We start from the raw sequence: 57,463 nt of genomic DNA, 5'->3' as shown, positions 1-57,463 counted from the left end.
CGCCTACCGCTGGCGGATCCGCCGGAAGCCGTCCTACACGCAGGGACTGTGCTGGACGCCTTTGGCCTACGCCGTCGAACTCGCCGACGACGACCGCCCGGGCAGGACGTTGGTTGTCACCACGGGCCAGCCGCACCCCAGTAACTGGCTGGGCGTTGAAGCGGAGCCCGTCAGGCCGGATCATGTTGCCGCCAGTATTAAAGAGGCACTGGCGCAGGGCTGGGAGCCTGCCGGGTCCGGCTTCCCCTTCCTGCTTGACCAGTCGGCGACTTTCGTCCCGTCGCCTTGATCGTCAGACGGCCTGGGGCTAGAGCCCTGAAATAGCTTGCCGGTGCGAGAGGGTGATTCGACGCCGGACCGTGTCGATGTCAAGGATCTTGACCAGTAGTGCGTCACCCACCTGGATGCCGAGCTGAGGGTTTTCCAGGTGCTCGTCGGCCAGTTCGGAGTTGTGTACCAGCCCCTCGAAACCGTTCTCCACCTCTTCAATGCGTACGAAGACGCCGAACGGTATGAGTTTGGTGACGCGGCCGACGAGGGTCTGGCCGATCTGCACGGCCAGCAGCGGCATCGGATCGTCGTGCAGGGCCTTGAGGGACAGTGATACGCGTTCGCGGATGGGATCGACGTCGAGAATTTCGGCGTTGATCTCCTGGCCGACGGAGACGATGTCGGATGGGTGGTCGAAGGGGCGCCATGACAGCTCGGGGATATTGATCATCGCTTCGAAGCCGCCGATGTCCACGAAGGTGACGCCGAAGTCGGCGATGCGGGTCACCGTGCCGGTGACGATCTCGCCTCGGTGAAGGGTCTTGAGGAAGGCCCAGTTCCGGTCGCTCGGCGTCGGCTCTGTCTGCCAGCGGGCCCGTACCACTCCGTCGTCGTCAGGCATGACAGCGGTGAACAGAGGCGCACATTCATCGGCATACACGGACAGGAGCGCTGCAGCCTCGGCATCGGACAGCCGGGCGGCCAACTCCGCGAACTCATCCTCGTCAGCGACAGCGCTGTGGATCCGGCCGCCCTTGTCCTGCCAGACACACTCGACAAGGCCCTCGGCGGGGAGGGCACCGATGACTGCGTCGACGTCGGAGGACAGGTCCGGCCACACGGCCAGCCGGGCGCGGGGAGCGATCCCAGCGCGAACCGTGTCGATGGAGTCTCGCGTGAGGCGGTGCCATCGCGAGGCGCCTTCGACGTACGCCTCTTCCAGGAGCCCGGCGCGGCATGCGGCGACTGCCCAGCGCAGACCGGCCCAGAACTCGTCGTCGCCGGGCCGCTGGACATCTGCGCCATCCATGTCCATCTCGTACGGAGAGGAGTCCAGGCGTTCCGGGAACAGCCCCAGCGCGCGGGTTCGGGCCAGCGCCTCCCCGCAAGGCTGGCTACTGCCGATGTAGAGGTACTGGTCCCATCCCACATGGACCGCGAACGCGCCTTCTGTCTCCAGCCGGCACCAGGCGCCGTTGTCACGCAACATGGCGCGCACCAGCTCCAGAGCGATGTCGAGCGGTACCTCTGCCCCATCGTGAAAACCGGTCGGTCCGGCAGGGAAGAGCCCGGCCAACCCGAAGCCGTCCACCGGAGGCTCCGAACCAAAGTGCGCGAAGGACGGGACCTGCGGTTCACGTACGGCCAGGTGATCGACGCCGGTGTCTTCGGCGAAGGCCGCGACCGCCTGAAGATAAGACGCCTCGACCTCGCCGTGATCGCTGACGGTGTCCTCGCTGCCGGTGTAATGCCCGTGTTCGTCACGGTCGGCGGGGTCGTACTTGGTGACGCGGTAGACGTAGGGGAGCTGCACCGTCCCATCATCCAGCACGCTACCTGCCACCCCCGCGAAGAATTCCCATGGAGGTGAGACAGGCTTCCCGAGCCGCCGAAGAAGGGAAGCCGCTCACCAGGAGATGAGACGGCCCTTCGGTGTGTGCGTGAGCGTCACGCAGCCGATCCAGTCACCACTTTCCGGGTACTCCCAGTTGTCCGCGTCGGCCAGGGCGTTCAGCAGTTCCTCGCGGGCGAGGGGCGGACCGGGCTGGAAGCCAGCTCCCCCGCTCGGAGGCGTCCAGGGGATGACTCGACACACGTCGATCCACCCCCTGTCGATCAGGGGAAGGAGGATGGGGACCAGCTCTCCAGGCGGCGCCGATGCGAGGGGTTCGTCCAGATCGCCTCGGACGCCCGGGAGGATGTCGATCTCAAAGGCGTTGAGCATGAATGCGCGCTCGGCGGCGGAGAGGTTTTCTGGGGCGTTCACGCCGAGATCGTCGCACGGCTGATGCCGGTGCCACGGGCCCGTCCGTTGACGGAGACAATCGGCACCGTCAGGGTCGGTGCATGGATTCCACCCCCGCGTGGCTCGGTCACGCAGCAGCCTGGTCGAGGCTGCTGGAGACGTACCGTCCTCGGTCCACTGACGACCAGCAGGGTCCGCCGTCCCTGGGATGCCTGATCGAGGCGGCCAGCCGCAACGCCACGCTCGGCGCGATGTACCCCTGGGTGTCAATGGAGCAGCTGAGCGTGTCCACGGAGAACAGATGGGAGGAGTGGGGACATGCCCCGATTCCGGCGATGTTCGCCCGCCCCGACGGGTACGAGGTCGTGGGTCACGACAGACGGGGAGACGTCGTCCGGCTGGTGGCGCCCGATCCGGCAGAGGCCGCCGTGTTCGCAGCGGGCCTGGTGCGCACCGATGGCGCTGTGAGGCCGGAGAAGCCGCACGCATGGTCGTCCGAGGTGGCGCGAGTCCTGCGGGAGGCGGGCTGGCATCCCGGACGGGCTGTCGATACGACGGGCTGGAAACAGCAATTGGAGCAGGACGGCTTCCGCTCTCATGCCGCTGCCAAGGATTTCCTGCGCGAGTTCGGCGGACTGGTCGTCGGGGACGGTGGTGCCGGCATCACGCGTGCCCGGGAACCCTTCGAACTGGACCCACTCCTGGCACTGGGCGAGGCCGACCGCTTCGGTGAGTGGGGCGAGGAGATCGGCCACCACCTCTTCCCGGTCGGCGAACTCGACCGCGGTCACGCGTTCCTCGGTCTGGACGAGGCCGGTGAACTTTACGTCGTCGCCAACTGGCTGGCCCGCTTCGGCCGTATGCCCGAAGCCATGGAGAACCTCGTACTCGGCGTCATGCCCGTGCGCATGCCGGAACCCGAGTAGGCCGGGGGACAGGAGAACGTCCTGAGCCGCCTGCACAACGCTCGTGGTCGTCCGCTCAGGACACCGCGGTATCCCCGAACATGGTGAGGAGCGCCCGGGCGCGGTCCCGGAAGGCTTCATCCTGGCGGATGATGCGGTCCTCGACTCCTGAGCGGATCACCCGGGCGTCGCCGTCGGCGAGAGCTGCGAGCCGGCGCAGGTGGTCGTCGTTCAGGGCGGCGCTTCCGAGGGCTTCCAGGGCGTCGCAGGCCCCCACCGGATCAGCGTCCCGCTCGGCGGACGCCAGGGCTGCCGAGGCGAGCGCGGCGTGGTCCAGAGCCGCAGGGTCCGCCACGGCTACGAGGGCCAGAACCACGGCCGGTGCCTGCACCAGATCGTCGAGGGCCGCCTCCAACCTGGCGGTGAGCGGACGACCGGCAGGGCCGAGGAGCGCGGTCGCCCGGGCGGCCCGCGCCACCGACCAGCGGGTCCACTGGCTCTGCGCGGCGCGGTCGAAGACCGACGCAAGGACAGCGACGACAGGTTCCGGGTCCCCCGTGACACGCCACAGGGCTTCGGCGAGGGCCGTGTCCGTGTCCAGCGCGGGCGTGGTGTCCTTGTCCGGGTCACTGAGCGCCCCACGCAGGAGTGGCGCCAGAGCCGCTCCTCGGGAACCGAGTACGGCAGCGGTCCTGGCGGCATCGCGCAGGTCCCAGCCACCACGGCCGAGTTCCTGTTCGAGGCACCGCAGCAGCGACGCGGGATCGTCCGTGAGGTCGTACAGGGCCTTCGCCGCCGGGAGGACGTCCCGTTGGGCTGCCGCACGAAGCGCGGCGACGGCCATGTCGCGATCCGACGGAGCGCAGTCGGCCGCGACGGAGACAAGGGCACGTGAAGCTTGGCCGGGAAGGTGCGGAACCGCTGCACACAGCTCGGGCAGCGCAGCCGCCGCCTCGGCGCCCCACCCGGCCAACAGGCCGGTCAGCTGCCATGGTTCGTTGCCGCTGAGTGCCACGGGCCGGGAGAGGCGGGAGCGAACGGCATCGAGGAGTTCCCTGTCGAACGGGAAGGCCGCGCTTTCCGCGTCCCACAGTCCGGTCGCCGCGTCGAGGGCACGCGGGCGGCGCCCGAGGCCGGCGGCGAGGAGCGGGGCAGCCTGCTCGGGTGCGACGAGCACGAGCGCGGCCAGCGCACGGTCGGCGTGATCGTCCTCCCGGTCCAGGTTCCGTCCCGCGAGAGGGGCGAGCACGTCCGCAGCGAGTTCGGCAGCGTTGGCCAGCCGCCCCAAGAGAGACGCCATGTCCACCACTGCCTTGTCGTCGACAACCGCCGCACGCAGGCTCTCCACCAACTGCTGCGGGGCACTGCGCGAGAGCATGCAGGCGCGGTCGGCCGCCCAGGCGCCTTCGGCCCGGACCTCGGCCCGGCTGTCGCGCAGGGCCGCGTCGACCAGGGCGAACGCCGCCTCCCGCTCCGGCCCACGATCCCGGCCCAGGAGGGCCTCGACGACGGCGGCCAGCGGCTCGCCGCGTTCGAGGTCGAAGTCGGAACGCAAGGAGCCGGCAGGCAGGAGCGACAGCATCGTCGCGTGCAGGGAATCAGTCCACGAAGCATCCGCATCGAGGCAGGCGAAGAGGGCGGCCAGCCGCACGACAGCAGGCTGGGACGGGTCCAGGACGGAAACCGCCTCAGCCGCTCCACGCTGCGGGTCGAGCCGAGCGATCCCGGCCAGGACCTCGGCCCGGACGGCGGGTTCGGTCTCCTCCGCCCAGCGGGTCCCCAGCGCGGGCAGGACGGTTCTGCCGGCGCGGGTGTGCGAAACCGACCAGGCGGCGGTCCGGCGTACGTCCGGCTCGGCATCGGCCAGCAACGGCAGAAGCAGCTCCAGCTGCGCGGCCACGGCCGCCCGAACACCACCCGGTGCCACGCCGTACTCGTCCTCGCTCTCGGCCATGCCACCGAGCAACCCGAGGACGTCAGCCGTACGGTGGCCGGCCGCCGCGATCCTGGCGAGGAACGGCACCGCTTCCGCGCTGGCCGCGTAGACCGTCCCCTGGTGCAGCACGCTCCCGTACAGCTCCGACAATGCTTCGGCCGCCGCAGCGGCGTCCGTACCTGTCAGGGCCCGAAGCAGGTCAGGAACGTCCTCCGCGCTGCCGTACGCGTGGGAGGAGGAGGCCCAGGGCAAAGCGTCCAGGCCATCGAGCGGGTGTGCGAGATCCATGCGAGGCATGGTGCCAGCCGCCTCTGACAGAGCCTCCCCGCAGCCAGCTGCAAGGTCAACGGGCACCCTTCCAGCTGGTTGAAGTGCATCGGCCGCGTCACACGACGGCACATCGCACAGAACAGTCTTCAAGGCGCGGCTCCGTCGGCACCACGCGATAAGCATCGCGTCGAGAAGTCACCTTGCCCGAGCACCTTTCGCCGAAGAGGCTGCGGCACGGGTAAGACCGATGCCCGAAGGCAGCCGCGGACCGGGCAGTGCCTGGGGGCCTTCGATGCGTTGCTGGAGTTCGGCGATCTGCCCGGTGATGCAGCGGGCATAGGTGGAGAGCAGGACGGGGACGCTGTTGCCGGCCCAGTCGGCGACCTGGGCGGGCGGGATGCCGTTGTTGAGCCAGGTCGTGAGACAGGTGTGCCGGAGGTCGTACACGCGCTTCCCGACAGGCGACTTGAACTCGTGTTCGGGCAGGACGGCCTTGCGGGCCTTGGCCCAGATCCGTCGGTAGACGGAGCCGGCCAGGAGACCACCCTTCTCTCCGGGGAAGAGCAGGTCGCCGGGCTTGAGCTGCTCGCGTGCAGTCAGGTCCCGGAGGCTCGCGACCAAGTCGGGGTGGACGGGGACGGTGCGGGTGTCTCCGGATGCGCGGCCCTTGAGGTTACGGGTCTCGTGGACCTCGCCGTCGTCGGTCCACTGGCTGCCGACCTCGGGCTCGGCCGTGTGGACACGGAGCTCGCCCCAGCCGGTCACGGGCAGGACGGCGTCCTCGACCCGCAGGGCGACCGCTTCCTCGGGGCGGAGGCCGGCGTAGTACAGGGTCGCGAAGAACACGGTGAGCCGGTGGCCGGTGCGAGGGCGGGCGGCGATCCAAGCGAGCAGGGCGGCCACCTGATGGGGGTTGAGGAGGGATCGCTTGTCGACGGCGCCGGAGGTCTTCGGGGCGGTGTTGTCCTCCTTCCCCTTGGGCATGGGGTTGGCTCGGAGGACGTTCTGGCGGACTGCGTGGCGCAGGGCCACGTTGAGGATGCGGCGGTAGCGCTTGGCGGAGCTGGCGGCGGCCGGCGTGCCGTCGAGGACGGTGTCGAGGGCATGGAGGACGGCGTCGACGTGTTTGGTGTCCTCCCAGGCGCTCATCGGGAGCGAGTTGCGCCGGATCCAGGCCAGGATCGCCCGGTACTCGGACGGGGCTTCCTCGCGACGGTTCTTGTTGAAGGCGTACTCGCGCAGCGCCTTGCGGACGTCGACCCCCTCGTACCGGACGGGTTCGGCCCGGAGGAGTGCGAGCGTGGCCTTGGTCAGGGCCTTGGCGGTGCTGATGCGGTTGTTCGCCGAGATACGGGACCACTTCATGTCGACGTACTGGAGGGCGAAGTCGTACCAGGTGATCTCGGTGGACGGGGCAGCGTGAGAGGCCGGGCGGCCTGTGTCCCGGTCGAAGGGCTCGCCGTTGTTGGTGGCGACGAGCAGGGTGGCGCGGAAGGATTCGGCGAGCGCGCTCTTCTTGAACGTCTCGCCGTGCCGCCGGCCGTCGACCGACCAGCGAACGGTGTAGGTGGTGCCGCGCTTCCCCTCGTAGACCTCCGTCTTGTAGAAGCGGACCCTGTAGGACCGGTTGGTCACGCGGCGGCCTCGCAGTCGGAGAGCCAGTTCTCCAGGTCGCTGCGGCGAACGCGCAGGCTGCCGTTCGGGAGTTTCACGCACTGGGGCGCGCGTCCCTTCTGGCGCCATTCGTAGAAGGTCGACCGAGAAATCCGGAGCTCTTCGCAGAGCTCGTCGACGGTGAGTTTTTCTTCGGAACGGCGGGTGGCGGATATCGGGGGTCGACGCAAGGTTTCTCTTTTCGGGAATGGACATAGCTCTGGCAGGGACCGGCACGACGGGCGTTCCGGGACCCACAATCATCCGCAGAATTCCCGGTTAGGCTAACCGGCGATCGTCGGCTATGTTGCGCCCGCGCCGACCGGCTCCGGGTGCGTGCGAAGGCCGGCGAGGAGGGCCTGCGGGGCGACCCCGAGGGCCGTGGCGATGGCGACGAGGTCGTCGATGTCGCAGCGCCTGACCGTGCGTTCGATGCGGGAGAGCGCGGTGAACGTCATGGGCCGGCCGAGGGCGGTGACTCGGGCGGCGAGCTGGCGCTGGGAGTAGCCGCAGGTGGTGCGGGTGCGTTCGATGGCGTGGGCGGCGGCTTGTCCGGCGGGTCCGATTCCGAGGGGGCGTGGCGGCATGGGTGGTGTTGTAGCTTGCGCGCCGGCCCTTTCGGAAGGGCATTCCTGTCTGCCGTGAGCGATGCGGATCACACGGCGATTTCCGGCGATGGTTTCGTCAACCGGGATTTCTGGCCTACGGTCACCGGGCCACGGGCGAGACGACTTGTGAAGGGTTCCAGAACCAAGTCTGGACTTTCACGCACCGGGTGTGGCTGTGTTGTCCACGCACCCCGGCGCCGCCGGATTCCCTGCCCCCTTCCCGATTTCGAATGGTGGTCGATCGACATCGCCCGTATCCGCACCATCAAGCCCGAGGCGTTCGCGTCGGAGTCCCTCGCGTCCGTGTCGCTGTCCGCCGAGCGGACCTTCTTCGGGCTGCTCACCCAGGCCGACGACCAGGGCCGCCTCCGCGATCAGGCCGCCGTCATCGCCGGCCTGCTGTGGTCGCTGCGCCGCGAGCACGGGCCGGTGGAGGTCGAAGACGACCTCACACAGCTCGACGGAGCCAGGCTGATCTGCCGCTACGAGGGTGACGACGGCAAGCGGTACCTGCACATCGTGACCTTCGCCAAGCACCAGAAGATCAACCGCCCCAGCGGCGTCCGCAATCCCCCGTGCCCGCACCACGACCTCGGCGTTCCGCGTGAGCCCTCACCGCAGGTGCCCGGAGCGGTCACGGAGCCCTCCCTGACTCGGCCGGGAGGACTCACGGAGATATCCGTGAACGACGAATCCGCAGGTCAGGATGGACCCCATGAGCCGTCATCGCAGACGCGGGGAGGGCTCACGGAGCCCGCAGTGAGCCCTCACGGTCCGGATCTAGGACCTAGGAACAGGGATCTAGGAACTACCCCGTTGGGGGGCGCGAGCGCCCCCGCACCGCAGACGGTCTCGGCCAAGGACCTCATCGGCGAGTACGCCGCCGCGTGCACGCACCGACCGCCCCGGGACGTCCTCGGCCAGCTCGGCGGGCAGGTGCGCAAGCTCCTCGACGAGGGCATCGACCCCGTCCACGTACGGGCGGGCCTCGCCCGCCACCGGGCCAAGGGCCTGCACCCGAGCACCCTGCCCAGCCTCGTCCACGAGGCCATGAACGCCCCCACGCCCGCGCCCGCCTCCACCCACCGGCCGTGGACCAACCCCGCTGACGTCAACGCCGCCTACGGGGGTGACCTGTGACCGCCACCCTCACCCGGGACCCGCACCAGGTCGGCCGGATCACCGACCGCCTCAGCTCCATCCTCACCCAGCGGGGTATCGGCCCCGACGCCACCACGCACGAGCCGTCGCCGGAGCCCGTCACCGCACTGGAGCTGGCCGACGCCCGCATCCCCGCCCGCTACCGGCACGCCCTGACCGACCACCCCCACGTCACCGCCTGGGTGGACGAGATCGCCCGCGCCGGCCGCCCCGGACCGGCAGGCGTACCGGGCATCTCGGAGGGCGCCTCCCTGCTGATCGCCGGCCCCACCGGCACCGGCAAGACCCACCAGGCGTACGGCGCCATCCGCGCCCTCCTCGCCGCCGGGGTCCGCCTGCGCTGGGAGGCCGTCACCGCCGCCGACCTGTACGCTCGCCTGCGTCCACGCTTCGGCTTCGACAGCGAGCGCGAGCTGCAAGCCCTGGCCAAGTGCCCGCTGCTGCTCCTGGACGACCTCGGAGCGGCCAAGACCAGCGAGTGGACCGAGGAGCTCACCTACCGGCTGATCAACCACCGGTACGAGCACCTGCGCCCCACCCTGATCACCACCAACCTCCCCACCGCCGACCTACGCACCGCTCTCGGAGACCGCGTCGCCTCCCGCCTCGCCGAGATGACCGAGCGCGTCATCCTCGACGGCCCCGACCGCAGACGCCGCCCCGCGGCCTGACCTCCCTCCCGGGGCTCCGGAACACCGCGTTAGTCCCCGGCCTGCGGGGATCCCGACAGGTCCAGCGGGGACCGTACGCGGGACCGAACCCGCCGGAAGCGGGGACCGTCCCCCGCCCTGGGGACCGTCCCCCTGACGACCCGTCGGTCCCCGCCGAATACCGGGGACCGGTCCCCGACGCTCGTGGGGACCGATCCCCAGCCAGAGGTCGCGGCAAAAGCGGGACCGGGGACCGCAAGGATCTGCGCCAGGGGACCGATGAGGCCGGAAGGAACGGGGCGCAACCCGCCGCCACAGGCACGAAACCGCTGCTCAGGGCACCGCGAGGACGGTCCCCGCGTCCGTCCCCTGCGGCGTGCAGAGGCGGTCCCTGGGGAGTTCGCACGCCGGGACCGTCCTGCTCGGTCCCCGATCGGTCCCCAACAGAGCGAGGTACCGCCGAGGCAGGAGCATCGGTCCTGGGGCCGAGTAAGGGGGGACCGTCCCCGCTACGAGGCGGTCCCCGATGCGGGACCGACCACCGGGCACCGAAGCCTCGTGGGGACCGGTCCCCAGGGGACCGGGGACCGCGGTGGGGACCAGGGACCAAGGGCTCAGGAACGGGGACCGAGCACGGCGTCCTGCGCAGCCGACGACGGACCCCGCGGATCTCCGACTCAGCTGCGCTTCGCCACCGCGTGCATGCCCTCACCGATCATCCACACAACGACGAGAGAAACGGAGACCAGACATGCACAACCCGCACCACGAACTTCCCTCCACGCGGCAGGAGGTGACGACCCCTGCCCCGGGCGGAGCAAGGTATGGCGTTGGACCGTCCAAGGGCCGGTCCAACGCGGAAGCCTCCGCCCCGGGGGTGGCGGAGGCAGGTCCCCGGCGCGAGGGCGCACCGGGGGCAGGGGGTGTGCGTGCGGCGGACGAGGCCGCGCTGCGCCGAGTCGCCCGCCGCCGTGCCCGCCAGGAAGTGCAGCGTCGGGAGCGTGTGGACGTGCGCTACAGCGTCGAAGAGAAGCAGGCGATCCTCGCCGAGGCCCGCCGCCTCAGCCTGGCCGGGGCGCATCTCGTTGGGGCCATCGTCATGGCCCACCTGAACGGCGACCTCGCCCTGCCCGAGCAGCGCACCGCCATCGACGACCTGATCGACGAGTACGCGGCCCTGCGCAAGCAGGTCGCCAGGATCGGCCGGAACGTGAACCAGATCGCCAAGCGCCTCAACTCCGGTGACGAGGCGCACCCGGTGGACGCCGCCGTGCTCGCCGAGGCCGGCCGTCTCCTGACCCTGGTCCAGGAGACGGTCTCGGCGGTCGATGCCGCCGCCCATGTGGCCGCCACGAACCGTTGGGCGGCCTGATTGATCGCGAACATCGTCAAGCCCGGCCACAAAACACGGGGCGTCCTCAACTACCTCTACGGGCCCGGCCGCGCCAACGAACACACCGACCCCCACCTCGTCGCCGCGTGGGACGACTTCGTGCCCGACCCTGGCTGCAACCCTGCCGCCACACTCGCCCAGCTCGCCGACGTCCTCGACCTACGGGTCAAGCAGGCCGGCCCGAAGGCGCCGAAGAACCACGTCTGGCACTGCTCAATCCGCGCCGCCCCCGAAGACCGCCACCTGACCGACGACGAGTGGGCCACCATCGCCCGCCGAGCCCTCAACGCAACCGGCATCGCACCGGCCGGCGACCCCGACGCCTGCCGCTGGGTCGCCGTCCGCCACGCCAACGACCACATCCACATCGTCGCCACCAAGGTCCGAGGAGACCTCCGTCCACCACGGAACTGGAACGACTTCCTGCGCGCCGACAAGGAACTCGTCGCCATCGAGAAGGAGTACGGGCTCCGCCAGGTCCCGCGCGGCGACCGCACCGCCGCGAAACGCCCCACGCGGGCCGAGCAGGAGAAGGCCCGCCGTACGGGGAACGTCCGGATCCCCCGCGAGCACCTTCGCACTATCGTCCGCACCGCCGTCTCGGCGGCCACGTCCACCGAGGAGTTCTTCCGGCTCGTCGAGGGGGCCGGAGCCCTCGTCGACGTCCAGTACTTCCCGTCCGGGGACGTCCGCGGCTACAAGGTCGCCCTCGGCGACGACATCAACGGCCGAGGCGAGCCGGTCTGGTTCTCCGGCTCCACCCTCGCCGCCGACCTCTCCTACCCCAAGATCGCCGAACGCCTCGCGGCCACGGAGGCGTCGCCTGCCAACCAGACCGAAACGCCGGCCTGGCGACGGCTCTCCATCGCCATCGACCGGACCCCCGACCACCTCACCCACGGCGAGGATGAGGCCGGACAGGCCCACATCGCCGTCCTCGCCGAAGCACTCGATGCACTTCCCCTGGTCGCGCCCGTCGGCCTCCAGTCCCAGCTGCTCCAGGCAGCCACAGCGTTCGAGCGCGCCGGCCGCTCCCGCGTCCGCGCTCATCACCAGCAGGCCCAGGCCACGCGACGGGCGGTGAAGGCCGTCCTGCGCGTGCCCCCACCCAGGGACGGAGCCCTCCTCGCGACCGTCCTCGACGCCCTCCTGCTGGCGGTCATCGCCACCCAGCACTGGCACCGCACCCGCAACCACACCCAGCAGGCCGAAGCCGCCCGACAAGCAGCCGAGCACCTGCGTGTCGCCTACCGGGCCGCAGCCGCCGAGCCACTGGCCGTGATCCATCACCGGGGCCGGCGCCTCGCCCGGCCGCTCCTGGAGCGGCAGGCCGCCGTGGTGCGCCAAGCGCTGCCCGACCTGGCCGAGCAGATCCTCGCCGAACCCGCCTGGCCCACCCTCGCCGCCACCCTCAACGAGGCCACCACCGTCGGCCACGACCCCGTCGCGCTCCTCGCCCAAGCCGCCCGCCACCGAGAACTCGACACCGCCGCCAACCTCACCGAAGTCCTCACCTGGCGCCTGAAGCGCCTTCCAGATCTGGCAGTCGAGAAGCCTCCGCACGACAGGACAGCAGGCAGAGTTCAGCCTGGTCCTGCCTCACCCGCGCCAAGGCCGACGCGGCCAGACTCCCTTCCCAGGAGCCGTTGACACGGTCCCTGCCCCGAGCGGCGCATCCGCACGTTCACTGAGTGAACGGCCGGGGCGTTCACCTGGTGAACAGGTCGCGGTTCGTTCTCAGGGATACCGTTCCGCGTCGGAACAGCGACCTCGCTCCGGCGCGGAACGCGCCCCTTATTCCGCCTCGGAGCACCGGCACACCGCTGTTCAGTTGCTGAGCGGCGGTGGCGTTCAGTCAAGGCCCCGCAGTTGAGGGGGAAGGCGCACGTCAAGTGGGTTGTACGATCCGCGTCCTGGTGCCACACGTCGGCGCTGTGAACTGGGCATCCTTGCGAGTCCACGTTCCATGTCATCTTGATCGTTCCAGGTTTCGTGTCATTCCCCTGGGGCGGTGCCTTGAGCGGGGTGCTTCTACTTCCGTGCGGGCCGCCAGTTCCTCGCGGAGCTCCTTCAGCGCTTCTTGCAGTCGATCGCGTTCGTTCTCGATCTCGTGCAGCCGGACGACGTCGTTACGGGCCACGGCTACGGGCGCACCGTGGACGGCCAACACCGTAGCCAAGGCGCAACGCCGCCTCAGCGCCCCGGCTACACTCCGACTTCATGACGACGATCTACAAGACCCAGGAGTGGAAAGGCCACGGGAAGCAGAACTACTACTGGAACGAGTACAGGCTCGAAGGCGACACCGTCGTCAAGTACAAGTGCCACCGGCAGAAGTTCTTCGACGGCGATGAGAACACCTGGCAGGAGGACGAATCGTTCCAGGAGTCCTGGGGACTTGACGAGCCGAGCATGCCCGACTGGCTGAGGCGGTATCTCTGATCGCGCCCCTACCCCTGTAGCCCTGGAACGCACCGAAAGTCACTCGGGCGAGCAACCCACCTGACCCGCAGGTTCGCAATCCACGTCGAGTTCGAGAATCATCCGCGTCGGCGTCTCCACCGCCGGCGCTTCCCACACCGCCGCTGCCCGAGTCGTTGACGTACGCCATCACCGCCTAACTTCGGGGGCTTGGGCGTTCAGTAACTGAACGGCCGTCCCGTTCAGTTACTGAACAAGGCGGTCACTCCACGTTCCACGGCACGCTCCCCAGTACTGGCCGTACGGAGGCGGGGCCCGTTTCTTCAGGGAACACCGAACGCGTTCCCTGAAGGAACGGCCACCGTGTTCCCCGAGGGAACAGCGCTCGCGTTCCGATTCGGAACACCCGCGCCGTTCCGTTTCGGAACAACGAACCTGTTCCGATTCGGAACACGCCCACCACGATGCTGAGAGGGTAGGCCGGATCGCGATCAGTCGATCTTGCCCTCCAGCAGCTCCAACGCCTCCTCCCACCGGAAGCGGTCCGCTCCCCCGCCCGCCTTCGGCCGGTGCGGCTCGTACGCCCCGACCAGCACTCCCATCTCCCGCAGCTGGTCCAGGCTCCGGCCGTACGCCGGATGCGCGGCCATGGCCGCGTTCACGTACGGCAGGACGACCGTCGGAATACCCATCCCGTACGCCTCGCAGAGGATGCCCAGCGCGAGGGTGTCAGCGATGCCAGCAGCCCACTTGTTGATCGTGTTGAAGGTGGCCGGCGCGACGGCGATGGCGTCGGCAGACGGGAGGGGGCGCGGGTCGCCGGAGCTGCGCCATGCCGAGCGGATCGGGTAGCCGGTCTGGGCCTCGATCGCCTCGGTGTCGAGGAAGCCGAGGCCCTGTGGCGTGGCTATGACGCCGACGCCCCAGCCCTGCTCCTGCGCGGCGGTAATCAGCTTGTGGGCGTCGCCCGCGATGCCGGCGGCGCAGACGACGACGTACAGGAACGGCTGTGCGGTCACGCGGGGACTCCCAGTCGGCGGCTGAAGTGGTGGAGTTCGGGCAGCGTACGTCTCCGATCGCGGGCGGCCATGTCGGCGACCAGGTCGCGGACGGCGGGACGGCGTACGTCCTGGGCGGCGCAGGTCTCGGCGATGCGGAGAGCCTGGTAGCCCTCGGCGAGGCGGCTCTGCTGGTTGTAGGCGCGGGCGGCCTCGACCCACAGCGCCGCCCGGCGTTCGGGGACGGGAATGTGGCGGCGCATGAGGGGCGCGGCGGTGTTCAGGGCGATGCCGGCGTCACCGAAGGCCACGGAGGCGCTCACTGCGTGGAGGGCGACGTTCGTGGGGCTGAAGTTGGCCCAGGCATCGGGGCGATCGAGTGCGACGTAGCGGGCGATGTCCCGGGCCTCGTCGAGGAATTCGCGGGTAGCGGCACGGTCGCCGGCCGTGCTGGCGGCAGTCACGCCTCGCAGGAGAAGGAGTCCTACTGCCGCGAGGTAGCGCGGGGAGCGCTGGTCGTATGAGCCTGCAAGCTGGCCCGCGGTGTGCCGGACCAGGGTGACGGCCTGGGCGGTGTGCTTCTCGCGGGTCAGGACGTGGGCGTGGACGCGGACGCTGGAGGCGAGAACGACGGGGTCGCCACAGCGTTCCGCTTCGGCCATGGCGCGGCCCACGGCGAGCCAAGCGTTGCCGTGGTCTCCCTGCTTGAGCAGCAGGCTTGTGGAGGTCTGGTAGGCGGTAGCAAGAAGCCCGGCCATCGCCGCGTCACCGTGGTGATCGCCGCCCGCAGCTTCGCTCAGGTCGACGATGAGGCTGGGAAGAGTAGCCTCCAACGCTGCGTAGTCGCAGGTGTAGAAGAGGCGCCGGGCCAAGGCGATCCGTGATTTCAGGGACTCCCTATCCATGCCGTCCACCCGCGCAGAAGCCGTGCGTGGGCCGGGGAGGAGAGCGCGGACGAGGTCGTCGTGGGCAGGCGTGGCAGGTGCGGTGGGGGCCGCGAGAGACGCGATGCTCGCGGCGAGAAAGGTGCGGCGGCGCATGTCTTCTGTCTCGGGATCGTCGGTCGGTTCTGCGGACGGGCCGGGGTCGCTCAGGCCGAGGAGATGGTGAGGGATGCCGAGTTCGGCGGCGACGGCACGTAAGACCCGAGTGTCTTCCGTGCCCCGTCCGTTCTCCAGGCGGCTGACCTTCGACTGGTGGTAGCCCAGGGCGGTGGCAACATCCGTCTGCGAGCGGCCGGTGCGCTGACGGGCGTGCTTGATCGTCTCGCCGATCTTCTCGGCCTCGGTCTTCACGTCTGCCATCCATGCCCTTCCGTCCACGCCGAGCATGCCCCTGCGAACGAGCGTAGGCGAGCGGTACAGGGGCGTCATGCAGCTTCTGCATAGAAGATGCAGTACGGGCACGGAGCGTCGCGAACAGAGCGTCCAGCGCGGTTCCTTGGGGTGGTCGATCCGACTCCTGGAGGCTGCTCGTGGAAGCGCACCAGCTCACCTTCTCTCTCCCGCCGACGCCGGTCGCCGTGCCCACGGCACGACGCCAGATGCGGGACGCCATAGCCGCCTGGCCGGCGGTGACAGCGACGTCGGAAGCCGTCCACACGGCCGAGCTGGTCGTCAGCGAGCTCGTCACGAATGCGGTCCGTTACGCCGGTCATCAGCCGATCAGCGTCGTAGCCCGGCTCTCCGGCGCGGTTCTGCGGGTGGAGGTCAGTGACGCGAGCCGCACTCTGCCGAAACCGGCGCTGCCGGACGACGACAGCGAGGGCGGTCGTGGGCTCTTCCTGGTCGGCGTGCTCGCGGACCGCTTCGGCGCGGCGCCGACGGCGTCCGGTAAGTGCAGCTGGGCCGAGATCGACATGGCTGCCCCGCCTCCGGCCGGGGCCGCTGCCGCCTTGCCCCTTCCTACGCAGAGGAGTTGTACGTGAGTACCCGCGTCCCCGCCGTCACGTCTCAGGTCATCGCGATCCGGCCCGGCCGGCCCCTCGCCGGTGCCGTGACGGTCGACGGTTCGAAGAACGCCGCGCTCCCGCTCGTCGCGGCTGCGGCCGCCCTCCTTCGCCCCGTCCGTCTCGACGACGTGCCCGCCAGCTCCGACGTCCAGACGCTGCTCGACCTGCTGGGGCAGGCGGGCTGGAACATCGCCCACCCGGTCGGTGACAGCCACACCGTCCTCGTCCTCCCCGGCGAGGCGACCGCGACGCCCGACAACCTGGGCGAGGCCGCGTCCAGCATCCGCGCCTCGTACTACCTCGTCCCCTCCCTGATCGCCCTGCGCGGCCGGGCCCGACTTCCTTGGCCGGGCGGATGCCAGATCGGCGACCGTGGCATGGAGCAGCACTTCAAGGTGTACGAAGCCTTCGGCGACCGCGTCCGCGTGGATGACGGCGGGTACGTGGTCGAAGCCGGCAAGGCGGTCCGTGGCACGGTGTCGCTGGTCCTGCCGTTCCGTTCGCGCGGGGCGACGATCGCCGCAGTGCTGCGCGCCATGGTGGCGGGTGCGCCGCTTCGGCTCGGGCAGCCGAACCTTTCCCCGGAGGTCCTCGGCGTCCTGAACGCACTGATGACAGTGGGGTACGAGTGTCGTGCCGGTGAGCGCGTCCTTACGGTCGCCCCGCCGGCCTCCGTTTCGGAGGACCTGCCCGTGTGGAAGGTCCCAGGAGACAAGATCGAGGCCGGCACTCTGGCCTGTGCCGTGGCCGCAACGGGCGGCACCGCGCGGATCGAGGGTGTCCACCGACCCGATGTCGCGCCGCTGGTAGCCGCCCTGCACCGCATGGGCATCCCCACGTCCGACGAACCGGAGACCCTGGTCGTTCACGGTCGGGACACCCAGCCGACCGGCCGACCTCTGCGGGCGATGGCCACCCTGGCCCCCAACGGCCTCGACGCCGACTTCGAACCGCCGCTCCTCGGCCTCGCCCTGGGCTTCCCCGGCACGCACCTGTTCTCGGACCCGATCAACCCCGGGCGCCACAGCAACCTCATCCCCCAGCTCGTCCGCATGGGCGGGGAGATCACCGAACTGTCCTCGACTGAATGTCGGTTCACCGGCCCCCAGAGGCTGACGGGTGCCGGAGTGGAGGCGACCGACATCCGCACGGGTTCTGCGCTGATGGTCGCCGGCCTCACTGCCCGTGGCGTCACCACGCTCGGCGGGGTGGACCAGATCCGCCGCGGCCACGCCGACCTGCCCGGCAAGCTCCTCGCCCTCGGCGCCGACATCTGCGAGGTCACCCCATGACCGCGGCCAGACACCTCCAGCGGATCATCGCCACCACCGACTTCCACTCGGCCTTCGACGACGCCGTACCGATGCTCGCGCACCTGCACGCCATGAGGCACGACAGCTTCGTCGTCGACTGTGGGGACTTCTTCGAGGGCACGGGCTACTACCGGCTCGGTCAGGGCCGCATCGAGCGGGACGTCCTGGTCCGTCTCTACGACGCCGTCGCCCCGGGCAACCACGGCTGGGGCCACCACTTCGAGCCCGACCTCTTCGACATCACCGTGTGCGCGAACGCCGTCGACGACGGAACCGGCGAGCTGCTCTTCCACCCGGTCCGTCTGGTGCGCGTCGGCGCCCGACGTGTCGCCGTCACGGGCATCATTGGCCCGCAGGCGTTCAACGCCATCCCGGCCGGCCAGCGCGCCGACCACCGTGTCATCGAGCCGGTCCAGGCACTGCGCGAGCTGATGCTGACCCATCACCACCAGGCCGACTCCTGGGTGGTGCTCAGCCACTCCGGGTTCGAAGAGGATCTCAAACTGGCTGCTGCCTGCCCGTTCCTGGACGTCGTCTTCGCCGGGCACTGCCACAGCGAGCGGCCGGAACCGGTGCCCGTCGGAGACACACTCGTCCTCAAGGGGCGTGAACTCGCGGCCGGGTACGCGCTGGCCGAGCCCGTGGGGGCTGGCTGGACCGCCCAGGTGGACTCCTTCCCCCCTACCGCCGTCCTTCCCCGAGAACTCGCCCCCGTACAGGAAGCCATCGACGCCATCCACGAGGAACTGCGCACGCCGCTTGGTCCGCTCCGGGCCCCGTACGCGAACGGCCTGCTCGACCGTCACGCCCTGCTCACCGACGTCGCCGACCGCCTCCACAACGGTCTGGGCGCCGACGCCGTCCTGCTGAACGAGACCGCACTTCGGTCTCCCTGGCTGGGGACCGCACTCACGCAGGGCAACCTCCTGGCCATCGAGCCCTTCGACAACCAGCTCGTCCACGCCCACGTGCCGGAGCGCTTCCTCACAGACCCGGCGGCCCTCCTCGCCCACCTCACCGCGCAGACGGGCCCGGTCGTGTCCGCGCCCCGTCCCCTGCCCGACCGCCTGCCGACCGTACTGACCACCGGCTATCTCGCCGACGCGTACCTCGGAGGCCGTACCCGGCAGGCCGGCATCCGTCTCAGCCAGGCCGTGCAGCGCACGCTCACCGATGGAGAATCCCGATGATCCTCACCGGCCCCGAGATCACCCAGGCCACGGCCGACGGCCGCATCCGTATCTCCCCGTTCGAGCCGACGCAGGTGAACCCGAACAGCTACAACGTCCGTCTCGGCGGGACCCTGCTCACGTACACCGGACACGCCCTGGACGCCCACCGGCCGAACGCCACCGAGTCGATCGAGATCGGTCCGGACGGCTTCGAGCTTCAGCCCGGCCAGCTCTACCTCGGCCACACGATCGAGGAGGTCGGTTCGGACACCTTCGTACCCCTGCTCTTCGGACGTTCCTCAATCGGCCGCCTCGGCCTGTTCGTGGAGATCACCGCTCCCATCGGGGACATCGGCTTCCACGGCCAGTGGACGCTCATGCTCTCCCCGATCCGACCGCTCCGCGTGTACCCGGGTATGCGGATCGGCCAGATCATGTTCTTCGTGTCGGTCGGCCCGGTAGCCCTCTACGCGGGCAAGTACCAGTCGTCCGCCGGCCCCCAGCCCTCCGCGTACTGGCGCGACCTCGCCGCCCTCGGGGCGGTGGCCTCGTGATCCTCACCGGCCCCGCCATCGCCGCCGCCAGGGCCGCCGGCGAGATCACCATCGAACCGTACGAGCCGCGGAGGATCTCCCCCAACGCCTACGACTGGCGTCTCGGCGACACCCTGCGCTTCCACGACGGCTCCCTGGACGCCGCGAGGCCGACCGACTTCCAGGAAGTGCCGATCCCCGAGTCCGGGTACGTGCTGCGGCCGGAGGTCCTCTACCTGGGGACGACGTACGAGCGGACCGGCTCGGAGGCGTACGCGCAGTTCCTCAACGGTGACCGGACGATCGGGGCGCTCGGCATCTGGGTCCACGTCTCCGCTCCCCTCGGGCACCAGGGCCACGCCATTCGTTGGACCCTGGAGATCCGGGCGAGCCGACCGGTCCGGGTCTACCCGCACATGACCTTCGGGAAGCTCGTCTTCCTCCAGGCCCTCGGCGCCACGGCCAGCTACCAGAACCACGGCCTCAAGTACCGGGCCAGCCAGGGCATCGAAACGTCCCGCCTCTACGAGGAGAACCCGGGAGGCCCCGCGTGAACCCCACCGTCGTCACGGCCCTCGACCTGCCGTTCCCGAGCCCCGGCGGAAGCGTCGAGCTCTTCCTCGACCTGTACACCGGCCGCGTTCCCCTCCTGCCCGCCCGCGCCTTCATGCTCGCGCCCGAGCACAGGGGGCTGCGGCCGCCCATGCCGGCGGGTCTGGAGCTGGTGCAGGCGCCGGGAAAGTGCCTGACCGGGTACGCCTTCCGCCGCTACGTCGCCACCCTCCAGCGGGCCCTGGTCGAGGCGGTAGATCCGGATGACGCCGGAGTCCTGCATCTGCAGCACCTGGCCTTCGGCGCCACGCCGGCCCTGCTCAGAGCCTTCCCGAAACTCCCTCGGATCGCCCTGGTCCACGGGACCGACCTCCTCTTCGCCGAAACGCACCCCGAACAGTTGGCCACCCTGCGCGAGGCAGCCTGGGCCGCCGACGCGATCGTGGTGCCGACCGGCGCAATGGCGGACCGGCTGCTCCTCCTCGCCCCCGACACCCGACGCCGCAAGATCGAGAAGATCCCCTGGGGCATCCCCGACCACCTCATCGCCACCCCTCCCCCACGGAGCCGGAACCAGCCCTCCAGCCACCTGCGGATCCTGTACGCCGGCCGCCTCACCCCCGAGAAGGGCTTCGACACCCTCCTCTCAGCCCTCCCGCTCACTCAGTCCGCCGAGCTGTCCATCGCCGCACCCCGAGCCGAATTCCATGCCCTTCGCCCCCGCCTTCACGAGCGCGGGGTACACGTCCACTACCTCGGCTGGCTACGCCGGCCACAGCTCTGGAGGACCTTCGCCGACCACGACGTCCTGGTGATGCCCTCCACGACGCTGGAGGCCATGGGCCTCGTCGCGCTCGAAGCCCAGGCATGCGGCCTCCCTGTCCTCCACCAACCCGTCCCCGGCCTCACCGAGGCACTGGGAGGCACCAGCCTCGCCACCGACTTCGCCGACCCGCACGCCGTCGCCCGCGAACTCGACCGCCTCCGCACCAGCCCCGGCCTCCTGCCAGCGCTCCGCGCGGCCGGCGCCACCAACGCAGCCCGGTTCCCTCTGAGCGCCACCGCCAAAGCCCTCGCCGAGCTCGGCAGGCGACTCGCCTGATCACCCGTGGCGCACCCCCACCATGACCGGCCGTCTCACTACGATCGGAACACCATGACGCTCGACATCCCGCGCATTGAGCAGCTCCTCCAGGACGGTGTCCGCGACCGGGTCTACCCGGGAGCCGTCTGGGCCGTCGGCAACGCCTCCGGCACGACGGCGAGCGGGGCGGTCGGCCTCCTCGACCCGACCCGACCCGACGAGCCGATGCGACTCGACACCGTCTTCGACATCGCCAGCCTCACCAAGATCGTCGCTGTGTGGGCTGTCATCGGCACCCTCGTCGAGGAGGGCAAGCTCCAGCTCCACACCCCACTTGGCGCCTTCTGGCCCGAGGTCACCAGCCACCCGCTCGCCCAGGTCACCACCCACGAGCTCCTGACCCACACGGCCGGGCTGCCTCTACGCGCCAACCTCAAGAACCTGTACGGCACCGACCCCCAGGACATCCGCGACGGCGTCCTCCACGAGACCCTCCATCGCGCCCCCAGTGAGGCCGTCGAGTACACCGACCGAGCCGCACTCATCCTCGGCTACCTTGCCGAGTACCTCGCCGACCAACCCCTCAACGTCCTGGCCGCAAGCCGAATCTGGGGCCTCCTCGGCATGGGCGAGACCTACTTCGGCCCCATCCCGGCCGCCACGGTCGCGCGCTGCGCCCCCACCGAACTCGACGAGACGACTGGCACCCATCTCAAGGGCACCGCACACGACTTCTCCGCCCGCCTCCTCGGCGGCACGTGCGGCATCGCCGGCACCTTCTCCACCCTCGCCGACCTCAGCCGCTTCCTCCAGCACATGCTCGCCCCGACGCAAATCTCCTTCGGCCAGTCCTGGGTCGCCGACTCCCTCCGCATCCACACCGGCGAACTCACCCCCGCCCGCGGCCTCTTCTGGCACCCTGCCCCGGACACCGAACTCCGTGACGACATCTGGGTCCACTACGGCTTCACCGGCACCGGCATGTGGGTCAGCCCCAAACAGCAACGCTGGGCGGTTCTCCTCACCAACAAGCTCTACTTCACCCGCGACCGCGAGCCACTGACGGCTGTGCGCGATGCCTTGCGCAGGCTGGCCTTCCTCAGGACAGCCTGAATCGTCCGCAACCCTCCGGGGCACGAGCCCAGCGGCGACAGACGATAAGGCGGCTGGGTCGTGTCCCAGCAGTCATGGGGCCAAAGCCGGAGGCGGCCCAAGCGCAACGGGTTAGGGAAGAGCAGCCACTACAGCTCAGCATTGGTGGAGCCCACAAGAGCAGTATTTGGCCACATTGCGGCAGACACGTCGAGCGGCCCTGCATCTCGCTCCGTCGAGTACGTCTACCGATCTGATCGATCTACTCCACTGCCGAGATCCACAATCGCGAGAGACAGACTCTTCCGACCCCTCAAAGATCGACTTGGAGCGTTATTCTGCGGTCGGATCGCCGCGCACAGCTGTGGCCCTGAACCGGGGCCGCCTGAAGCGTGGTCAAGGGGGGAGCAGAACCATGACAGGCAGCGCCGTGGCCGCCGCCTCACAACAGGAGGAGCCCTCCGCCGCAGTCGCCGTCGTCGACTTCAGCAATCTCTGCCCCGCGCCTCGCTCGGATGCGGACATGTACGACGGCCTGCACGCTATAGACCGCGTAGTCCGAGAAGCCATCAAGCAGCACTGGCCGCGCATCTCCGAGCTGCATCTGCGCCTGTATGGGGGCTGGCTGTTCCGCAACGGACAGATGACCCGGCAATGGGAGTGGGCGCTGCTGCACCTTGCCGACTTCCGCACCCGGCGGGATGGCCTGCGCGTCGAACCAGAGATCGCTCATTCCTCGGTTTGGCACCCGAGCACCCGTATCGTAGGTACCTTCCGGAACGCCCGCGAGAGCGATTCCGGTCGGGCCGCGCAGAAGATGGTCGATGGTCTGATCGTCGCCGATTCGCTGCGCTACAGCCTGGAGGGTAAGCCGACAGTCCTCGTCAGCGACGACGACGACGTCCTCCCGGGCCTGTTGGCCGCCGCCGCGCGCCCCACCCGCAGGATGATCTGGTTGCGCAAGCGCGCACTCGGCCAGTCCTGCAACGACCAGTGGCTCACGAGCCATTCGAACATCGAGATCTGTCACGCACCAGGATGGCCGACATGGTAAGCGCCGATGTTACCGCCGCGTTCGCCGAGGAGATGCAGGCAGACCTGCTGACCTTCGTGGACCCCGGAACGGAACCCGAAATCACGGTTCGGAACGGCGGGCTCCTCGTCCGCTGGTCGCACGACTTCGATGATCGCGAGGCAACGGTCACCTGGGACCGCGCTCGCGAGCAGTGGATCGTCGAGCTTGACGACAAGCGCGTCGACTACGCGTCCTTCGTCGCCGGGCCAGAGCTGGCCGACTTGCGAGCCCTGGCCAAAAACATCGTTCAGGTTCTCGGCCGCCGCCGAATCGACCGCTATGTCCCAGGCCGCGCCCGCCTCTCCGGCGGTGCCGACGAGGACGCCGCAACGCTAGTGGAGCGTGCCTCCGTACCCGAGGACGAAGCGACGAAGATTGTATTCGTCACGGGCGATGCGGGGGCCGGTAAGTCGCGGATGTTGTCCGAGCTCACCTACGAGGCCGCGGTCCGCTACCTACGGGGCGAGAGTGACTACCTCTACCTCAACGTGAGTGCGCAAGGTCGCGGACTGGCTCGGCTCAATGAAGCTCTGGCCACTGAACTCCAGGACCTGCGAGCCAGGATGACGTACCACTCGGTGGCTCGACTGGTGCGACACGGTCGGCTGCGGCTCATCGTCGACGGCTTCGACGAGCTGATCGGAGGGCAGGGCAGCTACGAGGAGGCGTTCGGCTCTCTAGCGGGCTTCATAGAGGAGCTGGACGGACGCGGTTCAGTGATCGCCGCCGCCCGCAGCGTCTACTACGAGCAGGAGTTCCTCGCCAGGACCAACAGCAGCTCTGAGCTCGGCTCCCTCCTTTGGTCGCTCGTCCCAGTGGAGATGCGACTTTGGGGTGCGGTCGAAGTCGATGCCTACCTCCAGCATTTCTCACAGGCCGTCCGCAACCGGGTGCGTTCCTTGCGTGACAGCCCCGATGCAGAAGGAAAACTGCTGAACAAGCCGCTGTTCCTGGCACGGACCTGCGAACTGATGGAGGCAGAGAACCAGTCCATCGAGACCGGCCGGCCCCTGCTCGCACAGCTCGTGGACGCCTATGTCCAGCGGGAAGTCAGCAGCAAACTGGTCGGTCAGCACGGCCAATACCTAAGCGGTGAGCAGTACATAGAGCTGCTCACCGAGATCGCCATCGAGATGTGGCGCCAGAAGACTCGCGAGCTCAACCGCGCCACCCTTCATGATCTGGTGTCAGTCTTCGCGCAGGTCCACGAACTGCCCACAGAGGCGCAGCAGAACCTCATTGACGCCGCTCCCAGCCGCGCCATGCTCATGCTGGGCACGAAGCCCGGCACGGTCGCCTTCGAGCACGACCTGTTTTTCGGCTTCTTCCTGGCCAAACCGATCGAGGAAGCCCTGGCTCGAGGCAGCCAGGACACCGCCTCCATCCTGCGCCGCGCCAATCTCCCCGTGGAGGCGGCCCGCGCGGCGGTCGAAGGCTTCGCCGAGTCCGGTACCAGCGGCCAGGAGATCCTCTCTGTACTCGCTCTGGCCGTCGACCCGAACGACTCCTTCGCGGAGGTGGTGGGTCGCAACGCCGGCACCCTCGCAGCGGAGGTCCTACGGCTGCGCGGTGCGGCCGAAGCCAACCTGATGGTGCAGAACGTTACGTTCGCGGATGCCGACACCTCGGGCCTCGCGGTGCGCGGTGCTTCCCTGGTAAATATCCGATTTGAGCGCTCTGACCTGCGCAACACCCGATTCGAGTCGTGTATCGCGCAGGGCGTCACGTGGCACTTGGTGGTTGTCGATCCGGAGACCACCCGGCTGGGCTTCACTGGCGTCTCCCCAGCGGACTTCGTCGGACTGAGAGTCGTCGGCAGCCACGGCGTCGAGCAGGACTTCGTTGCTTCGTCGATCTTGAGGCGGCTCCAAGACTGCGGCCTCGGGTCCGATATCGACGAGGTGAGGACGCGCAATGTCGCCGACGACGTGGTTGCGGTGATCGAAAAGATCGCCCGGCACTACTCACGCTCCAACATGCTCTGCATCGACGATGGCGCCGTTGGCGCTGTTGCCGACACCCCCGTCTGGCATCGAGTGATCACTGCGGCGGAGGAGTCCGGCGTGATGCGCCGGGAGCCACGGGTGACTTCTGGTCGCCCCAAGACGTTCTACAGGCGGATGGTGCTGCCCGAGACACTACTCGCCGGGCTCGTCGAGGACGCCCAAGTTCCACACGCCGTCGCCGACTTCTGGTCCCGCCTGACGACGGCCGCCCGCTAACCTGGCGAATGGGCAACGTAGCGTGCTCGATGTCGCAGCGACCTCCCGAAAACGCCGGAAGTGTCAGGGGGCGACCACCCATCGAGCACGTTCGTGCAGGTCAGAGCCGCCCCTCTCCCCCACCCACCAGGTGCCTTCTAAGCACTTGGCCGCAGGTTCGAGTCCTGCCGGGGGCGCACGACGAAAGACCCTCCCTTGGGAGGGTCTTTTTGCTGGTCAGGGGCGGTTTCCGGGAAGCGGCGCGGAGCCGGACACACCTCCCGGCGGGCAGGGGATGCGTCGGGAGGCTTCTGCCGCGTCGAGCACGTGGTCTCGCACGCCCACGCCCGACCGCATCCGGTCATAGGTGTTCCTCATCGCGGACTCGCTGAGCGAGGCGGAGGCCCGTGCGGAGGCGTTCTGCCGTCGCGGCCCGGAGACCCAGGCGTCCCTTGCGGCATGGGAACTCGTCAGCGCCACAGTGCCCTTGGTGGCCCCTTTCCGCGAGCGTCTCCTGTCCCCTCCCGGGCACGGTGGACAGAACCGTCCACTGCCCTTCCGTCCACCTGATCGCCCTTCCGTCCCCTCTGAACTGCGACGAAGCTGAACTCGTCAGCCAGGGACACCACCCCGGACGACACCACCGGAGCCCAGCGCCACCGCGGGACGTGAAGCACCGGCAGCCACCCCCGTCGCACAGAAGGACCACGACCATGCTTCGCATCACCGTCGCCTAGGGCCTGTCCGGCGGATCAGGGTCGGGTGGGCCGCGGCGCCTGGTGCGGTGCATCGCAAGGCGCCGGAGCGCCTCGAATGGGGTCTCCCCTGCTCGAGCGAAGCCGAGAGCTTGGGGAAGGAGCTATTGGGGCGATTCGGCAACGCGGCGAGGTGCCGCGCCAGGCGCCGCGGCCCCGGCCCTGATCCGCCGGACAGGCCCTAGGCCGCCGCGGTCGCCACCTTCTCCCTCGTCGCGCTCGGCACCGCCCACGGGATCCAGTCCGGGCCGGCCGAGAGCCACTCCTCCACCACCTCCGTGACCGTCGTCGCCTCCGGGCCCGGCAGCGACATGACCTGGGGCTGGTCACCGGGGCAGCACCCGACATCCACCTGCCATCGGCCGTCGTCCGGAGGAAGCAAGCCGTCATGAAGTCCGTCAACTCCAGGCCCCGTTCGTCCCGGCGACTCGCCGCCGCCGTGCTGCTCGTCGCCGGGCTCGTCGGCTCACTCGGTGCCTGCGCCGGTTCCGACCCGGCCGTTCCCCAAGCCCGTACGGCGGCCACCCCGAACTCCGGCGGCGGCCCAGGCCACTCAGGCCCCCAAGCCCCCAAGCCCCTGGAGACCGGACCGACAGGACGGACACCCAGCCCCCTTCCGACGCCGAGCGCGGCCTCGGGAACTCCGCAGAACCCGTCTCCCCCGGCGTCTGCCACCCCCCGGCCCACCACGCCCCCGCCGCACCACCCGCCCGGAGGGCAGCAGCGCCTTCCCGCAGGTTCGAGTCCGGCCGGGGGCGCAAGGCGAGACCCCTCCTTCGGGAGGGGTCTCTTTGCCGGTCAGGGGTGGGTAGGGCGGCGGCGCGGGCTCAAGGGTGTCTTCGTCAGGTGTCTCGCCGGGAGGCGATCAGGCGGCGGTGTCGTGGTGGAGGAGCTTGGTGCGGGGCAGGGCCAGGCAGAGCACGGTGCAGGTGCAGAGGCCGGCGATCGCCCAGGTGGCCGCGTGGGTGACGGCTTCGTTCAGGCCCTGGTCGGCGTGGGTGAAGAAGACGTTGCCGATGAGGGCGACGCCGAGGGCTCCGCCGAACTGCTGGGCGGTGGAGAAGATGCCGGAGGCTCCGCCGGCCACGTGGGCGGGCACCGCGGTCAGGACGATGTTGACCAGCGGGATGACCAGGAAGCCGAGGCCGGCACCGGCGAGGACCAGGCCGGGCACCAGGGGCCAGGCGCCGGTGTGCGTCGCGGAGGCGTGGTCGGTGGCGTAGTACACCCAGGAGAAGCCCGCGGCCATCATCCCGCCGCCGATGATCAGGATGTTCCGGCCGGTCTTGGCGACCAGTCCGTCCACGAAGGGGGCGCTGAAGAAGGCGCCGGCGCTGAACGAGACCATCAGGACACCCGCCTGCGTGGGGGTGTAGCCCTGGCCGGACTGGAGCCAGAGGGTGAAGACCATCATGAAGCCGACCATGCTGCCGGAGAACAGGAGCTGGATCAGCAGTCCGGCGCTGAAGGCCGGCTTCCTGAACAAGGCGGTGGGCAGCAGCGGGCGTTCGACGCCGCGCCTGGCCTCGGAGAGGGCCAGGCCGGTCAGGGCGAGGACGCCGCCGGCCATGCAGAGCCAGGTCCACAGCGGCCGGCTGGTGCCGCGGCCCTCGACGAGCGGCAGCACGATCGCCACCAGGGAGACGGCCAGGACCAGATTTCCGGGCAGGTCGATGCGGCCCCTGCCGCGCTCCTGGGAGCCGGGGATCCAGCGGGCTCCCAGCACCAGGACGGCCAGGGTCAGGGGGATGTTGACGGCGAAGATCGTGCGCCAGCCCCATCCGAACAGGTCCCCTTGCGTCAGTACCCCTCCGAGCAGCACGCCCACGGCGGTCGCGATGCCGGAGACGGCGCCGTACAGGGCGAAGACCTTGCCGCGCTCGGCGCCTTCGAACATGGTCCTGAGCGAGCCGAGTACCTGCGGGAGCAGGACGGCCGCGGCCACGCCCTGCACCGCGCGGGAGGCGATCAGCACGCCGGGTTCGCCGGCCAGGGCGCCGGCCAGGCTGGCGAGCGCGAAGCCGCCGACGCCGCCCAGGAACAGCTTCTTGCGGCCGAACCGGTCGCCCAGGTGACCGGAGACGATCAGGGCCGAGGCGAAGCCGAGCAGATAGGCGGACACCGCCCACTCCAGCTCGGCGGGCGTCGCGTGCAGACCGCTGCCGATCGAGGGCAGCGCGGTGTTGACGATCGAGCCGTCGATCATGTCGAGCAGCCCCGCGAGCATCATGACGACGGCGGCGGCCCACCGCTTCGGGTACGGCTCCGTGGCGGTGACGGTTCTGTCGGGTGCTTCGGTGGTGCTGGACGGCATGACCACTCCCTCAGATCCCACGGTTTTCATGTATCTTGATTTCCAAGACACTTTTACCCTGAGGGGAGATAGCTCGAATGTCAAGCGATCTCGATGCGGCCTGGTCGAAGCTCGGCACAGCGGTGCAGGGGTATCAGGGGGCGGTCGACGACTTCGACCGCGAGACGGCGCGCCTGCTCGGCGTGAACGAGACCGACCTGCGCTGCCTGGAAATCCTTCTCCTCGAAGAGACGGCGGCCCCGCGCGAGCTCGCCACGCGCCTCGGACTGGCCACCGGCAGCGTCACCGCGATGCTCGACCGCCTGGAGAAGCTGGGCCACCTCACCCGCACCCCGCACCCCACCGACCGCCGCAAGACCCTGGTCCGCGCCACCCCTCACCTCGCCGAGCGCGCGCACGAACTGATCGCCCCGTTCCTCGGCGACGCGGCCCGCGAGGGCATGGGCCGCTACACCCCCGGGCAGATGGAACTCATCGCCGACTTCCTCGACTTCATCCGCCGCATCCAGGAGGAGCACACCCGGCGGATGCGCGACCTGCCCGCTCCCGTCCGGGCACCCTCAGGCGATCAGCGCACCACCCGCGGGTGAACACGCGCCGCCGGGGGGTACGAACCTCCGCGCCCCGCGCGGGGCCCGACGCCCCGCGTCACGCGCGGGGCTCGACGCCGAGTTCGGTGAGGAGGCCGCGGACGCGGTGTTCGATCTCGTCGCGGATGGGGCGTACGGCTTCGATGCCCTGGCCGGCCGGGCCGGATGGGCCGGTGGGGCGAATCAAGGGCGGCATTGAGGGGGAAACGGCGGTGCGCGACGCCGTCGACGGATATCCGTGAGCTCCCTTCCGCTAGACACCACCCCGTGATCAACGGCAACTGCGGCGTGGGGCGTCCGTCGCGAGTGGAAGGGGTGAGCCCATGTCGTCCAGACGGGTTCTCCGGGTGAACAGACGTGTGCTGCGCACGGCGCGGGAATGGTCGCGCACGGCGGCCGTCGCGCTCACCGTGACGCTGACCATCGCCGCCTCGGCCGCCGGGGCGGGCGCCGCGCCGCGGGACGGCGTCCGGGCCGGCGTGCAGAGCGCGTCGCAGGCGGGCCGCGACGGGCACCTGACGCAGGTCGAGCCCCGGCGCCGCGTGGACGTGCGCTCCCTGCCGCGCGCGGTGCCGAAGCCCGGCGCCGTGACGAAGGCGAAGCCGTTCCTGCCCGCTCCGAAGCTCCCGCGGCCCTCGCGGCCGGCGCTGCGGCCCGCCCTGCCGGTCAGCACCTCGGTTCTGGTCCCGAAGGCGAAGTCCAAGCCCACGCCCAAGCTCAGGACCGAGCCCAAGGCCGTGCCGTCCACGGCCGTCCTGGAGCGGCTGAAGACCTTCCCGACGCTCGGGCAGGACGGCAAGGCACCGTCCGACACGCAGCTCGCGGTCGGGCCCACGTACATCCTCCAGATGGTGAACTTCACCGGCCAGGTCTACGACAAGGCCGGCAACACCGTGGGCACCGCCTTCGACCTGGGCGACTTCTTCGGCATGGCGCACCGCTCGGGCACCGACCCGCGGGTGCACTACGACGCGGCGGCCGGCCGCTTCTACGCCGAGTTCGAGGCGGATCTGTCCAACGGCGACCGCACCGACCTCGCGGTCAGCGACGGCTCGGACCCGCGCGGCGGCTGGACCTTCTACACGATCGCGCAGAACACGTCGAACGTCCTCCAGGACCAGTCGAAGCTCGGCTACACCAACGACAAGGTCACGCTGAGCTGGAACGACTACGACAGGACCACGTCCCCCAACAAGTTCCTGGGCGTCGTGACGGTGGTCGTCAACAAGGCGGAGCTGCTGGCCGGCGGCACCATCACCATCTGGACGTTCAACCAGGACACGAGCAAGTTCCAGGTCGTCCCGGTCACCTCGCTGTCCTCGGTCGACGACCAGTACGCGATGTGGCACGGCTACGACAGCGACAGCACGAACCTGCACGTGGTCACGATCACCGGTGTCCCCGGCGTCAGCACCGTCAGCCAGACGGAGAACACCCTCGGCATCGGTACGAGCGACGATCCGCCGAGCGCGTCGCAGCCGTCCGGGGGTGACGCCTTCATCGAGACCAACGACGGCCGGATGCTGTCGACGGCCTGGCAGAACAACCACCTCTGGGGCGTCTTCAACGTCAAGTGCACCCCGCCCGGCGACACGGCCGAGCGCGCCTGCCAGCGCTACGTCCAGGTCTCGACCGCCGGGACGCAGAGCCTGGCGACCAACTTCAACCTCGGTCTCGTCGGCGGACACATCTACTTCGGCTCCGTCGCCATGAACGACGAGGACGACCTGTTCTCGGGGTTCACCGCCTCCTCGTCGAGCATGTTCCCCACCGCGGTCGCGATCGGCGTCCCGGGCGGGAACTTCCCGGGGACGACGGTCGGGGACTTCTACGCCGCGGGCACGCAGGCGTACGTCTGCGGCTGCGGCGGCGACCAGCGCTGGGGCGACTACTCGGGCACCGCGCGTGACCCGAGCAACCCCAAGGACGTCTGGACGGTCCAGCAGATCGGCGGCCTCGCGAGCGGCTTCTGGGGCACCGCCATGGACCGCGTCACGCTCTCCCCGCCCGCGGTCACGAGCGTCGTCCCCCACCACGGGCCGGAGCTCGCGCAGTGCGTGAACACCGTGACCGTACGGGGCAGGGACTTCCCGACCAGCGGAACCACCGTCAGGTTCGGCTCCGTGGCCGCCACCAACGTGAACGTGACCGGGCCGGAGGAGCTGACCGCCGACGCGCCGCCGCAGGCGCGCGGCACCGTCGACGTCACCGTGACCACGGCGAACGGGACCAGCCCGGTCACCGCCTCCGACCGGTACACCTACGACGCGGACACGACCGCCCCGACCGCCTCGGCGAACGTCTCGCCGGCACCGAACGGCGCCGGCTGGAACACCAGCACCCCGGCGACGGTCGGCATCGGCGCGAGTGACGGCTCGTGCGGCTCGGGCGTCCAGAAGATCACCTACAGCGCGAGCGGTGCCCAGACGATCGGGTCCACCGACGTGTCGGGCGCGAGCGCCTTCGTCCCGATCACGGCGGAGGGCGTGACGACGGTGACGTACACCGCCACCGACAACGCGGGCAACACGTCCGCGGCGCAGACGATCACCGTGCGCCTCGACACGGTGGCGCCGTCGATCACGATCACGAGCCCGACGGCGAGCACCTACCTGCTCAACCAGGCGGTGAACGCGGCCTACTCCTGCTCGGACGCCACGTCCGGAGTGGCCACCTGCGCCGGTCCCGTGGCCGGCGGCAGCGGGATCGACACCTCGACGTTCGGCACGCACACGTTCACGGTCAACGCGACGGACGTGGCCACGAACCCGTCGAGCAAGAGCGTCTCGTACACCGTCGCCTACCGGATCTGCCTGCTCTACGACCCGCTGAACCCGCCCCGCGGCGGCAACAGCACGATCCCGATCAGGCTGCGGATCTGCGACGCGAACGGCGTCAACCTGTCCAGCCCGAACATCACGCTGACCCCGAGCGCGATCGCCGGCCCGACGACGGTGCCGTTCACGACCCCGTTCCGGTACGACTCCAGGCTCCGCGGCTACATCGTCAACGTCCCGACCAGGGGCCTGACGAACGGCAGCTACAACCTGCGGTTCACCATCAGCGGGGCGGACACCACCACCCACCTGGCACCGTTCACCGTGCGCTGACACCCGTCGGCCCCCTCCGGCCCGGACCCTGCCTCGGGTCCGGGCCGGAGGCCTGTCAGGTCGCACGCACCTCAGGGAGCGGGTTGGGGACGGGGATCCACGCGTCCCGGTCCGCGCCCCGCAGGCGCATCAGGGTGAGGGCCTTGACCCTGAGCTCCGGGGCGAAGAGGGCCGCGCGGTCGGCACGGTTCTCCGGGGTCGCGGGGAGGTCCTCGTAGGCGCGGCGGGCAGCGGCGGCGACGACGCCCCAGAGCCGGGCCCCGGCGGTCCGGTCGCCGTCCGCCAGGGCGGAGACGAGGGTCCCGAAGGTCGTCCCGAAGAGGTGGCCGAACAGCATCGTCCGGAGCACGTCCGGGTCGTCGTCGATCACCCGCCCGCCCACGGGGGCCGCGTCGAAGCCGTGCCGGGCGAGACGGCGCGGGCTCAGCCGGACGTCCGCGAGGTCCCGGTAGACGAGCCGCCGGGGGCGGGCGTGCGCGTCGAGCACGACGAGGAGGTTCTGCCCGTGGGCGGCGGGCGCGACGCCCCGGCTCAGGAGCCGGACGAGCGGCGGGACCGCGAGGCCGGCGAAGGCGGCCAGCCAGTCGGCGCCCGCGTCCGGGGCGCCGACGGACGCCAGGAGCGTCCGGATCAGCGGCGGGCCGTCGCCGGCGGGGCGGGCGGCGAGCGCCGCCACCGGCACGACCGCCTCCCCCGCCCGCAGGCCCGCCGCGGCGGTCGGCGACTCGCGGAGCAGGACGGCGAGGTCGGCGCTGGGCTCCCCGCGGACGATGGCGGAGGCTCCGGCCAGGTTGCGGGTGATCCTCAGCGTCCCGGCCAGGTCGTCCACGACGTGCGCGAGCAGCGTGGAGAGCGGGGCGCTGTTCTCGACGCCGCTCGCCGAGATGTCGCGGATCGCACTGGTCATGCGGGTGGTCAGCGCCGTCTTGAGGTGCGGTCCGCCGTCGAGCGGGGCGAGGGTCCGTACGCTCATCAGCGGCCGGGCGGGGATCGCTCCCGTGACGTACGGGCGGTGTCCGAGCCCCGGGAGGACGTGTGCGCTCTGCCAGGGGTGCACGGGCAGCAGCAGCCGGTCGCCGTCCCGCAGCCGGTCCGGCCACTCCCCCGCGACGAGGCACCGCCCGGCGGGGACCGCGACCAGGTCGAGGCCGACGACCGGACGGTGTTCGGGTGCGTACGCGAGCTGCTCGGCCACGGAGAGGCCGGGGCGGCTGCGGCAGCAGGGGTGGTACGGGTGCCCGTCGACGACGCCCTGCTCGACGTGTGCGAGCGAACCGGCCCCGCCGCCCGGTGCGGGGCCCGCGCCCGCCCTGGACAGGGCCAGGGAGGCGACGCTGTCGTCGAGTTCGGCGGCGAGGGCGTCGGCGCCCGGGAGGTCGAGGGCGGCGAGGAGGGCGGCGGGGTGGTCGTGGGCGCGGCCGTCGAGCCGTACGGTCACGTCCTCTCCGGGGACCACCAGGTCGTACGGGAGCCGGGGCGGCCCGCTCAGGACCCGCCCGTCGGCGAGCCGCACCCGCCCGGCGGGCCCGTCGCGCTCGGCGACCCCCGGCAGCGGCTCGTACAGCAGGGCCCGCCAGAGCCGCCCGAGCACGGCGGCCCGTGCGGGGGCGAGCTCCCGCCGGTAGGCGTCGAGCAGTCGGGGAGCGACGTCCGCCAGACCGTCGGCGAGGACGGCCTCGGCGGCGCGCGGCGCCTGGCGTGCGCTCGTATCGTGATCCGGAGCGGAGTGCATGAAGGCTCACTACCCTGCGCAGGATGTCCCTACCGGTGGACGACCCGCCGGGGAACGGGTGGAAGGCGCTGTCGTGAGTGAAACCAAGGGCCGGGCCGATGCCCTCTCCGCCACCGCCCTCCTCAACTGCCTGATCCGGGAGGTGGCCGAGACCGAGCCGCGCCCGGCCCGGGACCAGGACCAGGCCCCTGACCAGGACCAGGACCCGGACCAGGCCGCCCCGGACCCCGGCCCGGACCACACCGTCCACCGGCTCCCGGCGACCGGCCGTGTCCTGCGGGTACGGGCCGGGCGGCGGCCCACCGAGCCCTGCGTCCGCACCGACGGCGGCTGGCTGCCGCTGACCTTCGAGGCGCTCGTGGCGCTGACCGCCGACGAGCTCGGCCGGCGCACCGGCGTCGGCAACAGGACCGTCGTCGACGAGATGACCGCGAGCAGGGACGTCGTCGCGGCCCTCCAGGAGGCGCGCGCGTCCGCGTCCCCGCCGCGGGACCCGTACCTGCGGTCGGAGCAGGCGCTGCTCGCCGGGCACCGCTACCACCCGGCGCCCAAGGCGCGCGGCGCGGGCGCGCCGGAGAGCTGGCTGCCGTACGCGCCGGAGGCGTACGCCCGCTTCCCGCTGGAGCTCCTCGGTGTCCGGGCGGACGTGGTCGCGGAGGACGGCGACCTGTCGCTCCTGGACGTGCTGGGGACGGGGACGCCCGACGGTTATCTGCTCCTCCCCGTCCACCCCTGGGAGTTGGACCTGCTGGGCGAGCAGCCCGCGTTCCGTGACGGCCGGCTGCTGCGGCTCGGGCCGAGCGCGCCGGGCGCGGGCCCGGCCGTGGCGACCTCGTCCGTGCGGACGGTGTACCTCCCGGAGCCGGACCTCTTCTGCAAGTTCAGCCTGGACGTGCAGATCACCAATGGGAACCGCCGTCTGGAGCTGCGCGACCTGCTGTGGCTGCGGACGATCGCCGACCTCCTCGCGCCCGTGTTCGACCCGCTGCCCACGGCGTCGTTCCTCGCCGACCGGGGCTACCGCACCGCCGATCTCGGCGGGCAGCACGCCTACGAGGGCTTCGCGGTGATCGCCCGCGACGGTCTGCGGCCGCACCTGCTGCCGGGGGTGACGCCGCTGCTCGCGGCGGGCGTCGCCGAGGGCTTCCCCGGCAGCCCGCTCGACGGGCTGACCGCCGAGCGGGCGCTCGTCTGGTGGCGGCGCTACCTCGACCAGCTGGTGCCGCCGGTGCTGCACGCCTGGCGGGCGCACGGCCTGGTCCTGGAGTGCCACCTGCAGAACGTCCTGGTCGGCGTCGACGCCGGCGGCCTCCCGGCGCAGGTGATCTTCCGCGACCACGAGGGCATACGGATCGTCGCCGAGCGGCACCGGGGGATCCTGGACCGGCACGGCCCCGAGGGCCCCGCGCCCGCCCTGGACGCGGAGCACGGCTGGGAGCGGCTCGTGTACTGCCTGGTGACGAACAACCTCTCCGAGGTCGCCGGCGCCCTCACCGACCGCCACCCGGAACTCACGGCCGAGCTCTGGCCCCTGGCCCGGTCGGCCTTCGCGGCGTACGCGGCGGAGCACGGCGGCCCGGAGGAGGTCTCCGCGCTGCTCGGCTCCCCGCACGTGCCCGCGAAGACCAACCTCCTGCTGCGCTGGCTCGATGTCGCCGGAGCCGACGCCCGCTACGTGCCGATGCCCAATCCGCTGCGCCGGGACTGACCGTCAGCGGACGGGACGGTCCAGCCTCACCCGTACGAGGGTGGTGTCGATGCCGCTGTCGACGAGGCGGCCGTTCGCGTCGAAGGCCTCCGGGCCGTCCGTCATGCCGAAGTCGTTGTCGTTGAGGAGGACGACGGTCGAGGAGCCTTCGACGGCGACGCCCTCGATCTTGCCGGGGACGCCCGCGACCGTGTTGAGGTCGATCACGAGGCGCTTGTCGAGGACCGGCACCCGGGTGGCGGCCGTGTCGTCGAGCTGCTCCAGGGTGGGGGTGGCGGCGGTGTCCCAGGGGGTGTCGAGGATGTCGTTCGCGCGGCGGAGGCGGACCTCGTAGAGGCGGGCGGCCTTGTCGGTGCGCTCCTGGACGAGGAGGCGGTCGCCGCCGAGGGCGACGAGGGCGGAGAGCTTCAGCTCGGAGGTCTTGGTCTGGCCGGGCTCGACGGTGTCGACGGTGTCGAAGCGGTAGGCGTACTCGGCGGTGACCCGGTTCTGGTGGGGCGAGAAGCGCAGCAGCCGTGTGGTGCGGGAGTTCTCGCCGGAGACCTTGTCGGGGTTGAGCAGCGGGCTCTGCAGGCCGAGGACGAGGTCGCCGTCGGGCAGCAGCGCGAGGCCCTCGAAGCCGCGGTTGATCTTGCGCTGGAGGAAGATCGACGGCAGGGACTCGACGACCGGGTAGTCGGTGCCGGTCAGGCCGAGGCCCTTGGGGACGTGACGGGCGAGGACGCGGCCCTTGGCGGAGACGTGCACGAGGGAGGGTCCGTACTCGTCGACCAGCCAGAAGCTGCCGTCGCGGTCGCGGACGAGGCCCTCGGTGTCGAGGCCGTTCGGGTTGTACGTGAGCGGGGTGGAGGCGTCGTGGGTGTACGGGGCCTCGTCGCGGCCGGGCTGGTTCGGCAGGCCGGTCACGGGGGCGCCGGAGGCGGTGGTCAGCGGGATGGACTTGAGCACCTGGATGCGGTCGCCGACGGCGCGGATCCTGACGATGGCCGGGTCGAAGCCGGGCACGGGGAAGGTGCGCCGCTTGTCCTTGCCGACGGCTATCTGGCCGTTGGGGCCGCGGTCGGTGACGGTCCAGTACTCGCCGCGCCTCCCGGCCGGGTACAGGTCGCTGCCGATGCCGCCGAGGTCGACGCCCCGGTCGTCGGCGACGCTGCCGGGCAGCAGGCCGTTGCTGAAGGCGGCCAGCGGGATGTCGGGCAGGGTCGAGGTGGAGACGAGCCGGCCGGCGGGTCCTCCGTGGTGCGCCGGGGTGGCGTCGGCCGTCCCCACGACCACCGAGAACGCGAGCGCGGCGGACAGCGGCAGGACCACGAGGGCGGGTCGGCGCAGGAGGCGCGGATTCATCTGAACTCCCTGGATGACATGGAAAGTCGCCGGTGAGGGCGGGCTTATGGTCCAGTCCTCCACTCAACTCCGGGCGACGCGTTCGCGACGCCCGGGCGAGTCCTGGGTGAACGCGCGCCTCCGCGCCCGCGCCCCGCTCGGTGGCGGTGCTCAGTAGCGGTCGAGGATCAGCTGGGTCTTGAGGATGTCCCCGTGGTACAGCCAGCCGTTGGCCTCGGCAACGGCGATGGCGTCCGCGTGCAGGTCGGACGCGTCGGCGTACGAGGAGGTCTTGAACGACAGCTCGACGACGTACTCCGTGCCCGTGCCGTTCGCGCCGACGACCGGCAGCACCTCGATGCTCGCGTCGTCCGAGGGGCCCCAGGCGCCCCCGTACACCTTGGCGGTCACCGGCCCGTGGGCGCGGGAGACCTGGAGCGTGTCCTTGCCCCAGTTGGCGCTTGACCAGTCCTCCAGCTTGCCGGGGATGTCGTTGACGAGCCAGGTGCGGCCGGTGGTGCTCGTCGGCATCGCGGTGCCCGAGTAGCCGCTGGAGCTGTGGGACTTCTCGTTGGAGAAGCTGAGGGTCTGCTTGGCGTAGCCCCAGTCGACCTCGGCCTCGTAGTTGGTGTCGCTGCTGTCGAAGCCGGCGGCGTTGGCCGTGGTGAGCGCCGCGTCGATGTCGCCGTTCGTGACGGGGAAGCGCTTCTTGTACGTCTCCTCGAACGAAGAGCCGCTCTTGTGGCGCAGGCGGACGCTCCAGCCCTGGGCGTCGAGCGCGCGGGCGTCGGTGTCGTAGTAGCTGTACGAGCGGGACTTGGCCGAACCGGTGATCCCGAAGGCCGACTTGACGGTCGCGCTGGGCGCGTGGGTCGCGTCGAGGGCCGCCGCGGTGAGGTTGATCTTCACCTCGTACGTCGGGACGGCGTTGGACGCGGCGTACGTGGGCGAGGCCGGGGCGAGGAGCGCGACGGCGACGGCGAGGGCGACGGACGAGCCGACGGCGGCCGGGCGCGTGGCCCGGGACAGGAAGGTCATGCGCCGATGCTCACGAGCGCGGGTGAGGACCGCGTGTCCCGTGGACGTGGCCCGGGTGAACCGGCGACGTCGGGAAGTGTCCTACCTCAGCAGCAGGTTGGCGCCCACGTCGGCCGGGACGGCCTCCTTGACCGGGGTGCTGCCGGGGCCCGGGCGGTGCGTGCCGGGCACGTCGGCGGCCGGGTCCGTGCGGTGGAGGAGGACGGTGCCGTCCTGGTGGAAGACCTCCGTGTAGCCGTGGGCGAGGAGGAGTGCGACGCGCTCTCGCTGTTCGTCGGTGGAGGCGAAGGGGAAGGTCCGGTCGTCCACCCGGAGGAGGACCCAGTCGGCGCCGCGTGGCGTCCGGTCGGCGATGACCACGTCGGTGCGGGCGGTCAGGCGGGGCGCGACGGTGTTGTCGGCCTCCACCGTCGCCCCGTCGGGGATGAGTGCGGCGGCCGTCGCGAGGGGCCGTTTGTCCGGGGAGGGCCGCCAGGAGTCGGGGCGGACGAGGAGGCCGAGCCCGAGGACGACGGCCGCGGCGGAGGAGAGGGCGAGGGCGGTGACGGCCCAGCGGCGTACAGGTGCCTTCCGCCGGTGCAGCCTCGCCAGTGTCTCCAGGGCCGCCGCCAGCAGGATCGGCCACAGGAAGGCGTCGTAGTGGTTGATCACCGGCCAGTGGTTGGGGTTGTCGGAGAGGACCCGCTCCGCGAGGAGGGGGACGGCGAGCAGGACCGTCGGGGAGCCGAGCGGCAGCAGGGCGAGCGTGCCGAGGATCCAGGCCAGCATGCCGGCCTTGACGACGGGGGTGACGGAGATCTGGAGCAGCGTCCAGGGGGCGGTGAGGACGTGGGCCAGGGCCTCCCCCGGTCCGGCGCCCAGGCGCCCGTACGACCAGTAGTAGCCCTGGGGTCCGCCCATCGCCGGCAGGAACCAGGCGATCACGACGGCGGAGACCAGTGGCCCGGCCAGGGCGAGCGCGGCGCCGGTCGCGCGGCCCGCGCGGTGGCCGGCGCGGTGGGCGCGGACGGCGAGGACGAGGCCGTACGCGCCGACGACGAGGCCCATGTCCTCCTTGGCCGTGCACAGCAGGGCCGCCCAGAGGGCGGTGGCGCCGTAGCGGTGGGCGAGTCCGCGCTCCAGCATGAGCAGGGTGAGCGGGACGGCGAAGGCGACCTCGTGGAAGCCGTTGTAGGAGGCGTTGAGGAGCGGCCAGCCCAGGGCGTACACGAGTCCGCCGAGGTCGGCGGCGCGGCGGACGACGTGGGGCGCCGCGCCCTGGAAGGCGTGCCGGGCGATGCGGCGGACCACGGGCACGCCCGCCGCGAACAGCGCGGCCTGGGCGAGGACGAGCGTGCGCGGGTCGTCCCACAGCCAGTAGAGCGGCGCGAGGAGGGCGAGCGCGGGTGTGAAGTGGTCGCCGAGGAGCGAGAAGCCGGGCGGGAACTCGTGGTGGACGTTCTTGATCGGCGACCGCGGGAGCCCGGCGTGCGCGTACGCCCGCACGGCCTGGTCGAAGATGCCGAGGTCGAAGCCGGTGGCCCGCAGGGCCGTCCAGGACTGGAGCCCGAGGCCCGCGCAGACGAGGAAGCAGAGGGTGGTGAGGGCGATGCCCCGGCTCCGGTCCCCCGCCCGGTCCCATGCTCTTTCTCCGGCCCTGTCCCCCGCCCCGTCTCCGGCCGCCTTGCGGTCGGACCCTCGTGGCCCCGGTATCCGGCCGGTGTCCTCGACCGGCTGGCTGATCACCCCGTGCGTCACTGCGCCCCCCATCCCCATGGGCCACGACATTACGGTGCGTCGCCGTCGGTCCCGGGAGGGAGAATCGCGCCATGGTGATCACCGCGCGCGCCCTCAACCGCTCCACCCTGCACCGGCAGTTGCTCCTGGAGCGGGCGCCGCTCGGCGTCACGGAGGCGGTGCGGCGGGTGGTGTGCCTCCAGGCGCAGCAGCCGGGCTCGCCGTACGTGGCGCTGTGGAACAGGGTCGCGGGCTTCGACCCGGAGGAGCTGGACGGGGCCGTGAGCGGCTTCGAGCTTGTCAGGTCGACGCTGATGCGGGTCACGCTGCACCTCGTGCCCGCCGAGGACTACCGGACCTTCCGGGAGGCCATGGAGCCGACGCTGCGGGGTTCGCGGCTGAACGATCCGCGGTTCACGAAGGCCGGGTTCACGGCCGCCGACGCCGACGCGCTGCTGCCCGGCCTCCTGGAGTACGCCGGGAGCGCGCGGACCGGGGCCGAGCTGCGGGGTCACGTCGAGGAGGCCCTGGGCGGGCCGGCGGAGGCCGTGGTCTGGCGGATGGTGCGGCAGTACGCGCCGCTGTGGCACGTGCCGACGGGCCCGCCGTGGTCGTTCGGGACGGCGCAGTCCTTCGTGACGGCGGGCGAACTGCCGGTGCTGCGCGACCCGGAGGCCTCCGCCGCCGGCCTGGCCGTGCTGGTCCGGCGCTATCTGGAGGGCTTCGGGCCGGCGTCCGTACCGGACATGGCGCAGTTCACGATGGCCCCGCGCGGTCTCGTACGGGAGGCGGTGGCGTCCCTGGAGGATGAGCTCGACCGCCTGGAGGGGGCCGACGGGACCGTGCTGTACGACGTGCCCGGGGCGGTGTGGCCCGACGAGGACGTTCCGGCGCCGCCGCGGCTCCTGGGGATGTGGGACAGCGCCCTCCTCGCCTACGCGGACCGCAGCCGGGTGATGCCGCCCGCGTACCGCAAGCAGGTCATCCGCGTGAACGGCGACACCCTGCCGGCGCTCCTCGTCGACGGGTACGTGGCCGGGGTCTGGCGGCCGGTCGACGGCGGGATCGAGGCGAGCGCCTTCCACCCGCTGACGGCCGGGGACTGGGAGGGCCTCGCGGCGGAGGCCGCGGACCTCGGCCGTCTCCTCGCCGCCCGGGACCCGCACGTCTACCGCCGCTACGACCACTGGTGGGCCAAGGGCCTGCCGGCGGCCGAGACGCGGGTCCTCCCCTGCTGAGGCCCCGCCTCGCCCATTGCCACCCACCAGGAACGCACATATCTTCGAGCCGACACACCTACGGACCGGGATGCTCGTCAGTCCCGGGGCGGTCCGCCGTTCACGGGCCGGACGGCGGGGAGTGGCCTCCAGGGACGACGGAGGGCGCTGGACGCCGGGCGTACGGGATATCCGTATCCACGTACCCGCAGGAGCTGAGCAGCACATGAGCAAGCACGTCCTCGCCCAGAACCAGTACGGCAAGGCCGAGAACCGCATCGTCACGGTCACCCGCAAGGGCAACGACGGCGCGTGGCACGAGATCCGCGACCTGAACGTGTCGGTGGCGCTGCGCGGTGAGTACCGCGACGTCCATCTGACCGGCGACAACGGCAACTGCCTGCCGACGGACACCACGAAGAACACGGTGTACGCCTTCGCCAAGGAGCACGGCGTCGACTCCCCCGAGGCCTTCGGCATCCTCCTCGCCCGGCACTTCGTGTCCTCGCAGAAGGTGATCCACGAGGCGCAGATCCGGATCGAGGAGTACGCCTGGGAGCGGATCTCGGTGCCCTCGCGCAAGGAGCAGCACTCCTTCGCTCGCAAGGGCCAGGAGGTCCGCACGGCGCAGATCACGTACTCGGAGACCACCGGCCTCCAGGTCCTGTCGGGCCTCAAGGAGCTGACGGTGATGAACTCGACGAACTCCGAGTTCCACGGCTTCATCAAGGACAGGTACACGACGCTCCAGGAGGCGTACGACCGCATCCTGGCCACCAAGGTCACCGCCCGCTGGGCGAACTCGGCCTCGGCTGCGGCGAACGCGGAGCACGACTGGGACGCCTCGTACGGGAAGGTGCGGCGGCACATGCTGGAGGCCTTCGCGGAGACGTACAGCTACTCGCTCCAGCAGACCCTGCACGCGATGGCGGACCGGGTCCTCGACCACGTCTCCACGGTCAACGAGGTCCGGCTCAACCTGCCGAACAAGCACCACTTCCTGGTGGACCTGGAGCCGTTCGGGCTGAAGAACGACAACGAGGTCTACTACGCCGCGGACCGGATGTACGGCCTGATCGAGGGCACGATCCACCGTCAGGGCGTCCAGCCGGTGATCGCGACCAGCGACTGGATCACCGCCTGACCCAGGGGTCAGCCGAGCCCGGCCGCCGTCTCCACTCCCAGCCATACGGCGGCGAGTCCGGCGGCCAGGCTCCCGGTCACGTTCAGCGCCGCGAAGCCCTTCGCCCCGTTCTCGTACAGCTTGAACGTCTCGTACGAGAAGGTGGAGTACGTGGTGAGGGCGCCGCACAGGCCGGTGCCGAGCAGCAGATGGGCCTGCGCCGAGGTGACGCCGGTCAGGAGTCCGAGGACGAACGAGCCGGCCACGTTGACGACGAACGTCCCCCAGGGGAAGACCGAGTCGTGGCGCGCCTGGACCGCGCGGTCGGTGAGGTAGCGCAGGGGGGCGCCGACGACGGCCCCCGCCACGACGAGCAGCCAGTTCACGCGTGCCTCCCCCGGGCCCGTACGAGCGCCCGGGCGGCGGTGACGCCCGCCACGACGGCGGCGAGGGCGGTGAGCAGGGTCCCGCCCAGGTAGAGCAGGCCCCGTGTCGGGTCGCCCGCGCTCAACAGGCTCTGGGTGTCGAGGCTCGCCGTGGAGAAGGTGGTGAACCCGCCGCAGAAGCCGGTGCCGAGGAAGGGCCGGAGCAGCGGGTGCGGGGCGGTCGTGGTCTCGGTGAGGAGGACCATGAGGACGCCGAGCACCGCGCAGCCGGACGCGTTGACCGTGAGGATCGTCCAGGGGAAGGCGCCGGCGGGGGTGGGCCAGGCCAGCGAGGCGCCGTAGCGCGCGACCGCGCCGAGGGCGCCGCCGACGGCGACCACCGCGACGACCGGCAGTTCTTTGCGCAGCCTCATGCGCCCAAGATTACGAGGGCCGGAGGCGCCGGCTTCGCCGGGCCGGGTGGAGGCGAGGCGCACAGGCGCGGATCCCGGCCTGGGGCATTAACCGGGTTCCGGCCCGTGCAGCCTCGCTCTGCGATGGTCCGGCCGTGCCGTGCGACGGGTCAAAGCCGGGCCGCCGAATCTGTCAGATCCCCCCTCGGGGTATTCCGGATCGCCGCGGCGGGGGCCTGCGGGGGCACCGCGATGGCGCCTCTGACCTGCGGAGACACGACGGACGGTGGCCGGGTCACCATCCGGCGGCCGATTCGGGTGCCTGGTACACCTCGTCCTCGCGTGCGGGCCCGGGCGAGGGTGGTGGAGCAGCGGGAGGGAGCTGCGCAACCTGAGGGCAGGAGTGTCGTGAGTACATCCGTCGCAACCAAGCACAGGGCCGTGACCCGGGCCGTCGCCCCGGCCGTGCCGCTGGGCGTCGTCAGCTCCTCCGGCGGCGCGGCCGACTCGCGCGAGGACGTCTACGCCGAGCTGTGTGCGGCGCTGTTCTCCGGCTTCCCGCGCCGCGACCAGCGGCTGAAGGCCGAGCAGTACCTGCACGGGCTGCTCACGGCGCAGGGCCGCAAGTCGATCCGCAACATAGCCGCCCAGATCGGCGGTCCCGCGGCCGAGCAGAGCCTGCACCACTTCGTGTCCAGCTCCACCTGGGACTGGCAGCCCATGCGGGCCGCGCTCGCCCGGTACCTGGAGCGGAACAGCTGCCCGCAGGCGTGGGTGGTGCGGCCGATGCCGATCCCGAAGGCCGGAGAGCACTCGGTGGGCGTGGACCGGCGTTTCGACCCGGAGCGCGGGCAGGTCTTCCACGGTCAGCAGGCCTTCGGGGTGTGGTTCGCGAGCGACGAGCTGAGCGTGCCGGTCAACTGGCGGCTCTTCCTGCCGGACCCCTGGGTGAACGACCGGACGCGGCGCGACCGCGCCGAGGTCCCGCAGGAGGCCGGCGAGGAGACCCTGGAGGAGTGCGCGGTCGCCGCGGCCCTCGACACCGCCCGCTGGAGCGACGTCACCCGCAAGCCGGTGCTCCTCGACATCCGGGGCGGCGCGGGGCGGGCGGCCCTGACGCGGCTCGCCGGCGCCGGGGTGCCGGTGGTGGCGCGGATCAACCCGGGCTCGCGGCTTGCGATCGCCGACCGTTCGCTGCCCGGCTTCGGCGCGGGCCCGCTGTCCGCGATACAGATCCTGGAGTCCCTCAAGGGACTTCGCCGGCCGGTGAGCTGGGTGGACACGGTGGCGGGGGCGCGGACCTCACGGACCTCGCTCGCGACGGCCGTCCGGGTCGCGCTGCCCGCGCCGGGCGGGGAGCGGATGCGTCCGCTCGTGCTGCTCGGCGAGTGGGACGACCCGCGCCGGGCCCCGGCCCGGGTGTGGATCAGCGATCTGACGAACTCCCCGGTGGGCTCGCTGGTGCGGATCACGAAGCTCGGCCGCCGGGTGGAGCGGGACTTCGCGGAGGTCGGCGAGGGGGCGGGGCTGCGGGACTTCGTGGGCCGTTCGTTCCGCGGCTGGCACCGTCACATCACGCTGGCCTCGGCGGCGCACGCGGCGACGGTCATGGCGGGCGGCTGGGACGCGGCCTACGACACGGGCTACGCCTCGCGACGCTCGGCGAGCTGAGGACCAGGCGGGTCAGGCCGGTCCCGTCGGGCCCGTGGGCCCGGCGGGGCCGCGGCCGCGGGCCAGGACCTCGCGGGTCCGCTGGAGGCGCAGCGCCAGCTGGACCTCCAGGACCTGTCCGGGCTTCTGCCATCCGGGGCCGAGGAGTTCGCCGATGCGTTCCAGGCGGCGGGAGACCGTGTTGGCGTGGACGTGGAGCGCCTCGGCCGCGATCGAGGGGCTGCCGCCGGAGGCGAAGTACGCCTCCAGGGTGTGGGTGAGGTCGGTGAACCGCTCGGCGTCATAGTCCAGTACGGGCCCGATCGCCGCCTCGACGAAGCCGTCGACGTCGTTGTCGTCGGAGAGCAGCAGCCCCAGGAAGCCGAGGTCCTGCACGGAGGCCGCGGAGCCGGTGCCGCCGAGCGCGCTCATCGCGTCCAGGCAGCGCTGGGCCTCCTGGTGCATCCGTCCGACGCCGTCCGGGCTCTCGGCGGGTCCGGCGGCGGCGACGGAGACGGGGTGCCCGAGCAGCGGCGACAGCTCGGCGGACACGGCCTTGGCGGCGGCCGAGGCGTCGATGCCGGGGAGCAGCAGCACGATGCAGCCGCCCTGCACGGTCTTGAGACCGGAGAGCCGGTACGCGTACGAGGACGCCCACACCACCGCCCGGCCCTGCTCGCCGCCCTCGGGCCGGGCGAGCACGAGGACGTGCGGCCGGCGCAGGTCGACGCCGAGGCGGCGGGCCCGCTGGGCGATGTGCTGCGGTGCGTGCGGCGGGTCGGCGATGAGGTCGTCGAGGAGCTCGTCGCGGACGGGTCCTTCGGCGACGGCGGCGGAGCGGCGCACCAGGAGGAGGAAGGCGACGCACTGGGCGGCGAGTTCGAGGAGGCGTTCGTCCTCGCCGGTGAGTCCGCCGGCGGCACGGATGACGAGGCCGCCGAGGTCCTCGGAGCCCGCGATGACGGGCGCGACCCAGGTGTCGCCGTCGGTGAGGACGGGGCGGCGGCGGGCGTGGGCGTCGAGGGAGGCCTTGGCGATGGCCTCCTCGTCGAGGCCGGGGATGTCTCCGGCGGCGGCGAGGGGCCGGCCGCCGGGGTCGCGGATCAGCACGGTCCCGTCGAGGGCGTCGGCGGCCGCCTTGGCGACGTTGCACAGGTCGCCGCCGGCGAGGACGAGGTTCATGATGCGGCCGTGGGCCTCGCTGACGTGCCGCATCCGGGCGAGGCTGGTGCGCACCCGGGCGCTGTCCCGCTCCAGTTCGGAGACCTCGGCGCGGGTGCGGTCGATCAGGCCGGCCTTCTCGACGGCGAGGGAGGCGAGGTCGGCGAGGCCCGCGAGGAGGCTGATCTCGTCCGGGGTGTGGTGGCGGACGCGCCGGTCCGCTCCGTACATGACGCCGATGACGGTGTCCCCGCTGCGCAGCGGGGCGGCGACGATCGCGTGGACGCCCTCGGCGCGGAGGGCGGATTCGGCGGCCTCGTCGAAGGCGGGGGCGTGGACGCCGGCGTCGAGGGAGCCGGAGGGGGCGAAGCGCTCGTCGGCGAGGTAGTCGGCGGTCCAGACGGGTTCGCCGTGGAGGTGGACGGCGCCGCCGAGTCCGTACCCCTCGGCGATCCGGAGGCCGGGGGTGAGGCGCGCGCCGGGGCCGGTCGCGGTGCGCGAGCCCTCGGAGGTGTGGACGAAGCTGGCGCCGTGCGGGCCGCGCAGGGTCACATAGGCGAGGTCGAGGCCGAGGAGCCGCCGGGCGCGGCGGGTGATGACCCGCAGCAGGCTGTCGAGGTCGTAGGAGAGGGTGAGGTCGCGGGCGGTGTCCGTGAGGCTGGCGAGTCCGGCCCCGCGGCGGGCGTCGCGCTCGTGTCCCGCGCGGACCTGGCCGGCGAGGGTCACGGCCCGCTCAAGGCGCTGGAGTTCCGCACCGGTCAGTCCGGACCGCCGGGCCTCGTCGAGGACCGTGTCGAACTGGGCGGGCGGTGCCTGCCGGGCGAGGAGTTCGAGGACCGTGAGCAGCGCGTCGGCACCACCGGCTCCGTCCGCGCCGTGCACCGTCATGGCCCCTGCCCCCCGTAGTCGAGCGAAATCGGGCACCTAGGAGAAAACCCGCCCCGCTCGCCGAAAATAATTCGGCTTCGGGAGTCGGTCAACGGTGAGTTGCCGCACTTCATTCCCCTGGACCGGCGGTCGGACGGGCGGTCAGACCGCCGGAACGAGCCGCGAGCGGGCGGGCCCGTACTGCGCGGTGCCGTACTGGGCGGGGACGTAGGGGGCCGGGACGTGCCGGCTGGGGACGTACTGGGCGGGGATCCGGGGGCCGTACGCGGGGCGGCCGGCGGTGTCCCGGACGGCGAGGACCGAGCGCTGGAGCCGGCGGAGCCGCGCCGAGGGTTCCATGCCGGTCTCGGCGTTGAGGGCCGCGCGCAGCCGCTCGTACACGACGAGGGCCTCGTCGTGCTGTCCGCAGCGCAGCAGCGCAACCATGAGGTGGGCGTGCAGGGGCTCGTTGGTGCGGTAGCGGGCGACGAGTCCGGTGAGTTCGGAGACGAGTTCGGCGTGCCGGCCGAGGCCCAGCTGCGCTTCCAGCCACTGGTCGAGGACGCTGAGCCGGGACGTTTCGAGGCGCTCGATCTCCCGGCGGAGCCGGGGTCCCGCGGCCACGCCCGCGTAGGGCTCGCCGCGCCACAGGGCGAGCGCCTCGCCGAGGCGGAGCGCGGCCCGGGACAGGTCGCCGGCCTCCATGGCGCGGTAGCCGGCGCCCGCCGCGCGCTCGAACTGCCAGACGTCGTTGGGGCCGCCGCCGGTGTCGAGCCGGTAGCCGCCGGGCTGGGAGACGAGGATCGCCTCGGCGCTGCGCCGGTCCGACCAGCCGGGCCGCGGCTCCGCCGGGTCGGCGTCGCGCAGGGCGCCCGCGATGAGGGTCCGCAACTCGGCTATGTGCGCCTGCAGTTCGGCGCGGGCGCCGCGGGGCGCGCCGGACGGCCACAGCTCCTCGGTCAGGACCGTCACGGGGACGACCTGGTCGGCGCTGGCCGTGAGCAGGGCGAGCAGCTGGCGGGGCGCGGCCGCCGTCGGGGTGATCGAGACCCCGTTCTCACGTACCGACAGTCCCCCCAGGATCCGGACGTCCACTTTGCCCCCTCAGTGTCTGTGCGGTGTCTGTGCGCGGGATGACCTCCTGATGATTAGAAAAGACCCCTGTAGCCATGTCAATAAGAAACCGGAGGGTACGGAATGACGGTCGGGGATATCGTGGTGATTCACCCTGTTTGCCCGAATATCTCGCATCGGGTTCTCGCCAGTGGCGTAGATCTTGCGCCCACTGAAAGACTGTTTCCGGACTCGGGGGTACGCTTTCGAAGGGTCCTTTCGGATGCGGGAAGGGCTGTCACCCGCGAGATCACGCCAGAAACCGGCGCGTAGGTACGGTTTTCCGGGACTCCCCGGCGCGCGCTTCCGGGACCCCGCGGTGCGCGCTTGCGGGACTCCCGGTGCACGCTTCCGGGACTCCCGGTGCGCCCTAGAGCACCGCGGCGGCGGTGAGCAGCCCGAACGCGAGCGTGATCAGGGCCGTACGGACACGGTGGAAGCCGTTCCAGCGCTTCTCGAACGCGGCCCGGGCGGACGAGGGGTCGTCACTCCCGTCCCGCTCCGACGCCGCGAGGGCCGTGTTGAGCGGGACGTTCCCGGCGACGGTCACCCCGTGGTTGAGGGCCGCGCAGACGAGCCCCGCGAGGAGCAGCCACTTCTGCGTGTCCGTCCGCCCGTCGACGGGGACGAGGAAGGCGGCCGCGGGAAAGGCGATCACGCCCAGGAAGACCGTGAGGAAGACGGCCCTCGGCACGTACTCGTTGATCCGGCGCATCACCGTGACGAACTCCGGGTCCGTCAGCCGGGCGAGCGCGGGCATGATCCCGGTCTGGAAGATCACCAGGAAACCGGCGTAGAGCCCGGTGCTTCCGACGGCGAGGGCGAGCAGCAGGGTGGCCATGCGGCCATTCTGGCCCGCCACCCGCCGCACGCGTCAGCCGTAGGGATCACCCGACTTCAACTCACCCTCTCCGAACGGCACTTGCGCATGGGGCGCGCGAGGGGCCCGCGAAGATCCGTCGGAGGAGTTGCGCAGGAGCCCCGGTGCGGCGGCGGCGACACGGGTGAAGCGCCGTGGCATGGATTCGCCATCCTTTTCAACAGGGGTTGTCACCGTGTGCAGTCACATGCGTACATGGAGTGGACATCGATCGGGCGGGGGTGGTCAGCGGTGGCAGAGAGCGCGGGCTCCGTGATGCTCGCCCGTTCGGCGATGAACCGGGCCGCGACCGAGGGACAGCGGCCCGCAGGGCGGCCGGTCCGGGGTGCGCGGCGGATCAGTGCCGCACTCGCCGGGCTGGCCGCCTCCACCCGGCACGAGCTGCTGACCTTCGACGACCCGGTCGCCTCCGCGGGCTTCGCGATCCCCGAGCCGTTCCTGGAGCTGGCGGGAGCGTGCATGCGAGCCGCGGTGGAGCGGGCCGAGGAGGTCAGACGGATCGTCCCGCGGCATGCGCTGCCCCGGCTCGGGGAAGGGCTCCGGCTCCCCGGCCGGGCCCGCCTCGCGGAGGCCATCCCGTTCAAGATGATCGTCGTCGACCGGACGGTGGCCGCGGTCCCGCTCGACCTGGAACTGCTGTACAACGGGCTGCTGCTGATCCGGGACCCGGTCGTGGTGCAGGCTCTCGTCCGGGCCCACCACGCCTGCTGGGCGGCGGCCGAGGAGCTGACGTTCGCGGCGCCTCCCCCGCCGCCGCCCCGCGATCTGCCGCCTCAACTGCGCCCGGTCCTCGACGCCCTCCTGTCGGGGGTCACGGACGAGACGGCGGCGACCCGGCTCGGCGTGTCCGCGCGGACGTACAGCCGCAGGGTGGGCGAGCTGATGGCCGCCCTCGGCACGACGAGCCGCTTCCGCGCGGGCGCGGAAGCGGCTCGGAGGGGGTGGTTGTGACAGAGCCTCAGGACACGATGTCCTTGCGGGCGAAGCCGCGGAAGGCCAGGGCGAAGAGGACCAGGGCGTACGTCAGGGAGATCGCCGTGCCCTTCACCATGCCGCCCCATTCCAGCTGGGGCTGGAGCGCGTCGATCCAGGCGAACTGCCAGTGCGCGGGCAGGAAGTCCCGCCAGTCGCCGAGCGCCGTGACCGCGTCCAGGACGTTGCCGACGATCGTCAGACCGACGGCGCCGCCCACCGCGCCGAGCGGGGCGTCGGTGCGGGTGGACAGCCAGAAGGCAAGGCCCGCGGTGACCAGTTGGGAGGCGAAGACGAAGGCGACGGCGATCCCGATCCGGAGCAGGGCGTCCCCGGCGGGGATCGAGCCGCCCGTCGGCAGCCGGAGCGGCCCCCAGCCGTAGGCGACCGTGCCGGCGGCCAGGGCGACGAGCGGGAGGAGGAGCATCGCGGCCGCGCTGTAGGCGAGGGCGACCGTCAGCTTGGAGGCGAGGAGCCGGGAGCGCGGGACGGGCGCGGCGAGGAGGTACCGCAGGGAGGACCAGCTCGCCTCGGACGCGACCGTGTCCCCGCAGAACAGCGCCACCGGAATGACGAGGAGGAAGCCGGCCGACACGAAGAGGCAGGTCGCCGCGAAGTTGGCGCCCGAGGCCGTCGCCGTGTCCATCAGGGTGATGCGGTCGCCGCGGCCGCCGTCCCCCGGGCCGCCGATCGCGAAGGCCGCGATCAGGACGAACGGCAGGGCGACGAGGATGCCGCCCATGACCAGGGTGCGGCGGCGCTTCCACTGGCGGAGGGCCTCGACGCGCAGGGGCAGGGTGCGCCCGGGCCGGTAGCCGGGGGCGCTCGAAGACGGGGTGGACGAGGCAGGCGGGGCGGGCGGGGTGGCCGTGGCGGTCACGCGGCTCCTCCGATCAGGGTCAGGAACGCGTCTTCCAGACGCCGGTGGGGGCCGACGCCGGTCAGCGGCACGTCCAGGCGGACGAGTTCGCCGATGAGGCCGGTCGGGCCGGTGCCGTCGAGGCGGACCAGGAGCCCGCCGTCGGTGCGGGTCGCCGTGCCGATGCCGGGCAGGGCGTCGATCTTCGCGACGAGGGCGTCGTCGATCTCCCCGGCCAGGGTGACGAGCAGGGTGTCGCCGGAGCCGGTGATCTCGGCGACCGGTCCGGCCTGCACGAGCTGCCCCCGGTCCATGACGACCAGATGCGTGCAGGACTGTTCGACCTCGGCGAGGAGGTGGCTGGAGACGATGACGGTCCGGCCCCCGGCCGCGTACCGGATCATCACCTCGCGCATCTCGCGGATCTGCGGCGGGTCGAGCCCGTTGGTCGGCTCGTCGAGGATGAGCAGGTCCGGCAGGCCGAGCATGGCCTGGGCGAGGGCGAGGCGCTGCCGCATGCCCTGGGAGTAGGTGCGGACGGCGCGTTCGAGGGCGCTGCCCAGGTTCGCGATGCGCAGGGCCTCGTCGACGTGGGCGTCCTCGGCGGGGCGGCCCGTGGCCTTCCAGTACAGGTCCAGGTTCTCCCGGCCCGACAGGTGCGGCAGGAAGCCGGCGCCCTCGACGAAGGCGCCGACGCGGGAGAGCACCGGGGCGCCGGGCCTGACGGCCTGGCCGAAGACGCGGATCTCGCCCTCGTCGGGGGTGATGAGGCCCATCAGCATGCGCAGGGTGGTGGTCTTCCCGGCACCGTTGGGGCCGAGGAGGCCGAGGACCTGGCCCTGTTCGACGCGGAACGAGAGGTCCCGGACGCTGAATGGGGTATCCCCTGCTCGAGCGAAGCCGAGAGCTTGGGGAAGGTCGCCGCCCTGGTACTTCTTCGACAGGCCGGTGATCTGGAGGGGTACGGAGGCGAGTTCGGGGTCGGGTGCGGGCGCGGTCACCTTGCGGCGGGCGGTGAGCAGCAGGGCGGCGGCCCCGGCGAGCCCGAGGAGCGGCAGGCCCCCCACCCACCAGGGCAGACCGGCGGCCTGGGTGGCGAGGCCCGGCGCGGTGGGGACGGTGAGCGGGCCCTCGGCGGCGACGGTGTAGCGGGCGGGGACCGCCGGGGAGGCGTAGCCGAGGTCGGTGGCGGCGACGACGAGACGCAGCCGGTGCCCGGTCTCCACCTCGTGGTCGATCGCCGGCAGGGTGAGGGTGACGCTCTTCCCGGCCTTGGCGCCGTCGACGCGGACGGGGGTGACGAGCTGGGCGGGCAGCACCTGCTGCCGTCCGTCGGGCCCCACGTCGTACACCTTGGCGAAGAGGACGGCGGAGCCGTCGGCGGCGGTGGAGGTGACCCGGACGGGGACGGTCGGCGTGCCGGTGATCCGCAGGGCGCCGGCCTGCGGCTTCGCGTCGAAGCGGGCGTGCTGGCCGGGGAGGTCGAGGGAGAGGCCGACGCCGAAGGAGGAGAGTCCGGAGAGTCCGCCGCCGAGGCCGGGGACGGCCGACACGGCGGGCGGTGCGGCGCCCGGCGGGTTGGTGAAGGTCTGCGGCGGCCCGTCGAGGGCGAGGCGCTCGGTGCCGGAGGTGAGACCCGGGTAGCGGTCGGCGGTCGCGGCGCGCAGGGTGGCCTTGCCGTCCGTGGAGTCGACGCCGCCGGTGCGGCTGACGCGGAAGGCGGGGCCGGTGTCGACGGAGGCGTCGCGCTTCAGCCACCGGTCGAACCAGGTGGTGACACGGCGCTCGACGCGCTCGGTCTCGCGGTCGCCGCCGTCGTGGCCGCCGGCGATCCAGTCGACGGCGACGGGGGCGCCGTTGGCGGTGAGGGTACGGGCCATGGCGTCGGACTGGGCGAGCGTGAAGAGCGAGTCGGACTGGCCCTGGACGAGGAGCGCGGGCACCTTGATCCTGGCTCCGACGGCGGCGGGGCTGCGGGCTTCGAGGAGGGCGCGGGCGGCGGCGTCGGGCTTCCCGGAGACGGCGACGCGCTGGTAGAGGGAGCAGAGCTCGGCGGTGAACCGACCGCAGGAGCCGCCCACGGCGCGTTCGCCGGTGGACTCGCCCGTGGACGGCGAGCCGCCCGTGTCCGGCGAGCCGCCCGTGTCCGGGGAGCCGGCCGAGAAGAAGATCCCGGCCCAGAGCTTCTTGAAGACGCCGTTCGGGAAGAGGGCGTCGGCGAGGTTCCAGTACGTGATCTCGGGGGCGATCGCGTCGACGCGCGGGTCCTGCCCGGCGGCGAGCAGGGAGATCGCGCCGCCGTAGGAGGCGCCGGTGACGCCGACGCGCGGGTCGCCGGGCCTGTCGAGGAGGACCTCGGGGCGGGCGGCGAGCCAGTCGATCAGCTTCTGGACGTCCTTGACCTCGTGCGCGGGGTCGTTGAGGCCGATCGAGCCGGTGGAGGCGCCGAAGCCGCGCGCGGACCAGGTCAGCACGGCGTAGCCGTCGCGGGCGAGGCCCTCGGCCTGGGCGCGGACGTCGTCCTTGGAGCCGCCGAAGCCGTGGCCGAGGAGGACGGCGGGGCGCCGGCCGGTGGAGCCGTCGGTGAAGTACGAGGTGTCGATGCGCACCCCGTCGATGTCGAGGGCCCGGTCCGCGCGCCGCACGGGCGGCGCCTCGTCCGTGGCGACGGCGGTCCACGTACCGGCGCCCGCGAGGACGGTGAGGACGGCGGTGACGGCGGCCCACCGGGGAAGTCGGAGTCGCATGGCGTCGAGCCTAGGCGCCGACGCCGCGGGGCACGGCGACCCGTGGACGGAATTCGGCGGCCTCCTCAGGTCGTACGCGGCACGTCCCCGTACAGCGGACGCGGTACGGGGACGGCCCCCGGGGTGTGCTGTCCAGCACCCCGGGGGCCGTCGGCCAGGTCCGCGTGTCAGTGGTTGCGCGGGAAGCCCAGGTCGACGCCGGACGGGGCGTCGGCCGGGTCCGGCCAGCGGGTCGTGACGACCTTGCCGCGGGTGTAGAAGTGGATGCCGTCGTTGCCGTAGATGTGGTGGTCGCCGAAGAGCGAGTCCTTCCAGCCGCCGAAGGAGTGGTAGCCGACCGGCACCGGGATCGGCACGTTCACGCCGACCATGCCGGCCTGGACCTCCAGCTGGAAGCGGCGGGCGGCGCCGCCGTCGCGGGTGAAGATCGCGGTGCCGTTGCCGAACGGCGAGGCGTTGATGAGGGCGAGGCCCTCCTCGTACGTCTCGGCGCGCAGCACGCAGAGGACCGGGCCGAAGATCTCGTCCTGGTAGGCCTTGGCCGAGGTCGGCACGTGGTCCAGGAGGGACAGGCCGATCCAGTGGCCGTTCTCGTGGCCGTCGACCGTGTAGCCGGTGCCGTCGAGGACGACCTCGCAGCCCTCGTCCGCCGCGCCGTGGACGTAGGAGGCGACCTTGTCGCGGTGGACGGCCGTGATGAGCGGGCCCATCTCGGAGGTCGGGTCGTCGCCGGGGCCGATCTTGATCTTCTCGGCGCGCTCGCGGATCTTCTGGACGAGCTCGTCGCCGATCGCGCCGACGGCGACGACGGCGGAGATGGCCATGCAGCGCTCGCCGGCGGAGCCGTAGGCCGCGGAGACGGCCGCGTCGGCGGCGGCGTCGATGTCGGCGTCCGGGAGGACCAGCATGTGGTTCTTGGCGCCGCCGAGCGCCTGGACGCGCTTGCCCTTGGCGGAGGCGGTGGTGTGGATGTAGCGGGCGATCGGGGTCGAGCCGACGAAGGAGATCGCGGAGACGTCCGGGTGCTCCAGGAGGCGGTCGACGGCCACCTTGTCGCCGTGGACGACGTTGAACACGCCGTCGGGGAGGCCCGCCTCGGCGAGCAGCTCGGCGATCTTCAGGGACGGGGAGGGGTCCTTCTCGCTGGGCTTGAGGATGAAGGTGTTGCCGGTCGCGATGGCGATCGGGAACATCCACATCGGCACCATGGCCGGGAAGTTGAAGGGCGTGATGCCGGCGACGACGCCGACGGGCTGGCGGATGGACGCCACGTCCACGCGGTTCGAGACCTGGGTGGAGAGCTCGCCCTTGAGCTGGGTGGTGATGCCGCAGGCCAGGTCGACGATCTCCAGGCCGCGGGCGACCTCGCCGAGCGCGTCGGAGTGGACCTTGCCGTGCTCGGCGACGATCAGCTCGGCGATGGCGTCGCGGTTGGCGTCGAGCAGCGCGCGGAACTTGAAGAGGATCGTGGTGCGCTGGGCGAGCGAGGAGTTGCCCCAGGTGGCGAAGGCGTCCTTCGCGGCGGCGACGGCCGCGTCGACCTCCTCCACCGAGGCGAGGGCGACCTGGGTGGTGACGGCACCGGTGGCCGGGTCGGTGACCGGGCCCCAGTTGCCCGACGTGCCCTCGACGGTCTTGCCACCGATCCAGTGGTGGACGCTCTTCGTCATGACGAGTTACTCCTTACAGGGCCTTCAGAGATGGCGGCGTCGGGCGGTGACGTGCCGGTCGTACTCCTCGCGGGCCTTGACCGCCGACGGGCGGGTCGAGGTCTCGGCCACGGGCACATCCCACCACGCCTGGGCCGGGGGCGGGCCCGACACACTGTCTGCCGTTTCGGTCTCGATGTAGACACATGTGGGATCGGTGGCCTTCCGGGCGTCCGCGAGGGCTTCCCGCAGGTCACGGACGGTATGAGGGCGCAGGACACGCATTCCGAGGGAGGCGGCGTTGGCTCCGAGGTCGACGGGGAGCGGGGGGCCGGTGAAGCCTCCGTCCGCGTCCCGGTGGCGGTAGTCGGTGCCGTACCGCTCGGCGCCGACGGCCTCGGAGAGGCCCCCGATGGAGGCGTACCCGTGGTTCTGCAGGACAACCAGTTTCAGCGGGAGCCGTTCCTGCACGGCGGTGACGATCTCGGTGGGATTCATCAGATACGTACCGTCGCCGACGAGCGCCCAGACGGGCCGGCCGGGGGCGGCGAGGAGGACGCCGATCGCGGCGGGGATCTCGTAGCCCATGCAGGAGTAGCCGTACTCGACGTGGTACTGGTCGCGGGAGCGGGTCCGCCACAGCTTGTGGAGGTCGCCGGGGAGCGATCCCGCGGCGTTGATCAGGATGTCGCTGCCGTCGACCAGAGTGTCGAGTACGCCGAGGACCTGGGTCTGGGTGGGGCGGGCGTCCTCGTCGGGGGCGGCGTACGCGGCGTCGGTCCGCTCCTGCCAGGCGGCCTTCGAGCGGTGCCACTCGGCCCTGCTCTGCCGGTGGCCGCCGAGCGCCTCGGTGAGGGCGGTGAGGCCCTCGCGGGCGTCGGCGACGAGGGGCAGCGCGGCCTGCTTGTGGGCGTCGAACGCGGCGATGTTGAGGTTGAGGAACGGCGTGTCGGGGCGGAAGAGGGTGCCGGACGCGGTGGTGAAGTCGGTGAGGCGGGTGCCGACGCCGATGACCAGGTCGCTGGTGCGGGCGAGGACGTTGGCGGTGTCGGTGCCGGTGTGGCCGATGCCGCCGACGTCGCAGGGGTGGTCGTACGGGAGTGCGCCCTTGCCGGCCTGGGTGCTCGCGACGGGCAGGCCGGTGCGGTCGGCGAGCTCGCGCAGCGCGTCCTCGGCGGCGCTGTGCTTCACGCCGCCGCCCGCGAGGAGCAGCGGCCGTTCGGCGGCCCTCACGGCCCGGACGGCGGCGTCGAGTTCCTCCGTAGCGGGGCGGGGGCGGCGGACGGGCCAGATCCGCTCGGCGAAGAGGCTCTCCGGCCAGTCGTACGCCTCCGCCTGGACGTCCTGGGGCAGGGCGAGGGTCACGGCGCCGGTCTCGGCGGGGTCGGCGAGGACCCGGACGGCGGCGAGGGCGGCCGGGATCAGGGCCTCGGGCCGGGTGACCCGGTCGAAGTAGCGCGAGACCGGGCGGAGGCAGTCGTTGACGGACACGTCGCCCGCGGAGGGCAGTTGGAGCTGCTGGAGGACGGGGTCGGCGGGGCGGCCGGCGAAGGTGTCGCCGGGCAGGAGCAGGACCGGCAGGTGGTTGATGGTGGCGAGGGCGGCGCCGGTGACGAGGTTGGTGGCGCCGGGGCCGATGGAGGTGGTGACGGCGTGCGCGGAGAGCCGGTTGCTCTGGCGGGCGTAGCCGACGGCGGCGTGCACCATGGCCTGCTCGTTGCGGCCCTGGTGGAAGGGCATGTGCCGCTCCTCGACCAGCGCCTGGCCGATCCCGGCGACGTTGCCGTGGCCGAAGATGCCCCAGGTGGCGGTGATCAGCCGCTGCCGGACGCCGTCGCGCTCGGTGTACTGGGCGGCGAGGAAGCGGACGAGGGCCTGCGCGACGGTGAGCCTCATGCGTATCCCTCCGTGTGGTCCGGGTGGAAGCAGATCTTCCACTCCCGTTCGGGGCCGGGGCCCGCCATGACGTTGAGGTAGTAGAGGTCGTGCCCCGGCTGGGCGATCGAGGGCCCGTGCCAGCCGTCCGGGACGAGGACCGCGTCGCCGTCCCGGACCTCGGCGAGGAGGTCGGCGCCGCCGGGCCGGGAGGGCGAGATCCGCTGGTAGGCGTAGCCGTGGGGGCCCTGGACCTCGTAGTAGTAGATCTCCTCCAGGACGGACTCGGCGCCCGGGTGGTGCTCGTCGTGCTTGTGCGGCGGGTAGGAGGACCAGTTCCCGCCGGGGGTGACGACCTCGACGGCGATGAGCCGGTCGCAGGCGAAGGCGTCGGCCGAGGCGAAGTTCCGCACCCGGCGGGCCCGGCTGCCGGTGCCGCGGGTCTCGACGGGAACCTCCGGCGCGGGGCCGTAGCGGGCGGGGAGTCGTCGCTCGCATTTCGCTCCTGCCAAAGCGAAGCGGCCTCCCGCGCCGGAGGCGATCTGGGCGTGGGTGTCGCGCGGTACGTAGGCGAAGTCGGTCACCCTGTCGAACACGCTCGCGCGGCCCTGGAGTTCGAGGATCTCGCCGTCGACGCGCACGCTACAGGCACCGGAGAGGGGAAGCACGACCCATTCGCAATCCCCGCTCCCGAAGGAGTGGATCTCGCCGGGTCCGAGGACGAGGACGCGGAGGGAGGAGTACGTCCATCCGGCCAGGTCGGGGTCGACGTCGAGGACGTACGGGGCACGGGAGGCGGTCCCGGCGGGGAGGTGGAGGCGCGTGTCCATGGCGGATCCCTACCCCCGTTCCGGCAGGGTGCCGCTGCCCGCCGCGAGGGCCTCCGCGATCTCCGACGCGTCCGGCATCGCCGAGGAGCAGGCCAGGCGGCCCGCGACGATCGCGCCGGCGGCGTTGGCCTGGCGCAGGACCGTGTCGAGGTCCTGGCCCGCGAGCAGTCCGTGGACGAGCGCCCCGCCGAACGCGTCGCCCGCGCCGAGCCCGTTGACGACCTCGACCGGCAGCGGCGGCACCTCGGCGCG

At 71.6% G+C, this 57,463-nt stretch carries 48 protein-coding genes and 1 pseudogene (2 of these 49 running past the window's edge); 23 read left to right on the top strand and 26 right to left on the bottom strand.

Annotated features, from left to right (window positions below; translation table 11 throughout):
- A protein-coding gene (locus ACZ7HT_RS14555) for a hypothetical protein (RefSeq protein ID WP_471164679.1) crosses the window boundary here: on the top strand, positions 1-289 show its 3' portion. The gene continues 47 nt to the left of window position 1, outside the view; 289 of the gene's 336 nt are visible here — the last part of the coding sequence; the start codon falls outside the window, past its left edge; its stop codon occupies positions 287-289.
- Positions 290-307: 18 nt separating this feature from the next.
- On the opposite strand, the gene ACZ7HT_RS14550 is transcribed toward ACZ7HT_RS14555, so the two are convergent.
- Both ACZ7HT_RS14550 and ACZ7HT_RS14545 read right to left on the bottom strand, forming a co-directional pair.
- Positions 308-1,804: a S1 RNA-binding domain-containing protein gene (locus ACZ7HT_RS14550; protein ID WP_471164677.1), complete on the bottom strand. Its 1,497-nt coding sequence runs from the start codon at positions 1,802-1,804 to the stop codon at positions 308-310.
- A gap of 93 nt (positions 1,805-1,897) precedes the next feature.
- Entirely contained in the window at positions 1,898-2,257 is a 360-nt protein-coding gene (locus ACZ7HT_RS14545; RefSeq protein WP_471164675.1) for a hypothetical protein, read from the bottom strand.
- A gap of 80 nt (positions 2,258-2,337) precedes the next feature.
- On the opposite strand from ACZ7HT_RS14545, the gene ACZ7HT_RS14540 reads away from it, so the two are divergent.
- Positions 2,338-3,162: an SUKH-3 domain-containing protein gene (locus tag ACZ7HT_RS14540; RefSeq protein ID WP_471164673.1), complete on the top strand. Its 825-nt coding sequence runs from the start codon at positions 2,338-2,340 to the stop codon at positions 3,160-3,162.
- Between the two features lie 55 nt (positions 3,163-3,217).
- Here ACZ7HT_RS14540 and ACZ7HT_RS14535 read toward each other — a convergent pair whose 3' ends face one another.
- The 4 genes from ACZ7HT_RS14535 to ACZ7HT_RS14520 all read right to left on the bottom strand — a co-directional run bounded on the left by ACZ7HT_RS14535 (position 3,218) and on the right by ACZ7HT_RS14520 (position 7,587).
- Entirely contained in the window at positions 3,218-5,365 is a 2,148-nt protein-coding gene (locus ACZ7HT_RS14535) for a hypothetical protein (RefSeq protein ID WP_471164670.1), read from the bottom strand.
- A gap of 177 nt (positions 5,366-5,542) precedes the next feature.
- A complete protein-coding gene (locus ACZ7HT_RS14530) occupies positions 5,543-6,982 on the bottom strand; it encodes a tyrosine-type recombinase/integrase (RefSeq protein WP_471164668.1) in 1,440 nt (479 codons plus the stop codon).
- On the bottom strand, positions 6,979-7,191 hold the full coding sequence (locus ACZ7HT_RS14525) for a helix-turn-helix transcriptional regulator (RefSeq protein ID WP_471164666.1): 213 nt from the start codon (positions 7,189-7,191) through the stop codon (positions 6,979-6,981). Before ACZ7HT_RS14525 ends, ACZ7HT_RS14530 begins: the two co-directional genes overlap by 4 nt.
- A 111-nt stretch (positions 7,192-7,302) precedes the next feature.
- Positions 7,303-7,587, bottom strand: coding sequence for a helix-turn-helix domain-containing protein (locus ACZ7HT_RS14520; protein ID WP_471164665.1), 285 nt, complete (start codon positions 7,585-7,587; stop codon positions 7,303-7,305).
- Between the two features lie 267 nt (positions 7,588-7,854).
- Here ACZ7HT_RS14520 and ACZ7HT_RS14515 point away from each other — a divergent pair, with 267 nt between their 5' ends.
- From ACZ7HT_RS14515 to ACZ7HT_RS14495, 5 genes are all read left to right on the top strand, one after another.
- On the top strand, positions 7,855-8,748 hold the full coding sequence (locus tag ACZ7HT_RS14515; RefSeq protein WP_471164860.1) for a hypothetical protein: 894 nt from the start codon (positions 7,855-7,857) through the stop codon (positions 8,746-8,748).
- On the top strand, positions 8,745-9,440 hold the full coding sequence (locus ACZ7HT_RS14510; RefSeq protein ID WP_471164663.1) for an ATP-binding protein: 696 nt from the start codon (positions 8,745-8,747) through the stop codon (positions 9,438-9,440). The genes ACZ7HT_RS14515 and ACZ7HT_RS14510 overlap by 4 nt, the downstream gene beginning before the upstream one ends.
- A gap of 904 nt (positions 9,441-10,344) precedes the next feature.
- Positions 10,345-10,791: a plasmid mobilization relaxosome protein MobC gene (gene mobC, locus ACZ7HT_RS14505; protein WP_471164661.1), complete on the top strand. Its 447-nt coding sequence runs from the start codon at positions 10,345-10,347 to the stop codon at positions 10,789-10,791.
- The gene (locus ACZ7HT_RS14500) at positions 10,792-12,462 is read left to right on the top strand and encodes a relaxase/mobilization nuclease domain-containing protein (protein ID WP_471164659.1); all 1,671 of its coding nucleotides are present in this window, start codon (positions 10,792-10,794) and stop codon (positions 12,460-12,462) included.
- 570 nt (positions 12,463-13,032) lie between these two features.
- Complete coding sequence (locus ACZ7HT_RS14495; protein ID WP_200692523.1) at positions 13,033-13,254, top strand: hypothetical protein; 222 nt, start codon at positions 13,033-13,035, stop codon at positions 13,252-13,254.
- A gap of 470 nt (positions 13,255-13,724) precedes the next feature.
- Here the strand turns inward: ACZ7HT_RS14495 and ACZ7HT_RS14490 are convergent, their stop codons facing one another.
- On the bottom strand, positions 13,725-14,252 hold the full coding sequence (locus ACZ7HT_RS14490; protein WP_471164656.1) for a flavoprotein: 528 nt from the start codon (positions 14,250-14,252) through the stop codon (positions 13,725-13,727).
- Positions 14,249-15,535 (bottom strand): helix-turn-helix domain-containing protein, encoded by a 1,287-nt coding sequence (locus ACZ7HT_RS14485; RefSeq protein ID WP_471164653.1) that lies wholly within the window; start codon positions 15,533-15,535, stop codon positions 14,249-14,251. Before ACZ7HT_RS14485 ends, ACZ7HT_RS14490 begins: the two co-directional genes overlap by 4 nt.
- 170 nt (positions 15,536-15,705) lie before the next feature.
- Here ACZ7HT_RS14485 and ACZ7HT_RS14480 point away from each other — a divergent pair, with 170 nt between their 5' ends.
- The 9 genes from ACZ7HT_RS14480 (at position 15,706) to ACZ7HT_RS14440 (ending at position 25,225) form a co-directional block, all read left to right on the top strand.
- Positions 15,706-16,158: an ATP-binding protein gene (locus ACZ7HT_RS14480; RefSeq protein ID WP_471164651.1), complete on the top strand. Its 453-nt coding sequence runs from the start codon at positions 15,706-15,708 to the stop codon at positions 16,156-16,158.
- The gene (locus ACZ7HT_RS14475; RefSeq protein WP_471164648.1) at positions 16,155-17,474 is read left to right on the top strand and encodes a UDP-N-acetylglucosamine 1-carboxyvinyltransferase; all 1,320 of its coding nucleotides are present in this window, start codon (positions 16,155-16,157) and stop codon (positions 17,472-17,474) included. Before ACZ7HT_RS14480 ends, ACZ7HT_RS14475 begins: the two co-directional genes overlap by 4 nt.
- Positions 17,471-18,685, top strand: a complete 1,215-nt coding sequence (locus ACZ7HT_RS14470; protein WP_471164646.1) for a bifunctional UDP-sugar hydrolase/5'-nucleotidase — start codon at positions 17,471-17,473, stop codon at positions 18,683-18,685. The genes ACZ7HT_RS14475 and ACZ7HT_RS14470 overlap by 4 nt, the downstream gene beginning before the upstream one ends.
- Positions 18,682-19,221, top strand: coding sequence for a dCTP deaminase (dcd, locus tag ACZ7HT_RS14465; protein WP_389645508.1), 540 nt, complete (start codon positions 18,682-18,684; stop codon positions 19,219-19,221). The genes ACZ7HT_RS14470 and dcd overlap by 4 nt, the downstream gene beginning before the upstream one ends.
- Positions 19,218-19,754, top strand: a complete 537-nt coding sequence (locus ACZ7HT_RS14460; RefSeq protein ID WP_392047663.1) for a dCTP deaminase — start codon at positions 19,218-19,220, stop codon at positions 19,752-19,754. Before dcd ends, ACZ7HT_RS14460 begins: the two co-directional genes overlap by 4 nt.
- Positions 19,751-20,854 carry a glycosyltransferase family 4 protein gene (locus ACZ7HT_RS14455; protein WP_471164641.1) on the top strand — a complete coding sequence of 368 codons (1,104 nt, stop codon included), beginning with the start codon at positions 19,751-19,753 and terminating at the stop codon, positions 20,852-20,854. Before ACZ7HT_RS14460 ends, ACZ7HT_RS14455 begins: the two co-directional genes overlap by 4 nt.
- Positions 20,855-20,908: 54 nt before the next feature.
- Complete coding sequence (locus ACZ7HT_RS14450; protein ID WP_471164639.1) at positions 20,909-21,949, top strand: serine hydrolase domain-containing protein; 1,041 nt, start codon at positions 20,909-20,911, stop codon at positions 21,947-21,949.
- A 394-nt stretch (positions 21,950-22,343) separates the two neighbouring features.
- On the top strand, positions 22,344-22,982 hold the full coding sequence (locus ACZ7HT_RS14445) for a hypothetical protein (RefSeq protein WP_471164636.1): 639 nt from the start codon (positions 22,344-22,346) through the stop codon (positions 22,980-22,982).
- Positions 22,967-25,225: an NACHT domain-containing protein gene (locus ACZ7HT_RS14440; protein WP_471164633.1), complete on the top strand. Its 2,259-nt coding sequence runs from the start codon at positions 22,967-22,969 to the stop codon at positions 25,223-25,225. The genes ACZ7HT_RS14445 and ACZ7HT_RS14440 overlap by 16 nt, the downstream gene beginning before the upstream one ends.
- Positions 25,226-26,140: 915 nt before the next feature.
- Here ACZ7HT_RS14440 and ACZ7HT_RS14435 read toward each other — a convergent pair.
- Together ACZ7HT_RS14435 and ACZ7HT_RS14430 are read right to left on the bottom strand one after the other, a co-directional pair.
- Complete coding sequence (locus tag ACZ7HT_RS14435; protein ID WP_471164630.1) at positions 26,141-26,272, bottom strand: hypothetical protein; 132 nt, start codon at positions 26,270-26,272, stop codon at positions 26,141-26,143.
- A gap of 552 nt (positions 26,273-26,824) precedes the next feature.
- Complete coding sequence (locus tag ACZ7HT_RS14430) at positions 26,825-28,273, bottom strand: MFS transporter (protein ID WP_471164628.1); 1,449 nt, start codon at positions 28,271-28,273, stop codon at positions 26,825-26,827.
- 77 nt (positions 28,274-28,350) lie between these two features.
- Here ACZ7HT_RS14430 and ACZ7HT_RS14425 point away from each other — a divergent pair, with 77 nt between their 5' ends.
- Positions 28,351-28,863, top strand: coding sequence for a MarR family winged helix-turn-helix transcriptional regulator (locus tag ACZ7HT_RS14425; protein ID WP_471164625.1), 513 nt, complete (start codon positions 28,351-28,353; stop codon positions 28,861-28,863).
- 58 nt (positions 28,864-28,921) lie between these two features.
- Here the strand turns inward: ACZ7HT_RS14425 and ACZ7HT_RS14420 are convergent.
- Positions 28,922-29,023 (bottom strand): annotated as a pseudogene (locus ACZ7HT_RS14420) (phosphotyrosine protein phosphatase); the annotation flags it as partial.
- A gap of 187 nt (positions 29,024-29,210) precedes the next feature.
- On the opposite strand from ACZ7HT_RS14420, the gene ACZ7HT_RS14415 reads away from it, so the two are divergent.
- Positions 29,211-31,973 carry an OmpL47-type beta-barrel domain-containing protein gene (locus ACZ7HT_RS14415; RefSeq protein ID WP_471164623.1) on the top strand — a complete coding sequence of 921 codons (2,763 nt, stop codon included), beginning with the start codon at positions 29,211-29,213 and terminating at the stop codon, positions 31,971-31,973.
- Positions 31,974-32,028: 55 nt separating this feature from the next.
- On the opposite strand, the gene ACZ7HT_RS14410 is transcribed toward ACZ7HT_RS14415, so the two are convergent.
- Positions 32,029-33,705: an IucA/IucC family protein gene (locus tag ACZ7HT_RS14410; RefSeq protein WP_471164620.1), complete on the bottom strand. Its 1,677-nt coding sequence runs from the start codon at positions 33,703-33,705 to the stop codon at positions 32,029-32,031.
- 73 nt (positions 33,706-33,778) lie between these two features.
- On the opposite strand from ACZ7HT_RS14410, the gene ACZ7HT_RS14405 reads away from it, so the two are divergent.
- Positions 33,779-35,413, top strand: a complete 1,635-nt coding sequence (locus tag ACZ7HT_RS14405; RefSeq protein ID WP_471164617.1) for an IucA/IucC family protein — start codon at positions 33,779-33,781, stop codon at positions 35,411-35,413.
- 3 nt (positions 35,414-35,416) lie between these two features.
- Here ACZ7HT_RS14405 and ACZ7HT_RS14400 read toward each other — a convergent pair whose 3' ends face one another.
- The 3 genes from ACZ7HT_RS14400 to ACZ7HT_RS14390 all read right to left on the bottom strand — a co-directional run bounded on the left by ACZ7HT_RS14400 (position 35,417) and on the right by ACZ7HT_RS14390 (position 39,511).
- Positions 35,417-36,757, bottom strand: a complete 1,341-nt coding sequence (locus tag ACZ7HT_RS14400) for an esterase-like activity of phytase family protein (protein WP_471164614.1) — start codon at positions 36,755-36,757, stop codon at positions 35,417-35,419.
- A 150-nt stretch (positions 36,758-36,907) separates the two neighbouring features.
- Positions 36,908-37,774, bottom strand: a complete 867-nt coding sequence (locus tag ACZ7HT_RS14395; RefSeq protein ID WP_471164612.1) for a hypothetical protein — start codon at positions 37,772-37,774, stop codon at positions 36,908-36,910.
- Positions 37,775-37,855: 81 nt separating this feature from the next.
- Positions 37,856-39,511: a DUF2079 domain-containing protein gene (locus tag ACZ7HT_RS14390; protein ID WP_471164609.1), complete on the bottom strand. Its 1,656-nt coding sequence runs from the start codon at positions 39,509-39,511 to the stop codon at positions 37,856-37,858.
- 71 nt (positions 39,512-39,582) lie between these two features.
- Here ACZ7HT_RS14390 and ACZ7HT_RS14385 point away from each other — a divergent pair, with 71 nt between their 5' ends.
- Together ACZ7HT_RS14385 and pucL are read left to right on the top strand one after the other, a co-directional pair.
- Positions 39,583-40,728: a winged helix DNA-binding domain-containing protein gene (locus tag ACZ7HT_RS14385; RefSeq protein ID WP_471164608.1), complete on the top strand. Its 1,146-nt coding sequence runs from the start codon at positions 39,583-39,585 to the stop codon at positions 40,726-40,728.
- Positions 40,729-40,933: 205 nt separating this feature from the next.
- On the top strand, positions 40,934-41,851 hold the full coding sequence (pucL, locus tag ACZ7HT_RS14380) for a factor-independent urate hydroxylase (RefSeq protein WP_471164605.1): 918 nt from the start codon (positions 40,934-40,936) through the stop codon (positions 41,849-41,851).
- Between the two features lie 8 nt (positions 41,852-41,859).
- Here the strand turns inward: pucL and crcB (ACZ7HT_RS14375) are convergent, their stop codons facing one another.
- Both crcB (ACZ7HT_RS14375) and crcB (ACZ7HT_RS14370) read right to left on the bottom strand, forming a co-directional pair.
- Complete coding sequence (crcB, locus tag ACZ7HT_RS14375; protein WP_471164603.1) at positions 41,860-42,216, bottom strand: fluoride efflux transporter CrcB; 357 nt, start codon at positions 42,214-42,216, stop codon at positions 41,860-41,862.
- Positions 42,213-42,629: a fluoride efflux transporter CrcB gene (gene crcB, locus ACZ7HT_RS14370; RefSeq protein ID WP_471164600.1), complete on the bottom strand. Its 417-nt coding sequence runs from the start codon at positions 42,627-42,629 to the stop codon at positions 42,213-42,215. Before crcB (ACZ7HT_RS14370) ends, crcB (ACZ7HT_RS14375) begins: the two co-directional genes overlap by 4 nt.
- Positions 42,630-43,016: 387 nt before the next feature.
- On the opposite strand from crcB (ACZ7HT_RS14370), the gene ACZ7HT_RS14365 reads away from it, so the two are divergent.
- Entirely contained in the window at positions 43,017-44,279 is a 1,263-nt protein-coding gene (locus ACZ7HT_RS14365) for an IS701 family transposase (RefSeq protein WP_471164598.1), read from the top strand.
- 12 nt (positions 44,280-44,291) lie between these two features.
- Here ACZ7HT_RS14365 and ACZ7HT_RS14360 read toward each other — a convergent pair whose 3' ends face one another.
- The 3 genes from ACZ7HT_RS14360 to ACZ7HT_RS14350 form a co-directional block, all read right to left on the bottom strand.
- The gene (locus tag ACZ7HT_RS14360; protein ID WP_471164595.1) at positions 44,292-46,307 is read right to left on the bottom strand and encodes a helix-turn-helix domain-containing protein; all 2,016 of its coding nucleotides are present in this window, start codon (positions 46,305-46,307) and stop codon (positions 44,292-44,294) included.
- Between the two features lie 141 nt (positions 46,308-46,448).
- Positions 46,449-47,381: an AfsR/SARP family transcriptional regulator gene (locus tag ACZ7HT_RS14355; RefSeq protein ID WP_471164593.1), complete on the bottom strand. Its 933-nt coding sequence runs from the start codon at positions 47,379-47,381 to the stop codon at positions 46,449-46,451.
- Positions 47,382-47,769: 388 nt separating this feature from the next.
- Positions 47,770-48,240, bottom strand: coding sequence for an anthrone oxygenase family protein (locus tag ACZ7HT_RS14350; protein WP_471164590.1), 471 nt, complete (start codon positions 48,238-48,240; stop codon positions 47,770-47,772).
- Between the two features lie 270 nt (positions 48,241-48,510).
- Here ACZ7HT_RS14350 and ACZ7HT_RS14345 point away from each other — a divergent pair, with 270 nt between their 5' ends.
- On the top strand, positions 48,511-49,230 hold the full coding sequence (locus tag ACZ7HT_RS14345; RefSeq protein ID WP_471164588.1) for a helix-turn-helix domain-containing protein: 720 nt from the start codon (positions 48,511-48,513) through the stop codon (positions 49,228-49,230).
- Positions 49,231-49,237: 7 nt separating this feature from the next.
- Here ACZ7HT_RS14345 and ACZ7HT_RS14340 read toward each other — a convergent pair whose 3' ends face one another.
- The 6 genes from ACZ7HT_RS14340 to iolC all read right to left on the bottom strand — a co-directional run.
- On the bottom strand, positions 49,238-50,131 hold the full coding sequence (locus tag ACZ7HT_RS14340; protein WP_471164585.1) for an ABC transporter permease: 894 nt from the start codon (positions 50,129-50,131) through the stop codon (positions 49,238-49,240).
- Positions 50,128-52,857 (bottom strand): alpha/beta fold hydrolase, encoded by a 2,730-nt coding sequence (locus tag ACZ7HT_RS14335; protein ID WP_471164583.1) that lies wholly within the window; start codon positions 52,855-52,857, stop codon positions 50,128-50,130. Before ACZ7HT_RS14335 ends, ACZ7HT_RS14340 begins: the two co-directional genes overlap by 4 nt.
- Positions 52,858-53,024: 167 nt before the next feature.
- Positions 53,025-54,527 (bottom strand): CoA-acylating methylmalonate-semialdehyde dehydrogenase, encoded by a 1,503-nt coding sequence (gene mmsA, locus ACZ7HT_RS14330; RefSeq protein WP_471164581.1) that lies wholly within the window; start codon positions 54,525-54,527, stop codon positions 53,025-53,027.
- 24 nt (positions 54,528-54,551) lie between these two features.
- The gene (gene iolD / locus ACZ7HT_RS14325; protein WP_471164578.1) at positions 54,552-56,402 is read right to left on the bottom strand and encodes a 3D-(3,5/4)-trihydroxycyclohexane-1,2-dione acylhydrolase (decyclizing); all 1,851 of its coding nucleotides are present in this window, start codon (positions 56,400-56,402) and stop codon (positions 54,552-54,554) included.
- A complete protein-coding gene (gene iolB / locus ACZ7HT_RS14320; protein ID WP_471164576.1) occupies positions 56,399-57,211 on the bottom strand; it encodes a 5-deoxy-glucuronate isomerase in 813 nt (270 codons plus the stop codon). The genes iolD and iolB overlap by 4 nt, the downstream gene beginning before the upstream one ends.
- Positions 57,212-57,220: 9 nt before the next feature.
- Positions 57,221-57,463: the end of a 5-dehydro-2-deoxygluconokinase gene (gene iolC / locus ACZ7HT_RS14315; protein ID WP_471164857.1), read on the bottom strand. The gene runs 705 nt beyond the window's last position; only the last 243 of its 948 coding nucleotides appear in the window; its start codon lies off the right edge, out of view; the stop codon is at positions 57,221-57,223.

Source organism: Streptomyces sp. NPDC037410 (assembly GCF_055602235.1).
This window is presented reverse-complemented; position numbering and strand designations above follow the sequence as displayed.

Excerpts from the sequence above, each read along its gene's own strand:
- ACZ7HT_RS14540 (WP_471164673.1), top strand. The coding sequence starts at position 2,338 with ATGGATTCCACCCCCGCGTGGCTCGGTCACGCAGCAGCCTGGTCGAGG.
- ACZ7HT_RS14535 (WP_471164670.1), bottom strand. The coding sequence starts at position 5,365 with ATGGATCTCGCACACCCGCTCGATGGCCTGGACGCTTTGCCCTGGGCC.
- ACZ7HT_RS14520 (WP_471164665.1), bottom strand. The coding sequence starts at position 7,587 with ATGCCGCCACGCCCCCTCGGAATCGGACCCGCCGGACAAGCCGCCGCC.
- ACZ7HT_RS14495 (WP_200692523.1), top strand. The coding sequence starts at position 13,033 with ATGACGACGATCTACAAGACCCAGGAGTGGAAAGGCCACGGGAAGCAG.
- ACZ7HT_RS14485 (WP_471164653.1), bottom strand. The coding sequence starts at position 15,535 with ATGGCAGACGTGAAGACCGAGGCCGAGAAGATCGGCGAGACGATCAAG.
- ACZ7HT_RS14470 (WP_471164646.1), top strand. The coding sequence starts at position 17,471 with ATGACCGCGGCCAGACACCTCCAGCGGATCATCGCCACCACCGACTTC.
- dcd (WP_389645508.1), top strand. The coding sequence starts at position 18,682 with ATGATCCTCACCGGCCCCGAGATCACCCAGGCCACGGCCGACGGCCGC.
- ACZ7HT_RS14450 (WP_471164639.1), top strand. The coding sequence starts at position 20,909 with ATGACGCTCGACATCCCGCGCATTGAGCAGCTCCTCCAGGACGGTGTC.
- ACZ7HT_RS14445 (WP_471164636.1), top strand. The coding sequence starts at position 22,344 with ATGACAGGCAGCGCCGTGGCCGCCGCCTCACAACAGGAGGAGCCCTCC.
- ACZ7HT_RS14440 (WP_471164633.1), top strand. The coding sequence starts at position 22,967 with ATGGCCGACATGGTAAGCGCCGATGTTACCGCCGCGTTCGCCGAGGAG.
- ACZ7HT_RS14435 (WP_471164630.1), bottom strand. The coding sequence starts at position 26,272 with ATGTCGCTGCCGGGCCCGGAGGCGACGACGGTCACGGAGGTGGTGGAG.
- ACZ7HT_RS14430 (WP_471164628.1), bottom strand. The coding sequence starts at position 28,273 with ATGCCGTCCAGCACCACCGAAGCACCCGACAGAACCGTCACCGCCACG.
- ACZ7HT_RS14425 (WP_471164625.1), top strand. The coding sequence starts at position 28,351 with ATGTCAAGCGATCTCGATGCGGCCTGGTCGAAGCTCGGCACAGCGGTG.
- ACZ7HT_RS14410 (WP_471164620.1), bottom strand. The coding sequence starts at position 33,705 with ATGCACTCCGCTCCGGATCACGATACGAGCGCACGCCAGGCGCCGCGC.
- ACZ7HT_RS14400 (WP_471164614.1), bottom strand. The coding sequence starts at position 36,757 with ATGAATCCGCGCCTCCTGCGCCGACCCGCCCTCGTGGTCCTGCCGCTG.
- ACZ7HT_RS14395 (WP_471164612.1), bottom strand. The coding sequence starts at position 37,774 with ATGACCTTCCTGTCCCGGGCCACGCGCCCGGCCGCCGTCGGCTCGTCC.
- ACZ7HT_RS14385 (WP_471164608.1), top strand. The coding sequence starts at position 39,583 with ATGGTGATCACCGCGCGCGCCCTCAACCGCTCCACCCTGCACCGGCAG.
- pucL (WP_471164605.1), top strand. The coding sequence starts at position 40,934 with ATGAGCAAGCACGTCCTCGCCCAGAACCAGTACGGCAAGGCCGAGAAC.
- crcB (WP_471164600.1), bottom strand. The coding sequence starts at position 42,629 with ATGAGGCTGCGCAAAGAACTGCCGGTCGTCGCGGTGGTCGCCGTCGGC.
- ACZ7HT_RS14360 (WP_471164595.1), bottom strand. The coding sequence starts at position 46,307 with ATGACGGTGCACGGCGCGGACGGAGCCGGTGGTGCCGACGCGCTGCTC.
- ACZ7HT_RS14350 (WP_471164590.1), bottom strand. The coding sequence starts at position 48,240 with ATGGCCACCCTGCTGCTCGCCCTCGCCGTCGGAAGCACCGGGCTCTAC.
- ACZ7HT_RS14335 (WP_471164583.1), bottom strand. The coding sequence starts at position 52,857 with ATGCGACTCCGACTTCCCCGGTGGGCCGCCGTCACCGCCGTCCTCACC.
- mmsA (WP_471164581.1), bottom strand. The coding sequence starts at position 54,527 with ATGACGAAGAGCGTCCACCACTGGATCGGTGGCAAGACCGTCGAGGGC.
- iolD (WP_471164578.1), bottom strand. The coding sequence starts at position 56,402 with ATGAGGCTCACCGTCGCGCAGGCCCTCGTCCGCTTCCTCGCCGCCCAG.
- iolB (WP_471164576.1), bottom strand. The coding sequence starts at position 57,211 with ATGGACACGCGCCTCCACCTCCCCGCCGGGACCGCCTCCCGTGCCCCG.